Source organism: Methylobacterium sp. J-072, assembly GCF_022829425.1.
In the GTDB taxonomy this organism is placed as follows: domain Bacteria; phylum Pseudomonadota; class Alphaproteobacteria; order Rhizobiales; family Beijerinckiaceae; genus Methylobacterium.
In genome coordinates, this window is the sequence record NZ_JAKSYK010000168.1 from 1 (window position 1) to 54658 (window position 54658).

Sequence of the window (54658 nt, forward strand, 5' to 3'; positions counted from 1 at the left end):
GAGCTGACGAGCCTGCTCGCCGAGAAGGAGCGCCTGCTGGAGCAAAAGGATCTGCTGACCCGGGAGATCGACCACCGGGTCAAGAACTCGCTGCAGATCGTCTCGGCCTTCCTGCAGATGCAGCGCCGGCAGATCACCGACGCCGAGGCCCGGCAGGCCTTCGCAGACACCTCCGCCCGGGTGATGAGCGTCGCGCGCGTGCACGACAGCCTGTACCAGGCCGAGCGGGTCGACGAGGTCGATCTCGGCCAGACCATCGAGAACCTGTGCAACGACCTCGCGGGCCTCGCCGGCGAGGGCCACGCCGTCGATCTCTCGGCTGAGCCCGGCCTGATGGTGCCCTACCGCAAGGCGGTAGCGCTCTCGCTGATCGCCACGGAACTCGTCACCAACGCGTTCAAGTACGCCGCCAACCCGTCCGGCGGCGGCCGCGTCGAGGTCAGCGTCTCGGCTTCCGGCCCCGGCGAGGTCCAGCTCCGGGTCTGCGACGACGGTGCCGGCCTGCCCGACGACTGGGCCGACGCCAAGGCGCGCGGCAAGGGCTCGGGCCTCGGCATGAAGCTGATCCGGGCGATGCTCGACCAGATCAACGCCCGGCTCGATGTGGCGAACAATCCGGGTGCGTGTTTCACCATCACGGCGTGAGCGCCACCGTCATTGCGAGCGCAGCGAAGCAACCCAGTGCAGCGCGCGCTCTCAGATCGTAGCGTGTCCCTCGGTTGCTTCGCTGCGCTCGCAATGACCGCTTGGAAGCTCAGGCCTCCGCCTCCGCCAGCAGCCCGTCGACGAACGGTGCCAGCCCGGTCCGGCGCGCCCGCTTCAGCCGCTCGGCCAGAAGAATCCCCTGGAGCGCCTTGAAGGCGTCCTGCAGATCCTCGTTGACGATCACGTAATCGTACTCGCTCCAGCGCTGGATCTCGGTCCGGGCGTTGGCGAGCCGCTTCTCGATCGTCTCGGCCGAATCCTCGGCCCGGCGCTCCAGGCGCTGGCGCAGCTCGGCCATGCTGGGCGGCAGGATGAACACCGTCACGACGTCCTGGGCGAGCTTGGCCCGCACCTGGCGGGTGCCCTGGTAGTCGATGTCGAAGATCATGTCCCGGCCCGAGCCCAGGACCTTCTCCACCGGCCGGCGGGGCGTGCCGTAGTAATTGCCGTGGACCTCGGCCCATTCGAGCAGGTCGTCGCGGCTGCGCAGATCCTCGAACGCCTCCCGGTCGATGAAGTGGTAGTGCCGCCCGTCGATCTCGGAGGGCCGGCGCGACCGCGTGGTGACGGAGATCGACACGTCGAGCGCCCAGGCGGGATCCTGTGCGATCGCCCGGGTCAGCGTGGTCTTGCCCGCCCCCGAAGGCGAGGACAGGATCAGGATCAACCCACGCCGCGCGATGGTGTCGGAGACGCTCTTGGCCGGCTCGGTCATCGGCGCGGCTCCGTCCTGTGGTGCATGGTCCGGTCCCAAAAAGTCATTCGATGTTCTGAACCTGCTCGCGGAACTGCTCGACCACCGCCTTGAGGTCGAGTCCGATCCGCGACAGGCTGATGTCGTTGGCCTTGGCGCACAGGGTGTTGGCCTCGCGGCCGAATTCCTGGGCCAGGAAATCGAGCCGCCGGCCGATCGCGCCGCCGGCGGCGAGCAGGTCGCGGGCGCTGGCGACATGGGCGTGCAGCCGGTCCAGCTCCTCGCGCACGTCCGCCTTGCCGGCGAGCAGCATCGCCTCCTGGTGCAGGCGGTCCGGGTCGAGGTTGGTTCCGCCCAGGGCCTCGATGGCGGTCACCAGCCGGGCGCGCACCGCCTCGGGCTTGCGCGCCGGGTTGTCCTCGGCGGCCCGGGTCAATTCGGCGATCCGCTCGACCTGCGCGGTGACCACCTCGGCGAGCTGGCGCCCCTCGGCCCGGCGGGCCTCGACCAGATCGGCCACCACCCGGACCACGCCCTCGGCGAGATCCCGGGCAAGCGAGTCGGTCTCGGCCGCCGCTTCGTCCTCGATCTCGATCACCCCGCGCACGCCGAGCAGCCCGTCCATCGTGGCCGGGGCGACGCCCTCGGGCACCGGCACCCGGGCGACCGCCTGCGCGAGGCTCGCCAGCAGGCCCTCGTTGATCCGCACCCGGGCGGCCTGCTCCGGCTTGGTCAGAGTCAGGGTGAGCTGGCACTGGCCCCGAGACAGGGTTTTTTGCAGGGCGGTGCGCGCGGTCTCGCCGAGCGCGTCATAGCCGGCCGGGACGCGGATGCGCACGTCGAGGCCGCGCCCGTTGACGCTCCGGACCTCCCAGGCCCATTGCACCGCCCCGGTGGTGCCCGCCGCCCGGGCGAACCCGGTCATGCTCGCGATCTGGGCCATGCCGACCCCCCGTCCTCAAGAAGATCGGGGCCTGTAGCACGGATCGGTTCGGGGGGAAGAGGTGGTGGGATCGAGTCCGAAGGTCGGACGGTCCGGGTCCGATCATCACGCCGTCATTGCGAGCGGAGCGAAGCAACCCAGTGATGCGCTCCGTTTTGCGATCGCGCGCTGCCCTGGGTTGCTTCGCTGCGCTCGCAATGACGGAGAGAGCTACGGTCGCGCCTCGGCGCATATCCCACTCGATTTCCTCATCCTGAGGTGCTGCGCAGCAGCCTCGAAGGAGCCCTCCAGGGATCGCGCGGCTGGCTGGAGGCCTCCTTCGAGGGCTTCGCTTCGCGACGCCACCTCAGGATGAGGGCATGTTTGGGAAGCCCATTTGATAGCACCCGCTGCTCCGAAACGCTCCCCTATCGCCGCCCCCGCGGGGCCGGCGTCGGGTCGGCGAGCGCCGGGACGGTCTTGGGCGAGCCGAGATCGTAGCTGCGGTTCTTCAGCGGATCGAGCCGCGTGCCCTCGGAGGCGTCGAAGGCGCGGGTGCCCGGCGTTCCGGAATCGAGGGCGAAGGCCGCGTTGGTGTTCGGTGCGGTGCCCGGCGCGAAGGCCGAGGCGCGGCCGGGGACGCTCGGGTCGGGGCCCGGCTCGACCTTGTCGACCGAATCCGCCGGCGGCGCCTGGCGGCTCTTCTCGACGGCGCGCCAGCGGGCGACGTTGCGCTGGTGGCCTTCCAGCGAATCGGCGAAGGCGTGGCCGCCGCTGCCGTCGGCGACGAAGTACAGGTCCTTGGTGCGGGACGGGTTGGCCACCGCCTCCAGGGCGGCCTTGCCGGGATTGGCGATCGGCCCCGGGGGCAGGCCCTCGATCGCGTAGGTGTTGTACGGGGTCGGCCGGTCGATCTCGGAGCGCAGGATGCCGCGCCCGAGGGTGCCGCGGCCGCCCACCAGCCCGTACACGATGGTCGGGTCGGATTGCAGCTTCATCCGCTTGTTCAGGCGGTTGATGAACACGCCGGCGACCCGGGGCCGCTCGTCGGCCCGGCCGGTCTCCTTCTCGACGATCGAGGCCAGGGTGACCATCTCGGCCGGGGTCCGCACCGGCACGTCGGCGCTGCGCCGGAGCCAGATCTGGTTCAGCACCTCGCGCTGCTTGGCCCGCATCAGGTTGACGATCTGCTGGCGGGTGGCGCCGCGCTCGAACTTGTAGGTGTCGGGCAGGAGCGAGCCCTCGGGCGGGATCTCGTTGATCTCGCCGGAGAGGATGTCGTTGTCGTTGAGCCGCGTGACGATCTGCTCGGAGGTCAGGCCCTCCGGGAAGGTGATCGCGTGCTGCACCTGGCGGCCGGTGGTGACCGTGTCGAGGGCGTCGGCGATGCTCGCATGGGCCTTGAACATGTACTCGCCGGCCCGGAGCGCCGGACGGCCGCCGAAGCGGGCGGCGAACTCGAACAGGCCGGTATGGTCGATCACGCCCTCGCGCTTCAGCGCCTCGGCGATCTCGCCGGTGCCGCTATGGGGCGGGATCACGACGACCTTGTCGGCGGTGAGCGGCCCCGGCTCGCGCACCTGCCGCTGGAACAGGGTGATCCCGATCATCGCCGCGATGGCGATGACCACCGCGAAGGTGAGAGCGCCGCTGATGATGCCGACGAGGCCGCTGCGCTCGCGCACCGGCTTCTCCGGCGGCGGCGGCGCGGCGGTCGGCTTGATCGCCTCGCCCGGCGAGCGCGGCGAGAGCCGCTGCGGCAGGGCGGGCTCGTCGCCCGGATCCTGCGCGATCGAATCCTGTGAGATCCTCTCGGGCGCGGGCGTCTTTGAGCGGCGGAAGAACATCGCGTTCCTGTCTAGATCATCATCCCGAACGCCGGCTCCCGGCCTTCGGGAAGACGACGATGCAACACCGGGCCCGCGCGACCCGTCTCGTGCCGCGGGCCGGCACCGGCGGCCCGCAACCGGGTGCGCGCGTCGAGACTGGCGACCCTAGCCGGGTTTGTGGCGAAAATGCCGTTCTGCGCTGCGAGAGCCGGTCGATCAGGTCGCCGGCTGGCAGGTCGCGCAGAAGAAGGTCGAGCGGTTCGCCTGGACGATCCGGGTGATCGCGCCGCCGCAGCCCGGGTGGCGGCAGGGCTCGCCGACCCGGTCGTAGACCCGGAAGGCGTGCTGGAACGCCCCGGCGCTGCCGTCGGTGTGGGCGTAGTCGCGCAACGTCGAGCCGCCGGCCTTCACGGCCTCCTGCAGCACCTGCACGATCGCCTTGGCGAGGGCGTTGGCCTTGGGCGTCGGCCGCCCGTCGGGCTTGGCCAGGAGGCCGGCCGGGGTCTCCGGGTGCAGGCGCGCCCGGTGCAGGGCCTCGCAGACATAGATGTTGCCCAAGCCCGCAATCAGGCGCTGGTCGAGGAGCGCGGCCTTGAGCGGCGCGATCTTGTGCCGGAACAGGCCGGCGATCACCGCCCCGGTCAGCCCGTCCAGGGGCTCGATCCCCATGTTGGCGAAGTGGCGGCTGCTCGCGAGGGTCTCGCTCGGAACCAGGTCCATGAAGCCGAAGCGGCGGGCATCGTTGTAGGTCACAGTGGCGCCGGTGCTCATCGCCATGACCACGTGGTCGTGCTTGGGCGTGCCCTGCGCCCCCTCCAGGTAGAAATCCCCCGGCGAGAGATTGCTGCCGTCGGGCAAGGCCACATCGAACCGGCCGCTCATGCCGAGATGCATGATCAGCGTCTCCCCCGAATCGAGGGCGGCGGTGAGGTACTTCGCCCGGCGGGCGAGATCGGTCACGGTCCGGCCTTCCAGCCGCGCCGCGAATCGCTCGGGGAACGGGAAGCGCAGATTCGGCCGCCGTAGGGTCACCCGGCTGAACCGGGCGCCGACCATCGCGGGCACCAGGCCCCGCCGTACCGTCTCGACCTCGGGAAGCTCCGGCATTTTTTTTCCGAGACTTTTTCGTTGGACCGCATGCGCACGCGGTCCGGATATCGAATTCTTCGACGGGAACGGCAACGGCGCGGTTTGCCGCCCTATCCCGCGAAGAGCGTGCGAAGGCTGGCGCTCAACGCCGGCGAAGTCTGACGTAGAGTGCGCCGCCGCCGCCGTGATGCCGGGCCGCCTCTTCGAAGCCCAGCACGATGCCCTGCAGCTCGGCGCCGCGCAGCCAATGCGGCACGCTGCGCCGGAGCACCCCCCGCTCGGCGAAGGCGTCGGGATAGGCGGAGCCGCCCCTGTCCTGCCCGCCCTTGCCGGTGACCACCAGCACGTAGGCATGCCCGGCCGCCCGGCATCGCAGAAGGAATCCGGTCAGCGCAGCATGGGCTTCCGCCTGGACCATCCCGTGCAGGTCGATCCGCGCCTCCACGGCCAGACGGCCCCGGCGCAGCCCGACCTTGGCCTGCCGCTCGAGCCCGGACGGCGGGGCATGGCTCTGGGGCGGTGCCTGGTAGGGCGCGGCGGTGACCTTGGGGGGCAGGGCGGCCGCCGGCTTGGGCGGCGGCTTCGGACGGGGCTTCTGCGCAGTCGGGCTCGCCGACGGCTTCAGGATCGGCGCCGCCAGCGGCGGCATGGTCGCGGTCGGTGCCGGCGGCGCCTCGGCGGGCAGGGGCGCCCGGCCCGTCAGCGGTGTCACCAGCTTGGCGATCTCGCTCCAGAGCCTCGCCTCCCCAGCGGTCAGCCGGCGCGTACGGCGCGGCGGCCTCACGGCGCGACCCCGCGGGCGGGCTTCGGCAGCAGCACCACGAAGCCGACCGCATCGCGCAGGTTCCCGGCCGCGATTCCGGCCTGCGCCCCGGTGCCGACGAACAGGTCGCCGCGGGCCGGCCCGACGATCGCCGATCCCGTATCGGCGGCGATGACGAGGCGCCCGGTCTCGCTCGGCGCGGCGCCCGGAAGTTGTCCGACGAGCCAGAACGGCAGGCCGTAGCGCCAAAGCCCGCCATCCACCGCCAGGCTGCGCCCGGGCGTCAGCGGCGCGTTGGCGGCGCCGGGCGGCCCGAGCGCCGGGTCGTCCACCGCGGCGAGGCGGAAGAAGATGTAGGAGGCGTTGGCGCGGATCAGGCGGCGGGCGGTCTCGGGATGCGCCCGCAGCCACGTCGTCCAGCGGGCCAGCGTCAGGCCCTCCAGCGGCAGGTGGCCCTCCTGCACGATCAGCTTGGCCACCGCCGTGTAGGGCTGGCCGTTGCGTCCGTCATACAGCACCCGGACCGCCCGCCCGTCGGGCAGGCGGACGCGGCCCGAGCCCTGGACCTGGAGCACCAGCAGGTCGACCGCGTCGCGCAGCCACAGGATCGGCCGGGCCCGTGCCCCGAGCGCCCCGTCCTCGATCGCGGCCCGGTCGGGATAGGGCCCGAACCCCTCCGCGGTGGCGCGGGCGGCGCGCAGGGCCGGGTCGAGGCCGGGCCGGGTCTCGCCGGGTGCCAGCGAGACGAGGTCGTCGGGCCGGGCGAGCACGGGCGTCGGGAAGTCCGGCCCCTGTGTGAGCGAGCCCTCCAGTTCCGGCTCGAAATAGCCGGTGAGGAAACCGGGCCGCTCGGAGCCCGGCTTCACCACCCGGTACGCCTCGAACCGATCCCGGAAGAACGCAGCCGCAGCGTCAGGCGCGACATCCAAGGCGTCCTTACAGGCCGCCGAGAGGGCAGCGGGATCGCCTGCGACCCCCGTCGGCTGCGGCAGGGGTGGAGGCGGCGCGGCGCAGACCCGGCGGAACGCGTCGAGCGCAGCCGCGGGTTCGGGTCCGGGAAAGCCCGGCAGGGCGGCGAACGGAACCGGCGTCAGAACCGCGCCGCCGACCTCGGCGAGGGCGGCCGGTGTCGAGGCGGCTAGGAGAGTCGCGAAGAGGAAAGCCGGAACACCTCCGGACCAGGCACGCAGGTTTGGCACGGCAACGGGGTCACGAAATCAGGCGCCGGCCTCGGTGGCCACGAGTTGCCAGTTCGGATCCCGCGAGCCGAGGGTGCGCGCGAAGGTCCAGACGTCGGGCACCTCGACCACGGTCTCGGCGCTGCCGTCGACGACCTTGCCCTCGGCGTTGCGGGTGGCGGTGATGAGGTTCGACAGGAAGCGCACGGTGATCTGCGCCACGCGGTTGCGCACCTCGATGGCGACGATCTCGGCCTTGTCGATCGACACGAAGGTGGTCTCCAGGGTCTGCCGGTTGCGCTCGCGCTCGGCGATCGCCCGCTCGAACGCCTCGCCGACCTCCTTCGAGAGGAGGCCCCGCAGGGTCTTCCGGTCGCCCTTGGCGAAGGCGATCATGATCGTCTCGTAGGCCGCCTTGGCCCCCTCGATGAAGGCGCGCGGGTCGAAGCCGGGCTCCGCCTGCACGGCAGCCTCGAGACCGCGGGCGATCTCGGAGCCGGGCTCCGCGATGCCTCGCCAGTCGCGGGCGGCGACAGTGGCCTGGGTCGGGGCGGGCTGTACCCGGTCGGCGCCGGGCAGCCGCACGACGTTGTCGCCCTCGGAGCGCGCCTGCGGCTCGGTCCGGCTGCGGTCCACCGGCTTGAACGGCGAGCGCTCCGCGCCGGTCTTCTGGCCGAGCACCGAGCGCAGGCGCCAGATCACGAAGACGGCGAGCGCGAGAAAGATGATCGTCGTAACGTCGAAGCTGTCCTGCATCACCGATCCGATGGTGGCCGCGGCGGGACCTCGTGCCCCTTGCCGAGGTCGTGCGCGGTGCGGCGCCGGCAAAGCGCTCGCGGGTCCAGGCGACTCATAACCGACCAGCGCGCTCGGAGCGAGCCGGTTGTACCGGTGCGGAACGCCGCGATCCCCGTCCCTCAACCGATATGGGGCGCGGACACCGCCGCCGCCAGCGCCACGCCAGCCTGCTGCTTGTCCGTGCCCGGCGCGCGTGTTAGCGGCGCTGCCTTCCGGGCCGCTTCGCGGTGCCGTTCAGCGGCTCCCGCCGCGACAACCCGGGCCGGCTCTGCCGGTCGATCGAGAAGGATGATCCGCATGGCCGACTCTCCGGCAGCCAACGGCAACGGCGGCGGCATGCCGCAGGGCGACGCGCCGACGATCAACGCTCTGGCGCAGTACACAAAGGACCTGTCCTTCGAGAACCCGAACGCGCCGCGCTCGCTGCAGCCCAAGGAAGGCCTCGGCCCGCAGATCAACATCCAGGTCAACGTCACCGCGCAACAGCTCTCGGACACCGATTTCGAGGTCGAGCTGACGCTGGAGGGCGACGCCAAGATCCAGAGCGACGTGCTGTTCGCGTTCGACGTGAAGTATGCGGGCGTCTTCCGCATGGTCAACATCCCGGCCGACCAGCTTCATCCCGCCGTGATGATCGAGTGCCCGCGCCTGCTGTTCCCGTTCGCTCGCCAGATCGTGGCCGAGGCGGTGCGCAACGGCGGCTTCCCGCCGCTCTACATTGATCCGATCGATTTCGTCGCCCTCTACCGCCAGAAGGCCATGGATGCCCAGGGCGCCGGCGGCCCGTTGGCTTCCTGAGGATCCAAGGCGTCCCGATGTTCCGAGAGCGCTCCCGATCGCATTGCGTCGGGGGCGGCTCCCGTTTTTGATCGCGAGCGCCCGCTCCCGCCGGATCCGTCGCCGCTTTAGCGCAGGCCACCGCGCCGAGCGTCGGTTCCATGGCGCGGATCCATTCGGGCTCAGGTACGGGCTGGAACCGCAGGCTTCGTCTTGCTGTCCTGCTTCCGCGCGTGATCGCGGTCGAAGGTCCGTGCCGCCTGGTAAAAGTACGCGAAACCGCCGCCGATTATCCCGCCGACAAGGAAGAGCAGAAGGGGAGCGTTCGACATCGTTCAACTCTCGCTTCGCATGAACCGGAGCATGATCTGGCCCGTGAGCGGCAGGAGTGTGCCTGCGCCAACGCCCCAGCCGGAGACCTGATCGGGCGATGCGTGGTTTCCAATGTAAGGAACGATGAAGGCGGCGCCAATGATGGCCGCACCAAGCGTGTTGGTGAAGCTGCCGAACAGTTTCCGATGCTCGTTGAGCTTTCTCGCATCAAGCTTCCGAAGGGCGTCGTCCGAATTCACTGTTTTGCGCCATCGGCCGAACCATTCAAGCGCGACGGCTATCAACCCGCCAGCGGTAATGCCCGAGACGAACGACCATCCTGGGAATGGGTCGGAGCTTGTCAGGCGATCGTAGATCGCTTCAACGATTGCCCAGAACATAGTCCCGCCCCCCCTGCCGCCGAGGGTTCGGGTGATCGCATCGATCACGTTGTCGGCGTCGGATTCGGACTATGTGGCCGGCGCCGTCGCGAGGCTTTCGCCTAGGGCGAGCGGACGCAAGATCTGGCCGGCAGGCACCGAGGCAATGCCGCCGCATTGATTCTGGCGACGCTCTCGTCGGCCGTCGCCGAGTCCAGGTTCGATGTCGTGCAGGCGGGTCGTGACAGGTTTCAGCGGCCGCCGGGACCGCGATAGGCCGCCGCCAGGGTGCGCAACGCCTCGGCAGGCCGCCCGGTGAGCCGCCGGGACCGCAGCACGATCCAGGTGAGCGGCAATTCGGGCAGGCCGAGGCGCGCGCCGACCTCCACGCCCCCCGGCGGGGCTGTGCTCGGCGCCAGGGCGGCGATGGCGAGGCCCGCCGTGACCGCTGCACCAACGGCCAGCACGCCGCCGCCGACGAACACCTCCGTCCAGGGTAGGCCGGCCGCATCCAGGGTGCGGGCCGCCGCCGCCCGGACGTTGCAGGGCCCCGACAGGCCTGCGAGTCGCACGGGCTCGCCCTGCGGAGGGGCCGGGAAATCCTGCGCCGCGAACCAGCCTAGCCGCTCCTGAGCCAGGATGGTCCCGCCGCGCTCCGGCCTTTCCTCGGTCCGCAACAGCACCGCGTCGTAGCCGCCCTCGCCCGGGGACTCGAAGGCGGAAGCGAGGTCCCGTGACGGGACGATCCGCACCTCCAGGGTTAGTCCTGTCTTGTCGAGGCCGAGGCGCCGGAGCAGGGCGGGCAGGTCCGGGCCGGCGACGTGGTCGCTGATGCCGAGGCACAGCCGAGCCGGCACGTCGGCCGTGATCTCCGACAGGGCGCTCTCATGCGCCTCCAGCAGTCGCCGCGCCGCCGACAGGAACAGCTCGCCCTTCCGGGTCGTGGCCACGTGCCGGGGCGTCCGATCGAGCAGCCGCTCCCCGAGCCGATCCTCAAGACGCTTGAGGCGCAGGCTGATCGCCGCCTGCGAGGTGTCCAGCGCCTCGGCGGCGCGGGTGAAGCTGCCGAGATCGACCACCCGCACGAAAGCCAGGACGCCGTCGAGGTCGAGGGGACGAGGCAGCATCACAAGCATCCGTTATCAGAGATATTCCCAGCGATATCTCGCTCTTATGATCGTTGCCTGCAACTCTGCCGGCGCGACAGAGGAGGGGACGATGCTTGTTGCACGCTACCGGCACCGCTTGCCGGCCGATTATCCGATGGATCGAATCCGTACGCGGATAGCCGAACGGGCGCCCGCCTGGGACACAATGCCGGGCCTCGTCTTCAAGGCTTTCGCCATCGAGGATCGCGCACGCGGCGCGGCGGCGAATGCCTATAGCTCGCTCTATCTGTGGCGCGACACCGGTGCGGCCGCCGAATTCCTTATCGGGCCGGGCTTCCGGGCCGTGATCGAGAGTTTCGGGCGCCCGCAGGTGGAGACGTGGCTTCCGCTCGACGTGAGCCTCGGCGCTGCCGCGACCAGAGTTGCCCTGTCCGAGGAGACGCGGCAGATCGGTCCCGACGAAAATCTCGGCCAGTTGCGGGAGACCGAGCAGGTCCGGGGACGGGACATCGCCCAGCACCCGGGCGTTCTGGCCACCTTGGTCGGGCTCGAACCCGCCACGTGGCGGCTGACGCGCTTCACCCTGCAGGCCGACCGAGCCGACACCCAGTCCGGCACCGAGGTCGCGCATCTCGCAGCCCCTGGCCTCGCGGCCCTGCGCAATCTATGAGCGAGGCTTGATGCGATGCCCCTGATCCGCATTTCCCTGCGCGCCGGCACCCCTCCGGCCTACCGCACCGCCCTGGTGGAGGGTGTCTACGCGGCCCTGCGCGAGACCTTCGCGGTGCCCGAAGGCGACCGGTTCGCCCTCGTCCACGAGCACGAGACGGCGAACTTCCACTACGGACCGAACTATCTCGGCATCCACCGCGGCGACGCGCTCGTGATCATCCAGATCACCGCCAACGCCACCCGAACCACGGCCCAGAAGCGCGCGCTCTATGCCGCCATCGCCCGCAATCTCGGGCGCGAGCCGGGGGTGAAGCCGGCCGACGTGCTCGTGAACTTGGTCGAGGTCGCCCCCGAGAACTGGTCGTTCGGCGACGGGCTGATGCAGTACGGTCCGCCGGACTCCTGACGGTGCGGGAGACGGGTGCACCGAGCCGGGCTTGACCGTAACGAGACCGGAGTCCAGGTCCGGGGCCCGCCGCCAGACCTGGATCGCATGAGCCCCACAGCGCACCTCGCTCTCATCAACCTGTTCATCGGTGACATCCAGGGTGGCCTCGGGCCGTTCCTGGGGACGTGGCTGGCGCAGGCCGCGTCCTGGAGCCCGGCGCGGGTTGGGTTCGTCATCACCCTGGTCGGTTTCGGGACGCTGTTCCTGAGTGGCCCGTTCGGGGCGCTGGTCGATCGCTTCCCCCGCCCGCGCCTGCTGGTGGCGCTGGCCTGCGCGGCGATCCTGGCGGGTACGCTCCTGCTCCTGCCGGCGCGAAGCTTCTCCGCGGTGCTGGTGGCGCAGCTCCTCGCCGCGGCCGGCGGCACGCTGCTGCTGCCGGCGGTCGCGGCGCTGACCCTCGGGATCGTCGGGAAGGATGGGTTTCCCAAGCAGCAGGGCCGCAACCAGGCCTTCAACCATGTCGGTATCCTGATCGCCGCCGGGGGCATCAGCCTCGGCACCGGCACGTTCGGCCCGGCCATCGCCTTCTGGGTGCTCGGCGGCATGGCGGTCGCCGCGATCGTCGCGACCCTGACGACGCCGGCCGGCGCCTGGAACCGCCGCCGCGCCGTGGGCTGGCAGGAGGACGCGGACGACGAGCCGCAGCGCAGCGGCATCCGCCAGGTGCTGGGCAACCGGCGCCTGCTGGTGCTCACCGTGGCGCTGACGCTGTTCAACCTGGGCAGCGGCGGCATGCTGTCCCTGCTCGGCCAGAAGCTGGTCGCCACCGCCGCCGATGCCACGACCTGGACCGCGCGCTACGTGATGGTGGCGCAGCTCGTGATGGTGCCGGTGGCGCTGTTCGCCGGCTCCCTGGCGGATCGGCGCGGGCGGCGTCAGCTCCTGATGGTGGCCTTCGCGGTGTTGCCAATCCGGGCGGTGCTCTCGGGCCTGATCGACGATCCGGTCTGGCTCATCACCGCGGAAGTCCTGGACGGCGTAGCCTCGGGCATCGTCGGGGTGGCGGTGCCGGTGATCGTGGCGGACCTGACCTGGGGCTCCGGTCGTACCCAGACGGCGCTCGGCAGCGTCAACGCCGTACAGGGCGTGGGCGGCGCCCTGTCAGGCTGGTATGGCGGCCTGTCCTACACTGTGTTCGGCTGGACCGGTGCATTCCTCGCCCTCGGCGTGCCGGCGCTCATGGCCCTCGCGCTGGTGATCTGGCTCGATACCACCCCCGAGCCTGGGCGGCGCCGGCGTCGACGGGAGCGGCGCAGCGCGGCGATCCAGGGGGCGTAATGGGATTTCAAAGGGCTTCCAGCCCTTTGGCGGGGTTTGGGGCGGAGCCCCGAGTTCGCAGGGCTCCGCCCTGCACCCGCAAAAGGTCGATGACCTTTTGAAACCGGAACGCAGGTCCAGACATGGGCCGAGTCGACGCGGTCGCTAGAGGACCGAGTCTTAAACAGCGAAAAGCCCGGCCTGTATGGCCGGGCTCGTTCGAGAACTCCACGCACTATCGCTCGGTGGGACGTTCAGCCGATATGCGGGCTGCCGGTGGCGGCCGGGAAGCGGTCGGCCAGGGCGCGGCGGAGCTTTTCCAGGGCACGGTTCTCGATCTGGCGGACCCGCTCCTTCGAGATGCCGAGGCGCTGGCCCAAAGCCTCCAGGGTCGCCTGATCCTCGGCGAGGCGCCGCTCGCGCAGGATCCGCAGCTCGCGCTCGGACAGGACCGTCAGCGCCTGCTGCAGCCAGCTGAGGCGCCGCTCGCCGTCGACCGTGGCGCTCACGGTCTCGTCCGGCAGCGCAGCGCCGTCGACCAGAAAGTCCATGCGCTCGGAGGAGGCGTCGTTATCCTCGCCGACGGGGGCGTTCAGCGACATGTCGGGGCCCGAGAGGCGGGCATCCATCAAGGCGACGTCGTCGCGCGAGACGCCAATGGCGGTGGCGATGCGGCGGTGGATCTCGTCGCCGACATGCTCCTCGGTGGATTGCATCAACCGGGCGCGCAGCCGACGCAGGTTGAAGAACAGGGCCTTCTGGGCCGAGGACGTGCCCCCACGCACGATCGACCAGTTGCGCAGGATGTAGTCCTGTATCGAGGCCCGGATCCACCACGTCGCGTAGGTCGAGAACCGGACATCCCGCTCGGGCTCGAACCGGGCGGCGGCCTCCATCAGCCCGACATGCCCCTCCTGCACGAGGTCGGCCATCGGCAAGCCGTAGTGACGAAAACGCCCCGCCAGAGCGATGACGAGGCGCATATGGGCTGAAATCAGGCGGTGCAGCGCACGCTCGTCGCGGTTGTCCTTCCAGCGGACGGCGAGACCGCGCTCTTCTTCCCGTGCCAGGAAGGGCGCCTCCATGGCAGTCCGTATGAACTGCCGTCGAATTCCAGCGATATCAGCCATCCCGCCTGCCTCTTGTTGCCGAGTGCTGTTGCGGCGCCGAACGGAGCGTCCAACCCGCAGGGCGTCACCGATGGGCGGCGCCAGGCAACCGACAACGGGAGGCAAAACGCGAAAGTTCCGCCGCATCGCTTCGCAGTGCGACAGCAGAGCGGCCACGTTTTCGTGTTCCGTCGCCAGAAGATGGGTCCCGGCGTCGCACCGTCCAGTCCCCCGACCCTTCGATCCCTTGGGAGAAGCGATGGGCTGCAGGCCATCGCGCTGAATCGGTCTCCCGTCGAGCGGTACCCAGGCGGGCATAAAAAAAGCCCGGCCGCAGAGGGCCGGGCTTTGTTTCGTCTTAAGGAAAAAGGCGCCTCAGGCGGCCACTTCCTGGATGTCGTCACCCTCGCCTTCGGCTTCCGCCTCGGGCTCGGCCTCCTTGGCGCGGCGCGGCGACTTGGCCAGGCTCTGCTCGATCAGCTTCAGCGCCTCGGTCTCGGTGATGCGGTTGACCGACGAGATCTCGCGCACGATCCGGTCGAGAGCCGCCTCGTAGAGCTGGCGCTCGGAATAGGACTGCTCGGGCTGGGCCTCGGAGCGGAACAGGTCGCGCACCACCTCGGTGACGGCGAGCAGGTCGCCCGAGTTGATCTTGGCCTCGTATTCCTGGGCGCGGCGCGACCACATGGTGCGCTTGATCCGGGCGCGGCCGGTCAGCACGTCCAGCGCCTTCTTCACCAGTTCCGGCTCGGCGAGCTTGCGCATGCCGACGCTGTTGGCCTTCGCGGTCGGGACGCGCAGGACCATCTTGTCCTTCTCGAACGAGACGACGAACAGCTCAAGTTTGTAGCCCGCGATCTCTTGCTCTTCGATCGCGGTGATGCGACCGACGCCGTGGGCCGGATATACGACGGCCTCACCGGTCTTGAAGCCCTGCCGGCCTGCGGTCGTCGTCTTCTTGGCTGTGGTCATGCGAGAAGGGCCTCCACTGGCGCGCGACGCTCCGCGCCGCGCAAAACCGTGTTCTTCCGGGCGGGATACCCGGTTTGCCTCGCCGTTCCCGGGATCCCCGTCCCGAAGGACAAAAATCCGGGCGTTCCCCGGCGCGGCCGTGCAAACACCGGAACATCCGCCGGAGTCACCCTCGGCGGTCGTTCGCGTGCCACTCCTCATAGGGTACGAAAGCAAAAGGCATTTCGGCCGGAAGGGTGCACGTCTGGCGCAAGCGACGGCAGGCAGATTGTGTATCACAATCCGGCGCGCAGATCAAAGCATCCCTGAAGAAGCGCGCGCGGTCCGGGCGCGGCCTCGAAAGAGTTTTACACCGGCTTGGCCGGAGGGGAATGACCTGCCCGCGGCTCAGGGCTTCGCTTGACGCAGGTCGACGATCGTTTCCGCGGTGATGCACAGCCAGCTGCCGGACCGATGACGGATCGCAACATTGTGAGGCAAACCGTTATCCAGACTCTGTGCGGTCACACCTGCGTTTCAATCCACCTGGTCCGACGCGACCTCCGCCGGGGCGCCAAGCTCTAGTCGCCCGAGCCGGGGTTGGCCGAGAAGTGCGCCTCGAGCTTGCCGGCGACGCCGTCCCATTCCTTGGCGTCGCCCGGAGCGTCCTTCTTCTGCGTGATGTTCGGCCAGCTCTTGGCGTAATCGGCGTTGAGCTTCAGCCAGGTCTCGAGGTTCGATTCCGTATCGGGCTTGATCGCCTCGGCCGGGCATTCCGGCTCGCAGACGCCGCAATCGATGCACTCGTCCGGGTGGATGACGAGCATGTTCTCGCCCTCGTAGAAGCAGTCCACCGGACACACCTCGACGCAGTCCATGTACTTGCACTTGATGCAATTGTCGGTGACGACGTAGGTCATCGGCTATCTTCGTCCCAAAATTCTGGTCTGCCGGGGCGGAGCCTCGGAGGCCCGCACGCCCAGGTGGCGCTGCGATGGTGCGCCGCAAAACCTGGCGTCGAACCAAGTCTTTCGGAAGCCAAGGGCTCTAGACCCTGCCTCCCGGGCTGACAAGCGCGCGGGTGTCCCAGGGGGGGCGCGATCCGATCCTCGATCGGCGGATGTGGCGCCGGCTCATCACTCGGGCGGTTCGATCTCCGTCTGGACGCTGGCCAGATCTTCGTAGAGAAGCCGCGCCTCCGGGGCGGGTCCGCGGCGCTCGCCGAGGCCGAGCACGCGCACGGCCAGGGTCGCGTGGGGGGCGGCGACCGTCACGACATCGCCGATCACGATACCCTTGGCCGGGTTCTCAGTGCGGGTGCCGTTCACCCGCACGAAGCCGTCTTCAGAGAGGCGCGCGGCCAGGGATCGGGTCCGCGCGAACCGCGCGAACCACAGCCATTTGTCGAGCCGTTGCCGACCCTCCCGCATCCGCGGGCGTCAGCGCTTCCCGCCGTCGCCGGCTTCGAGCTGCGCCTTGAGCGCGGCCAGCTTGGCGAAGGGCGAGTCGGGATCCGGCGCCCGCTCGCGCCGGGGCGGGCGCTGGTCGGGCCGCGGCGGCGCATGGCGCTGCTCGGCATTGCGCTGATCGTCCCGGCGCTCGGGACGCCCGCCCTCGAAGCGCTCGCGGCGGGGGCCGCGATCGCGCCCGGTGCGGGGCCCGCCCTCATTGCCGGGGCGCTCGCCCCCTTCGGCCCGCCGCTGATCGGGACGCGCCCCCTCCGGGCCACCGGGACCCTGGTGCTGACCCTGCTGGGCGCCGTCGCGCCCGCGACCCGCCCCGCGCGGGCGGTTCTGCGGTCGGGGATGGGCCGGACGCTGATGGCGCTGCAGGCGCCAGACCTCGATCAGGATCTGCTCAGCCGGGGCCTCGCTCTCCTCACCCGTGGATTCAGCCTCGGCCGATTCGGAGCCGGACGTGGTCTCGGCTGCTTCCGTCTCGGTGGCCGTCTCGGTGGACTGGTCCGTCTCCGACGCGTGTGTCTCGGCGGCCTGGGCGGCTTCGGCCGGAGCCTCTTCCCGCTCGGGCTGCGGAGCGGGGACCGCCTCCGGCTCGGCCTCGTCCTCGGACACGGCTTCGGCGGGCTCGGCTACCGTCGAGGCATCGGGAGCAGATTCGGTTTCGGGGCTTGCCTCGGCGGCAAGGGCGGGCTCCGCGTTCTCCGGGGCCGATGCCTCGTCGCTGGAACCCTCCGCATCAGCAGCCTGCGCGGCGGCGTCCGTCTCGTCGCCAGCGGATTCGCCGGTCGAGTCCTGACCGGTGGCGTCGGTTTCGCTCGCCGGGGCGGATTCCGATGCAGGGGTGACCACGACCGGCGCCGTCGCGGCGGCCGGCAGCAGCGGCACCGTGATCGCCGGGCCGGGCCGAGCCTCCAGGGAGTAGCCCAGCGATTTCAGGATCGAGGCGAAATCCTCGCCCGAGCAGCCGACCAGCGAGGTCATGCCGACGGTCGCCACGAAGCCGTCGCCGTCGGCGGTGCCCTCCGGCGGGGCGCCCGGCGTGGTGCCGGGGCGATAGGCGATCGCCGGGCGAATCAGGTCGGCCAGCCGCTCCAAGATGTCGACCCGCACCGCCCGCTCGCCGCTGACGCGGAAGCCGGCCGCCCGGTAGAGGCCCTTGGCGATCTCGCGATCGACCTTGATCGAGGTCCGGCCGGAGCCGGCGAGATGCGCGATCTCGTCGAGGCCGCGCTGGTCGAGGCCGCCGTTGCGCAGGGCCCAGAGCTGGGCGGCCAGGGTCCGCGGCGCCGGCTTCAGCAGGGCCGGCAGGAAGATGTGGTAGGCACCGAAGCGCACGCCGTGCCGGCGGAGCGCGCCGCGCCCCTCCTGGTCGAGGCTGCGCATCTCCTGGGCGACCTTCGAGCGCTCCAGCACGCCGAGCGCCTCGACCACCTGGTAGCCGATGCCCTTGGCCAGCCCGACGAGGTCGGCCGCGGTCTCGAGCTCCATCAGCGGGCCGAGCAGGCGCACGATCATGGCCTTCAGCCAGGCATCGAGGCGGGCCTCGACCTTCTCGCGATGCGCGCCGGTCAGGCTGTCGTCGGCGAGCAGGCGAATCTGCGGCGCGAACAGCTTCTCGCCGGGGGTCAGCTTCGCCACCGGGGCACCGGTCCAGCGAATCGTTCCGTCATGCGCGAGCACGAGGGTAGAATCGGCGGTCGCCGCGAAGCGGTCGGCCCGGGCCTCGATCTCCCCGGCGAGCGCCTTCTCGGCGGCGCTCCTCAGAGTCTTGGCCTCGTGCCCCTCGGCGCTGGCATCGGGGACGAATAGGAATCCATGCAGGTGACCGACATGCTGACCCTCGACGGTGACGTCACCGTCGGCGGAAATTTGGGCTTCGAGCATCGTGTTCTCTCTCAGGCGCCGCATCAGGACGCTTGTGCGCCGGTCGACGAAGCGGCTCGCGAGGCGTTCGTGCAGGGCGTCTGACAGCCTGTCCTCTACCCGACGTGTCTCGCCCTGCCAATGTTCAGGGTCGCGGAGCCAGTCGGGGCGGTTCGCCACGAAGGTCCAGGTGCGTCCCTGGGCGATCCGACGGGACAGCGTATCGATGTCGCCGTCGGTGCGGTCGATCATCGCCACGTGCTCGGCGAACCACGTGTCGGGGATGCGTCCGGCCATGCCCTTCATGAGGAAACGGTAGAGCTGCGCCACCAGGTCGGCATGCACCTGCGGATGGACCTTGCGGTAATCCGGCACGCCGCAGACATCCCAGAGCCGCCGCACCGTCGCCTGGCTCTGCGCCATGTCGCGGATGTCGTCCTCGCGCATCAGGATCTCGAGGGCCTGCTGGTCCTCGCCCATCGGCGCCCGGGTGAGGCCGGATTCGCGCGGGTGCTCATCCAGGCTCGCTTGCAGCGCCTCCAGGGTGCCGAAGCTGAGATCCGGGTTGCGCCATTGCAGGATGCGCAGCGGGTCGAAATCGTGATTCTCCAGCCGCTCGACCATCTCGGGCTCGAAGGGCGGGCAGCGCCCCGTGGAGCCGAAGGTCCCGTCCGCGAGGTGGCGGCCGGCTCGGCCCGCGATCTGGCCCATCTCGGCGGGGGTCAGCTTGCGGAAGCGGGTGCCGTCGTATTTCCAGTTCGCCGCGAAGGCGACGTGGTCGACGTCGAGGTTGAGCCCCATCCCGACCGCGTCGGTAGCGACGAGGTAATCCACGTCGCCCGCCTGGTACATCTCCACCTGGGCGTTGCGCGTGCGCGGCGAGAGCGCGCCCAGAACCACCGCGGCGCCGCCGCGCTGGCGCCGGATCAGCTCGGCGATGGCGTAGACTTCTTCCGCCGAGAACGCGACGATCGCGGTGCGCCGGGGCAGGCGCGACAGCCGCTTCTCGCCGGCGAAACTCAGCTGCGACAGCCGTGGCCGGGTCGTGGTGTGGACGTTCGGGATCAAGCCCTGGACCAGCGGCAGCATGGTCGAGGAGCCGATCAGCAGCGTCTCCTCCCGGCCGCGCAGGTAGAGCAGGCGATCGGTGAAGACGTGGCCGCGATCCATGTCGGCGGCGAGCTGGATCTCGTCGATGGCGACGTAGGCCACGTCGAGATCGCGGGGCATCGCCTCGATCGTGCAGATCCAGTAGCGCGGCCGGTCCGGCTTGATTTTCTCCTCGCCGGTCACGAGGGCGACCTTCTCCGGGCCGACCTTGGCGACGACGCGCAGATAGACCTCCCGGGCGAGCAGCCGCAGGGGCAGCCCGATCATGCCGGTCGGGTGCGCGAGCATCCGCTCGATGGCGAGATGCGTCTTGCCGGTGTTGGTCGGCCCGAGGACCGCCGTCACGCCGCGGGCGCGGACGTCGCGCGGCAGGGACCGGCGGGGGAGGGGGCGAAGCGGCGCGTCGATGGTCGGCGGTTCCTTCGGACGGGAAGGCCGGCGCGGCGCCGTCTGGCGCGGGCAGGGAGGTTCGGATGGCCGGTCGCGTCAGGGACGATAGGGCCGCCTCGGTCCTCCCCCATATGGGATATCACCCGGGCTGCTGCCAACCTGCGGCATAATCATCGGATAGACGTCGATCTGCGTCGCGGGGGATCCGGGCTGGGGCGCGAGGTCGGCGCAGAGGGTGTCGGGCACCGTCTCCAGCGGGCCGTGACGCGGCGGCCGATGCTCGATCACCTGGGCCGACGAGAAGGCGTCGCCGCCGCAGCCGGGATCGGCCGATCCCGCGTTGAGGGGCTGGGCCGCGGCCGGTCCGGCGAGGGCGAGGGCCGCGAAGGCGAGAGCGATTCGGAGGCGGTGCGGGCACATGCACGGATCATCGCCCGGAAAAGGAAAGATTTTCAGAGCGCCGCGGGCGGCAGCCCGAGATAGCCGAACACCGCGCGCAGGACCCGGTGTTCCAGCGCATCGCCGGCCCGCTCGCCGCGCTCTCCGGCGGCATCGACCATGCCCCGCACGAGCGCGAACAGGTCGCCCGCCGCAATCTCGACCTCGACCGGCGGCCCGGGTTCGAGGCGGCCCAGCAGGGCCAGGAGCGCGCCCGCGATCGCCCGGTGGACCCCGTCCAGGCTGTCGGCGAGCTGAAGCCGATTCTCCTCGCGGTCGAGCAGCAGGGCGAGGCGCGGCCGGGACAGCTGGTGTGCGACCGCCGCCTGCACGATCCGGCGCAGGCCGAGCTCCGGCGTTTCCGCCTCGGAGGCGGCCTGGACCGCTGCGATCAGCAGGCCGGTCTCCCGTGCCACCAAGGCCGCGGTCAGCGCCTCCTTGCCGGGAAAGTACTGGTAGACCGAACCGACCGAGACGCCGGCCCGCTCGGCCACGGCGTTGGTCGTGTAGCCGGTGAGCCCTTGCTCCTCCAGAACGCGAGCCGCGCCCTCGAGGATCGTCCGCACCGTCTCGGCCGACCGGAATTGTTCGGGGTTTTTCCGGGGCTTGAGCGCAGGCCCGCGCGCCATCCGGGCGGTCATGAACGCGAGTTCGGCACCCGGCCGCCCGGGGGCATCATCGCGGCGTTCCAACAGACCCACGGAGCGGTCCAATCCATGTCCGACCAGACCTTCAATCCCAAGCTCACCGTCTTCATGCTGGTGAAGACCTCGCCCGAATGGCTCGCCCTGTCGATCGACGACCGCTTCGCCCAGCTGCGCGCGGTATTCGAGCCGATCCTGCGCCGCCATGCCGAGTCGGTGAAGCTGCGCTTTTATGATGCCGAATTCTACACGGCTCGCGTGACCGACCTGTGGGTCTGGGAGGCGAGCGATCACCACGCCTACGAATGCGTGGTCGAGGCCCTGCGCGAGACCGCGTTCTGGGACCGGTGGTTCACGATCGTCGAGATCATCCCGGCCGTCGAGAACGCCTACGCGACCAATTACGGCCGGGCGCCCCTGGCGGCGTAGACGCGTCGCCTCAATCGGCGCCTTCGACCAGCACGACCTCGCCGATCCCGGCGGGCAGGCGCTTCGCCTTGGCCGCCTGGTATTCGGGCGAAACATAATAGGCCCGCGCCGCGTCGTAGGAGGCGAATTCCAACACGACGTTGCGCGGCCGGGCCTCGCCTTCCAGCGCCTCGCAGCGCCCGCCGCGGACCAGGGGCTTGGCGCCGTGGAGCCGCATCGCCGCGGAGGCCATCTCGGCATAGGCTGCGTAGGTCTCCGGATCGGTGACCGTCATCCGGACGATGATGTAGCCCTTCGCCATGGTCCTGCCGCCTCCCTGTCGCGGCGCACGCGATGCCCCGAAAGAGGCCGCCGGTCAAAGGCGAATCGCGGCCGGGCGCTACTGCCCGGGCAGGCTCGCCTGGGCGACGCTGGCGCCGGCCGTCCCGGTGGCGGCGCCCTGGGTCCAGCGGGTTGCCTCGATGATGTTGGTGCCGATGGTGGTGAGCACCGAGATGCGCAACGGAATCAGCGCCCGCGTCCCCTCGACGGGGGCGAGCCAGACCGACATCTCGCGGTTGTCCTCCATGAACTTCACCCCGGGCCGGTCCGGCCGGTGGCCGGCCACCGCCTGGTAGCGGGCGGTGCAGACCAGGACCGGGCCGGCATAGCCGGGCTTCTGCACCGCGCGGGTCTCGGCATAGCTCAGCACGACGTTGAACCGGGTCGCACCGTCGAAGACCGGCAGGGTCCGGTTGCAATTGTCCGGATCCAGCGGCTCGCCCCGGCCCTGGGCCGGCATCAGCAGCGCGCTGACAGGATCCATGATGCCGTGCTTGTGGGCGGCCGTGACCGGCACCCGGTCCTGCATGTCGACCAGCGGCGGCGTGATCTCGGCCTGCACGACGTTGCCGTGCGCCAGCGCCATGCGCACGGCGATTCCCGAACTTGCCGTATGGGTCGCGATCGAGAACGCGCCCGGCTGCGGAGCGGCCGAAAAAGTCCCGGAGGCCCGGGCCGAACCCTTGCCGCCGGTGATCGCCCCGACGAGGCCGGTCAGCACCGCCGAGACGTCCATGAGGTAGCGGTCGCGCTCGAAGCTGCCGGCGAGTCGCGCAGTGCCGATCGGCAGGCCGGCGAGGTTGATGCCGTAATCGACCGTCACCGTGGTGGGTGCCGCGGCAGCGGTCCGCTTCGCGCGCCGGGCGGCATCGGCCGGGGCGCCGAGCGCCGCGAGCGCGAGCACGGTCCCGAGAAGGCGCGTCGTCAGCGGCTTGATCGTCCGACGGACAGGCGTGGCGCTCATGATCCGGATCGCATCCCAAAAAACGCGGGCGAAGATTATCGTTTGCGAGACGATCTCGCGAGACGGGCTCTCGGTGCAGGCGCGGCGCTGGCCTGCGTCGAGCCGATGACGGTTATATCCTGGCATCGTGGTTAACAGACCGTTGGGCGCCCGGCCGGCCCGAACGGGACAGGTTCGACCGTGCGGAGCTTGACGCATCGGGGCCGGGTCGCCTATAGGCTCGCGCCTTCAACAGGACTCCGCTGGACCTGGAATACGTATCGGGCGCCGCCCGCTGCGACGATGATCGCGCCGCTTGCGATCGGGTCTTCTCGGGCGGAACGAGACGGGAATTTTAGTCATCATGGCGCGCCGCTGCGAACTCACCGGCAAGGCCGTTCAGGTCGGCCACCTCGTGAGCCACTCGAACCACAAGACAAAGTGCCGGTTCCTGCCGAACCTGTGCAACGTCACGCTCCAGTCGGATGCGCTCGGCAAGCGGGTCCGCCTGCGCGTCACCGCGCACGCCCTGCGCTCGGTGGAGCACCGCGGCGGCCTGGACGCCTTCCTGATCAAGGCCGGCGAAGGCGACCTGTCGCAGACCGCCCGCCTGCTGAAGCGCGAGATCCACAAGAAGCTCGCCGAGACCCCGGCCGTCGCGGCCTGATCTCGGGCGCTTCCGCGCCTTTCATCGATCGGACGATGCAAACCGCCGCGGCAGGGCATGCCGCGGCGGTTTGCGCTTGCCTGCGTCGCGCGCTCTTACTTGGTTTCCGGTTGCGCGATTCGCGTCAGCCATCGGCGAATCGCCGCCTGCGTCTCGGGCGCGAGATCGGCCAGCATCTCCGCTTCCAGCGCATAGACGCGTTTCTTCGCGGCCTTGATCATCGCCTCGCCCGCGTCCGTCAGCGCGATGGTCTGAATTCGGCCGTGAACCCGATGCGGTGTCCGCACGATGAGGCCGGCCTTCAGCAGGTTCGCGACGATGACGCTCATGGTCTGCGGCGTCACGAGGGCGAGGCGCGCGAGATCCGCGCTGCTGTGGCCGGGATAGGCGGCCAGCATCGTCAGGACGGAGAATTGCGGCAGGGTCAGGCCGAGGTTGCCCAGCCGCTGCTCGACGTGCTGGCGATGCGCATGGGCCGCCTGCCGCAGCAGATAGCCCAGATGCCCGTCGACGCCGCGCTTGCCTTCTCCCGCATCCGGCAGATCACCCATGGCATCGGCCCTTGCCGGTTGTCAGCGTTCTGATATGTTGTTCGTGCTCTGATAATAGCGCGAATGACGAAGGGGCACCATGTCCGAGGCGGAACTGCGTGAGGACGCGGGATTTTCGTACGACACGTTCCAGCGTTCGGTCCCGGCGGCCCAGGCCGCGCTCCTCGCCCTCGGCAAGGCCGTGGACGAGGCCGGCCTGGACAAGCGCCTGAGCGAGATCGTGAAGATCCGCGTCTCCCAGATCAACGGCTGCGCGTTCTGCGTCGGCTTTCACCTCGACACGGCGCGCCGCCTCGGCATCGCCGACCCGATTCTCGACGGGATCGCCGTCTGGCGCGACCACTCGGGCTTCTCAGCCCGCGAACGCGCCGCCCTGGCCTGGGCCGAGCAGCTTACGCGTATGGCCGACGGCGCAGCGCCCTCGCAGTCCACCGAGCCGCCCCGCGCGCTGTTCAGCCAAGACGAGACGCTGCTGCTGACCGTCGCGATCGCCACCATCAACGCTTGGAACCGCATCGCCGGCGGCCTGCATTTCCCGCCGCTCGCCTGGCAGGCGGCCTGAAGGCCGCGCCGGGCTCCCGGAAAACCGTCAGCGCCGTCCGCCGGCCGCGCGCAGGGCTCGGCCCGTGGGCGCGGATGCATTGTTCTCCTCGAACAGCTCGGCGAGCTTCTCCGTCATGGCGCCGCCCAGCTCCTCGGCGTCGATGATCGTCACGGCCCGGCGATAGTAGCGGGTCACGTCGTGGCCGATGCCGATGGCCAGGAGTTCCACCGGCGAGCGGGTCTCGATCTCCTCGATCATCCAGCGCAGGTGCCGCTCCAGGTAGTTGCCGGCATTGACCGACAGGGTCGAGTCGTCGACCGGCGCGCCGTCGGAGATCACCATCAGGATCTTGCGCTGCTCGGGGCGACCGAGCAGGCGCTTGTGCGCCCAGTCCAGGGCCTCGCCGTCGATGTTCTCCTTCAGAAGACCCTCGCGCATCATCAGCCCGAGATTCTTCCTGGCCCGGCGCCATGGCGCGTCCGCCGACTTGTAGACGATGTGGCGCAGGTCGTTCAGGCGGCCCGGATTCGGCGGCTTACCGGCGGCGAGCCAGGCCTCGCGGCTCTGGCCGCCCTTCCACGCGCGGGTGGTAAAGCCCAAGATCTCGACCTTCACGCCGCAGCGCTCCAGCGTCCGCGCCAGGATGTCGGCGCAGGTCGCCGCCACGGTGATGGGCCGGCCGCGCATCGAGCCCGAATTGTCGAGGAGCAGCGTGACCACGGTGTCGCGGAAATTGGTGTCCTTCTCCTGCTTGAAGGAGAGCGGCTGGTAGGGGTCGATGACCACGCGGACGAGCCGGGCCGGATCGAGCTGGCCCTCCTCCAGGTCGAAGTCCCAGGCGCGGTTCTGCTGGGCCAGGAGCCGGCGCTGGAGCCGGTTGGCGAGGCGCCCGACGACGCCCTGCAGGTGCGACAGCTGCTTGTCGAGGTAGCTGCGCAGACGCGACAGCTCGTCGGCGTCGCACAGCTCCTCGGCGTGGATGATCTCGTCGAACCGGGGATTGAACACCCGGTATTCGGGCCCGCGCGCCTCGTTGCCCTGGCGCTGGGGCGGCTTCGACGCCTCGGAGGCCTCCTCGGATTCCCCATCCTCGGACTCGTCGGGCAATTCCCCGGACGGCGCGTCGGCGGATTCCTGCGCGCCCTCCTCGATCTCGTCGGAGGCCTCCTCCGAGGTCTCGATCTCGGCGCGCTCGCCTTGGCTCTTTTCCTCGGAGTCGCCTTCGCTGGGGTTCTGCTCGTCGTCCTGAGCGTCGTTCTCGTCGTCGTTCTCGTCATCCTCGGCGTCGAACGGGGTCTCGTCCGACATATCGAGGGAGGTGAGGAGATCGCGCACCGAGCGGGCGAACTTGCGCTGGTCCTCGATCGAACCGATCAGGCCGTCGAGGTTCGGGCCGGCCTTGGCCTCGATATGCTCGCGCCACAACGCGACGATCTTGGAAGCCGCCTCGGGGGGCTGTTGCCCGGTCAGGCGTTCGCGCACCATCAGGGCGACGGCGTCCTCCATCGGGGCGTCGGCCCGGTCGGTGATGGTCTCGTACTTTCCGCCGCGATGGTAGCGGTCCTCCAGCATCGCCGTGAGGTTGCTGGCGACGCCGGTCATCCGCCGCGAGCCGATCGCCTCGACCCGGGCCTGCTCCACCGCATCGTAGACCGCGCGGGCGGCGGCGTTCTCGGGGGCGAGGCGGCGATGCACCGCGATGTCATGGCAGCCGAGCCGCAGCGCCATGGCGTCGGCATTGCCGCGCAGCACCGCGACATCCTGTGCCGACAGCTTGCGCGGCGGCTCGGGCAGCCGGGCCTTGTCGCCGGTGAGCGCGGGCCGGTCGGTGGCATAGGTCACCTCCACCTCGGACCGGCGGGCGATGGCGCGCAGGCACCCCGCCACCGAGCGCTTCAGGGGCTCGGCCACGGATTCGCGACGCTCGCCGGGCTTGCGGTTGGAGATGGACATGCGGAGCTACCGGTCGGCCTCGAATTCGAAGGGGCGAGTCAGGATGTCGTCCCAGGTGTAGGGACACTCCGCGGGCAGTGTTTTGGGCGAACGCTTCATCTCGCGAGCGGCCCGCAGCTGACCGAGCCGATAGCCTTCAACAACAGCCTCAACGATGCGCGACTTGAGGCCCGGATTCCTGCGCAACTGCCTGTCGATCCGCACCCGCTGCTCGGCGATTGTCAGCGACCAACTTCGGCTGCGCCGTTCGAGCTGGTGGTCCCATTTGAGCACGTGCGCCAACAGCACCTCGATTGCGCTCTCAAGCTTGTCGTACTGTTCCGAGCCCACGTCGCTCAGCTCCTCGGCGATGTTGTCGAGGTCGAGCGCGTCTACTCGGCCGGCACGAAGCAATGCGACCTGCTCTTGAACCCAAGTGTAGACATCGTCCGCATAGCGCGTCCGCCCTTCGGCGCGCGGAGCCGCCGAAGCGTCCTCGCGTGTCGGGGCCGGATGCGCCATCGCGTCCTCCATAAGGTTCAGCTCAAGGCGACGTTTAACGCACTCTCGGGCAGCTCCTTGCCGAAGGCGCGCTGGTAGAACTCGGCCACCAGGGTCCGCTCGAGCTCGTCGCACTTGTTCAGGAACGTAACCCGGAAGGCGAAGCCGACATCCTTGAAGATGTCGGCGTTCTCCGCCCAGGTGATCACCGTGCGCGGGCTCATGACTGTGGAAAGGTCGCCGTTCATGAACGCGTTGCGGGTCAGGTCCGCCACGCGCACCATCCGGTTGACGATGTCGCGGCCCTGGTCGTTGCGATAATGGAGCGCCTTCGAGAGCACGATGTCGACCTCGCGGTCGTGCGGCAGGTAGTTCAGGGTCGTCACGATCGACCAGCGGTCCATCTGACCCTGGTTGATTTGCTGGGTGCCGTGATAGAGGCCCGACGTGTCCCCGAGGCCGACCGTGTTGGCCGTGGCGAACAGCCGGAAGGCCGGGTGCGGGCGGATCACGCGCTTCTGGTCGAGGAGCGTCAGGCGGCCCGACAGCTCCAGCACGCGCTGGATCACGAACATCACGTCCGGGCGGCCGGCATCGTACTCGTCGAACACCAGGGCGACGTTGTTCTGCAGCGCCCAGGGCAGGATGCCGTCCTGGAAGGCGGTGATCTGCTTGCCGTCCTTCAGGACGATCGCGTCCTTGCCGACGAGGTCGATGCGCGAGACGTGGCTGTCGAGGTTGATGCGGATGCAGGGCCAGTTCAGCCGGGCGGCGACCTGCTCGATATGGGTCGACTTGCCGGTGCCGTGATAGCCGGTGACCATCACGCGGCGGTTGCGCGCGAAGCCCGCCAGGATCGCCAGCGTCGTCTCCCGATCGAAGATGTAGTCCGGATCGAGATCGGGAACGTGCTCCTCCGGCTCGGCATAGGCCGGAACCTTGAGGTCGAGATCGATGCCGAAGACATCGCGGACGGAAACGGTGCGGTCGGGCAGCGCGGCGGGCGTGTCGTCAGAGAGCATTCGGGACCTCGTGAGGCGCGGAAACTCCAGCCCGAAGGAATGAAGCATCCGCACGGAAGAACGTCGAGCCGGGCATCCGCCGCGGGGCGGACTCGATCTTTAAACGGCTGCGCGGTGCGGCGCCACCGATCGGCACCAGCTCCATATAGGGTCGCGCCGCGCGGTTTGCCCTATCGTACGACCGGAATAGCCTGCATCGTTCGTGCCGCTCAGCAGAGCCCGGCGGCGCGCAGCACGTCGTGGGCGCGGATGATGTCGCGCAGCCGTTCCTCGAACGAGCGGTCGCCGCCGTTGGCGTCGGGATGGAAGCGTTTCACCAGCGCCTTGTACTGCGCCTTGATGGCGGGGCCCTCCGCCCCCTCTTCGAGGCCCATCACGTCGAGGGCTCGGCGCACCGTGGCGGTGCGGCGGGGTTTTTCCGGCTCCGGCTGGCGGGCGCGGCGGCGCCCGTCGCCGACGCCGGCACCCCGCAGGATGCCGAGCGGATCGACATAGGCCCAGTCCCGGGTCGGCTCCTCGGCCGGCTTGCCCTGGCCGGCGGGGTTCACCCCCATGGCCCAGGTCGGGCGGTGCCCGATGATCGCGTCCTTCTGAAAGGCCTGGACGGCGGCATCGTTCATGCCGTCGAAGTAGTTGTAGCTCGCGTTGTAGGCGCGGACGTGGTCGATGCAGAACCGCCAGTACTGGCCTTCCGCCTTCCGCCCCTTCGGCGCACGGTGCAGGCCCGGCTGCGTGCAGCCCTGAGCCTCGCACGTGCCGTCGGCTGCGGGCTTCGGCTCGTCGCAGGACGGTTTTCTGATCCGGATGCTGTCGAACAGGCGCGAGTTGAGATCCATGACGGGCCGATTATGAGGGGGCAAACCGGAGACACAAGGGCACCGGGCCTGATGACGCATGCGCGGGATCGGGCTTGACGGATGCCGGTGAATTAGAGGTGAGGGCGCGATGGCTGACGAGACCGGTGAAGACGACACCCTGCGGGGCTGGATGGAGACGAAACTGCGCGCGGAACTTGCGCCGGCACACCTCGACGTGATCGACGAATCGCATCTGCATGCCGGCCATTCCGGGGCCCGGCCGGGGGGCGAGACCCATTATCGGCTCGACATCGTCGCCGCAGCGTTCGAGGGCAAGAGCCGCGTGGAGCGGCACCGCTTGGTCAATGCCCTGCTGGACGATGCCTTCAAGCGCGGCCTGCATGCCCTGGCTTTGCGCGCCCGGACTCCGGCCGAGGCCGCCTGAACCCGGGCCGCGCCGGTTCGGCGCGGCCGACCGGGATGAGAGGACATGGCGATCGTGGTTCCGGCGCGCATCCCAAAGATCACCGTTTGCCTGCACATGTCGGTACCAGGCCGTCGCCCGGGCGGCTGCCCTCTGCCGGCCCCGCACCGGGGCGTGGACCGGAGGCCGTCATGTCCCTGCGGGTGAACGCGCGGATCGCCATCGCAGACGACGAGATCGAGCTGTCGTTCATGCGCGCCTCCGGGGCGGGCGGACAGAATGTCAATAAGGTCGAGACCGCGGTCCAGCTGCGCTGGTCGGTCCTGGCCTCGCCCTCGGTCGATGAGCGGGTCAAGGCGAACCTGTACAAGCTCGCCGGCCGGCGCCTGACCAAGGACGGCGTCCTGGTCCTGTCCGGGCAGCGGCACAGGACCCAGGAACGCAATCGCGCCGACGTGCTGCAACGGCTGGTCGATCTCGTGACCGAGGCGGCCAAGCCGCCGCCGCCGATCCGCCGCGCGACCAAGCCGACCAAGGGCTCGAAGGAGCGGCGGATCGGCGCCAAGAAGAGCCGCGCCGTGGTCAAGCAGGGGCGCGGCAGCTACCGAGATTCCGAGGGCTGAGCCGACCCGCTACCGTCGAGTGTGACATGCGGGCCGGCTCCAAATCCTCGATGGGGCGTGCACGCCCACGTCGAACCGGCGTTCATGGGAGCGATCGGCGAATCAGTGGATCGCGTCGATCACCTCCGCTTTCGGGCTCGCGTCGGGGGCGGGCGACGAGCCGGCGACCAGGGTGCTGCCGGGTTTGGCGATGGTGAGCGCGATCGCGATCAGCGCCAGGACGGCCGCGAGGCCGGCGGGGAACAGGAAGGCGGATTCGCCGTAGCGGATGTCGAGCAGACCCCCCAGCACCGCGCCGGTGCTGAGGCCGGCCCAGAGTGGCGCCTGGATCCAGAACGAGGGCGCCACCGTGCCGAGCAACAGGTTGGCGCAGCCGGTCCCGAACCGCACCACTGCGCCGGTGACGTAGGTCAGCGCCAGAGAGCGGCCGGCCTCGTCCTGCAGGGTCGCGTTCTGGAGCCCCAGGGCCAGGACGATCGGGTAGGCGTGCAGCGGGTAGGCGAAGGTGCCCCAGGGCATCAGCAGGCCGCCCGCCAGCAGCAGCGCCTGGAGCGTCAGCAGGACAGCGAGACGCCAGCGCCCGACCCAGGCGGCGATCAGGGTCCCCAGGAAGGCGCCGAAGCAGAACAGGCTGATGGTGCTGGCGACCCGGGTGACGTTCTCCCAATCGCCGTTCGACACCGCCACGCCGAAGCGCGTGGTGTTGCCCGACATGAACGACATGAACAGCTGCGAGAATTCCAGGAAGCCGATGGAATCGGCGCAGCCCGCGAGCGTCGCCAGCGCGATGGCGAAGAAGATCCGCGTTCGAGGATCCGCCGGAAACGAGCGGTCCGCTGGCAGGTCGGGCTTGCGCTCCTGTGCGCCGCCATCGTTCCCGCCGCCGAAATCCGCCATGCCCATCCCCGATTTTACCGCCGCGCTTGATGCGGCCGACTGACAATGGACGAAGAGCCGGGCGGTTTCATGCCGCAGTGCGGCGCAACACAACGACGCGGCCCGGCACCGGCCGGCCGCCTTCCCGCCGGACATCGGCCGGATGCAGGGTCAGGATGTCCAGGGCCGCCCGGGAGGCCGAAGCGGCGATGTGGGAGTCGGCATGGGCGTAGCGCCCGTCGGAACCTAGAACGGCGCCGTCGCCGTCATGGGATTGCACCGTGAAGGCCGCGAGGCCGCACGGCTTCAGGACCTGGGCGATCCCCTCCAGCACGGGCGCGAGGTCCCCCACGTAGATCAGCACGTCCGCGGCGAGGCACAGATCGGCGGAAGCCCGTTGTTCGTCCGCCAGGAACGCCGCCAGATCGCCCTCGGCCAAGCGGTCGTAGAGCGGAACGCCGTGATGCGTCTTGGTCCGGGCCAGCGCCAGCATCCCGGGAGAGAGATCGACCCCGGTGAGGTGCCCGACCCGGTCGCGGATCGCCGCACCCATCAGGCCGGTGCCGCAGCCGAGATCGAGCGCCGCATCGAACCGCGCTGGTTCTGCGGGCAGGGCGTCCAGGACGAGCTGCGGGCCGACATAGCCCAGCCCGTCGACGAGGTGGCGCTCGAAGCGCGGGGCGTAGCCGTCGAACAGGGCCCGGACATAGGCCGGCGACAGGGCCGGCAGGCCGCCGCCTTCCCCTAGGCGAACGAGGTGCGCCCGTACGCCGAGGGTGTCGTCGGGGTCGATGTCGAGGGCGCAGGCATAGGCCCGGGTCGCGGCCGCCCGCAGCGCCGGATCGTCCCCGCGGACGGCCAGCCCCTCCCGGGCGCGGCCCAGCAGCAGCCAGGCCGGGGCGTAGCGGGGGGCGATCTCCAGCGCCTGCTCGGCGAGATCCGCGGCCCCGGAGAAGTCGTGGTCGGCGAGGCACGCCTCCGCGTAGCGATAGCGGCGGTCGGCGAGGAGGTCGCCGGAACTGTGGTGCGTGGCCATGCGTCTGCCGGGTCGGGGGCGCCTATATACTAGGCCCACCGGCGGACTCCACCGGCAGCAACGGGCCCGATGCCGACACGCGCGAGCGACCTCCTCACCCTGACCCGCGAGGGCCTCTACTGCCCGCTCGGCGGCTTCCACGTCGATCCGACCTGGCCGGTGGAGCGGGCCCTGATCACTCACGGCCATGCCGACCACGCCCGGGCCGGCCACGGCCATGTGCTGGCGACCCCCGAGACCCTGCGGATCATGGCGGTGCGCTACGGCGAGGATTTCTGTCGCCAGCGCCAGGAGGCCCGGCTCGGCGAGGCTCTGCGCGTCGGCGACGTCACGGTGCGCTACGCGCCCGCCGGCCACGTGCTCGGCTCGGCGCAGATCGCCATCGAGCGGGACGGCGTCCGCGTCGTGGTCTCGGGCGACTACAAGCGCGCGCCGGACCCGACCTGCCTGCCCTTCGAGGTGGTGCCCTGCGACGTGTTCATCACCGAGGCGACCTTCGGCCTGCCGGTCTTCACCCATCCAGACACACGCGACGAGGTCCGCAAGCTCATGGCCTCGGTGGCCCTGTTCCCGGAGCGCGCCCACATCGTCGGCGCCTACGCGCTGGGCAAGACGCAGCGGGTGATGGCGCTGCTGCGCGAGGAGGGCTGGGATCGCCCGATCCACCTGCACGGAGCGATGGAGAAGCTGACCGAGCTGTACAAGCGCGAGGGCATTCCCCTGGGCGATACCCCGAAGGTCGTGGCCGCCGACCGCAAGGACCTGCACGGCGCCATCGTGATCTGCCCGCCGAGCGCGATGCAGGACCTGTGGTCGCGAAAATTCCCCGATCCGGTGACCTGCTTCGCCTCAGGCTGGATGCGGGTGCGCGCCCGTGCCCGCCAGAAGGGCGTCGAGCTACCGCTGGTGATCTCCGACCATTCCGACTGGCCGGACCTGTGCCGCACGATCCGCGATACCGGCGCCGAAGAGGTCTGGGTGACGCACGGCCAGGAGGACGCCCTGGTGCATTGGTGCGGCACGCAAGGCATCAAGGCGAAACCGCTCCACCTGCTGGGCTACGGCGACGACGGCGAGGCGGAGCCGGCCCAGGTCGACGCCGCCGAGCCGGAGGTGGCGGCGTGAACGACTTCGCCCATCTCCTCGACCGCCTCGCCTACGAGCCGCGCCGCAACGCCAAGCTGCGCCTGCTCCAGGACTTTTTCGCGCGCACGCCGGATCCGGAGCGCGGCTACGCGCTGGGCGCCATGACCGGCACGCTGAATTTTCGCGAGGCCAAGCCGGCCCTGATCCGCGGTCTCGTGGAGGAACGCATCGACCCGGTGCTGTTCCGGCTGTCGCACAACTATGTCGGCGATCTCGCCGAGACCACGGCGCTGATCTGGCCGGTGCCGCGGGATCTCCCTCCCCCCTCTGCGGGGGAGGGTGGCCCCCGAAGGGGGTCGGGAGAGGGGCAGCGCGACGATTCAGAATATGAGGCCGGTCGCGACTCGTCCGGCACCGTCGCTCCCCTCTCCCGACCCGGCCTTACGGCCGGCCCACCCTCCCCCGCAGGGGGGGGAGGGAACGCGCACGCTGGCCTCGGCCACAACAACCCGCCCCCGCACGTCCCGACCCTCGCCGAGGTCGTGGAGACCCTGGCGACGATCCCGAAGCGGGAGCTGCCCCGACATCTGGCCGAATGGCTCGACGCCCTCGACGAGACCGGGCGCTGGGCGCTCTTGAAGCTCGTCACCGGCAACCTGCGCGTCGGCGTCTCGGCGCGGCTGGCCAAGACCGCGGTCGGCGCGCTCGGCGGCCATGAGGCGGATGCGGTCGAGGAGGTCTGGCACGGGCTGACGCCGCCGTTCGAGACCCTGTTCGCCTGGGTCGAGGGCCGGGCCGAGCGGCCTGAGACCCTGAACCCGGCGCCGTTCCGGCCGCCGATGCTGTCGCATCCGATCGAGGAGGAGGCCGATCTCGAGAAGTTCGAGGCGGAGGCCTTTTCTGCGGAGTGGAAATGGGACGGCATCCGCGTCCAGCTCGTCGGCGGGCGCGACCGGGCTGGCGCCCAGGTCACCAAGGTCTATTCCCGCACCGGCGAGGACATCACCGGGGCGTTCCCGGATCTCGCCGAGGCGATCACCTTCACGGGGACTCTGGACGGCGAGCTGCTGATCCTGCGCGAGCGCCGGGTCCAGAGCTTCAACGTGCTGCAGCAGCGCCTGAACCGGAAGGCCGTGACGGGAAAACTCCTGGAGGAATTCCCCGCCCATGTCCGGGCCTACGACCTCCTGACACTCGACGGCGACGACCTCCGGGCGGAGCCGTTCGCGGACCGCCGGGAGAAGCTGGAAGCCCTGGTCACCCGCCTCGACCATGCCCGGATCGATATCTCCCCCGTGGTCCCATTCGCGGATTGGGAGGCGCTCGCCGCCGCCCGGGCCGATCCGGCCTCCGTGGGCGCCGGCGAGGATGCCGACGCGATCGAGGGCGTGATGCTCAAGCGCCGCAACAGTCCCTACCTACCGGGTCGCCCGAAAGGCCCCTGGTGGAAGTGGAAGCGCGAGCCCCATATCGTCGACGCGGTGATGATGTACGCCCAGCGTGGCCACGGGAAGCGCTCGTCGTTCTACTCGGACTACACGTTCGGGGTCTGGCGGGAGGCGCCCGAGGGCGGCGACGAGCTGGTGCCGGTGGGCAAGGCCTATCACGGCTTCACCGATGCCGAGCTCGCCAAGCTCGACCGCTACGTCCGCAACAACACCACCAAGCGGTTCGGGCCGGTGCGCGAGGTCACCCACGGGCACGAGGCCGGCCTGGTGCTGGAAATCGCTTTCGAGGGCGTGCAGCGCTCGACCCGGCACAAGTCCGGCGTGGCGATGCGCTTCCCCCGGGTCAGCCGCATCCGCTGGGACAAGCCCCCCGCGGAGGCCGACCGGATCGACGTGCTGGAGCGGATCCTGGCCCGCGGCGAGCGCGAGATCGCGCCGGGGGCTACGCTGACGGAGACGGATGCATGAGGCAGAGCAGGATCGGTCCGGTGGAACCGCTGGCTTCCGGCGCGGTGGAGCGCCACGCGAGCGGCCGCCTGACCATCGCGACCCAGGGGCCGGGCTTCACGGATTTCACCGGGGCGGTGGCAGAGTTCGTGTGCGGCAGCGGCATCCGGGACGGGCTCGTCACGGTGTTCTGCCGGCACACCTCGGCCTCGCTGACCATCCAGGAGAATGCCGACCCGGACGTGCAGACCGACCTGCTGACCGCGCTCGACGGCTTCGCCCCGCGCGGCGCCCATTATGTCCACGGTGCCGAGGGACCGGACGACATGCCGGCCCATATCCGCACGCTGGTCACCGATTCCGCCCTGAGCATCCCCCTGGTCGAGGGGAGGCTGGCCCTGGGCACGTGGCAGGGGATCTATCTGATCGAGCACCGCGACCGGCCGCACCGGCGTGAGATCGTTGTGAGCGTTATCGGGGCCTGAGCCCAGAGATCCATGTTCGGTCCAATCCTGGCAGCGGTCGAGCAGCAACATTCGCTGACACACCGCCGATTAACCCTGCTGCGCGTCTATAGGCCCGTCTAGGATCGGTTTTTGGGCCGGTCTCGGGAATGGAGACCCCGATGAGCCTTTACGACGCGCTTTCAAACTCGATCTCCGGCGCGTCGGCACAGTCCTACGCCCTCAACAACATCTCCGGGAATATCGCCAACACCCAGACGGCGGGGTTCAAGACCACGGAGACGAGCTTCGCCGACATGCTGGCTCAGACGTCGGCCAAAGCGCAGACGAGCGGCGGCGTCTCGACCAGCACCCGCGACACCCTTGGGATCCAGGGGACGGTCCAGTCCACCGGGGTCGCGACCAACCTCGCCATCTCGGGCAACGGCTACTTCGTGGTCCGGTCGAACACTGGCACGCCGGAGAGCCCGAGCTTCACGGGCGAGACCGCCTATACCCGGCGCGGCGATTTTTCCCCGGATTCGAGCGGCTACCTGGTCAACGGCGCGGGCTATTACCTGTTCGCCGGTCCCTCGGCGACCGCGCCGGTCCAGGTCCCCACCGGGGCGGACACCCTGGCGAGCCTGACGGTCTCGCCCGCGGGCACTCTCACCGGCACGGGCGCGGATGGCAGCACGCAGCCGCTCGGTTCGCTGACGCTGGCGCAGTTCGGCGGCCAGGACAACCTGACCTCCCTCGACGGCGGCACCTACGTAGCCAACGGCCGGTCCGGCGCGCCGAGCTTCGGGTTCGCCGGCGCGACCATCGCGGCTGGTTCGGTTGAGCAGTCGAATGCCGGCATCTCGGACCAGTTCTCCAAGATGATCGAGACCCAGCAGGCCTACACGGCCAACACCAAGGTGATGAGCGCCGCCGACCAGATGCTGCAGGACGCCATCGCGATGGATGTCTGAGGCCCGAAGGCGCGCCTCACAAGAACTTCAGCGGGTCCGTCTCCGGCGGGGGTGGGGCGACGTCGTTGCGGTTCCACCAGCCGCCGCCGAGCGCCACGAACAGGGCCGCGCTGTCGCCGTACTGGGTGGCGCGGGCGCCGGCCGAGGTGACCAGCGCCGAGAGATAGCCCTGCTGGGCGATCAGCACCTGCGTCGAGGTGACGGCGCCGGCCGTGTACTGCTTGCGGATCAGCCCGAGGCTCTGGTTGGTGGCGCTGACCGCGGCATCGGCGGCGGCCACCGCCTTGGCGTCGGCCTGGAGCGCCCGCAGGGCGTCGGCGACGTTCTGGAAGGCGGTAATCACCGTCGCCTTGTACTGCGCCTGCGCCTGGGTCAGCGTCTCCTCCGCCGCCCGCTGGCGCCGGAACAGGGTGCCGGCGTCGAAGATCGGCGCGGTCGCCTGACCGATGATGGTGAAGAACGCCGCCCCAGGATTGGTCACCTGCGCGAGCCGCACGGCGCTGGAACCGCCGGTGGCGGTCAGGCTGAATTGCGGCAGGCGGTTGGCCACGGCGACGCCGATGCTGGCGCTCGCCTGCTGGACCAGGGCCTCGGCCGCCTTCACGTCGGGGCGCTGCTGCACGAGGCGCGAGGGCAGGCTCACCGGCAGCTTGGTCGGCAGGCGCAGGGCCGAGAGCTGGAAGGTCTCCGAGACCTCGTCGGACGGCAGCCGCCCGGCCAGCGCGGTGAGCAGGTTGCGCTGCTGCGCCAGCTGCTTCTCCAGGGGCGGCAGCAATTGCTGCGACAGGGCGAGCGCCGCCTGCTGCTGGACCACGTCGGCCCCGGCGATCTGCCCGAGCGAGAGCTGCTTGTTGAACAGCTGCAGCACCTCGGTCTGCGCCTGGATCACCTTGCGGGTGGCGTCGATCTGCGCCCGCAGGGCCGCCTCCTGGATGGCGGCGGCGACGACGTTGCCGGTGAGGCTGAGATAGGCCGCTTCCAACTGGAAACGCTGGTTCTCGGTGGTGGCCTCCAGGGACTCGATCTGGCGCCGGTTCCCGCCGAACACGTCGGGATTGTACGCGACCACCGCCTGCGGCGTGGAGAGGCTGTAGAGGTACCGGCTCTCGTTGTTGAGCGGCGATTGCAGGTCGAGGCCCGGCGCCAGGATGCCCTGGGCCTGCGGGGTCGCGGTCAAGCTCGGGTAGAGCGTGCCCTTCTGGGCCAGCACGTTCTGCTGCGCGATCCGGAGCGAGGCCTGCGCCGCCTCAAGGGTCGGATTGTTCGCGAGCGCCTGCTCGACCAACTGGTTGAGCGCCTTCGAGTGGAACAGGGTCCACCACTGGCCGGGGATGTCGGCGCCGGAGACGAAGCTCTGGTCCGCCGAGCCGCCCTGGCGGGTGCGGATGTTGTCGGCGGCCGACGGGTTCTTCAGCGGCTCCTTGGTGTAGCGGCCGACCGGCGGCGCCTCGGGCGGCACGTAGTTCGGGCCGACCGCGCAGGCCGACAGCGACAGCGCCGCCGCCAGGATGGCGGCCGCGCGACCGCACCGGTTCGGCGCCAACTCCACCATCATGCCCCCGAAACCCCTCCTGCGGTAGAGCGTCCCGGCGCACGGCCAAGTCAATCCGACGGCGGCGCGATCCCGCGCGCCGGACCGGCGCTGTGGTGTTCCGGTCACGTGTCGCCCCCCGGCTCGCGCCGCCCCGATCCGACTCATGCCGCGGCCCGATGCTCCGTCCGCGCCCGCGCGTTCGGGTTCGGTCGGCGCCGGGAGAACAGCGAGATCAGCACCGGCACCACCACCAGGATCAGGTTGGGCGCCAGGATGATGCCGCCGACCACCACCAGGGCCAGCGGCTTCTGCACCTGCGAGCCGATGCCCGTGGATACCGCCGCCGGCAGCAGGCCGACGCAGGCGGCCACGCAGGTCATCATCACCGGGCGCATGCGCACGATCGCGGCGTTCCACACCGCCTCCTTGCGCTGCCAGCCCTCGTCGAGGAGCTGGTTGTAGTAGGCCAGGAGGATCACGCCCTCCATGGTCGAGATGCCGAACAGCGCGATGAAGCCGATCGCCGCTGAAATCGAGAACGGCGTGCCGGTGAACGACAGGGCGAAGATGCCGCCGATCATCGCCATCGGGATCACCGAGAGCGTTAGCAGCATATCCGCCACGGACGAGAAGTTGATGAACAGCAGAAGCGCGATCAGCAGCAGGGTGACCGGCACGACCAGGCTCAGCCGGGTCGCGGCATCCTTGAGGTTGGTGAACTGCCCGACCCATTCCATCCGGTAGCCCGGGGGCAGGTCCACCGCCTCGGCGACCTTGCGCTGGGCCTCGATCACCGCGCTGCCGAGGTCGCGCCCGCGCACCGAGAACTTCACCGGGATGTAGCGCTCCTGGTCCTCGCGGTAGATGAACGAGGCGCCCGAGACGAGATCCACGTCGGCGATCTCGGAGAGCGGCACCTGGATCACGCCGCCATTGGGGTTCTGGGCGCCCACCGCGATGTTGCGGATGCCGGCGAGCGACGAGCGGTATTCCTTGGCGAGCCGCACCCGCATGGAGAAGTGGCGGTCCGAGCCGTACTCGTAGAGGTCGCCCGCGGTCTGGCCGCCGATCGCGGCCTGGATCGTGGTGTTCACGTCGCCGATCGACAGGCCGTAGCGGGCGGCCTTGTGGCGGTCGACGTCGATCCGCACGGTCGGCTGGCCGAGGGATTCGAACACCGCGAGGTCGGTGATGCCGGGCACCGTGGCGAGCGCTGCCTTGGCCGCGTTGGCGGTCTTGGTGAGCTGGGCGAGGTCGCTGCCGTAGATCTTGACCGAGTTCTCGCCCTTCACGCCCGAGGCCGCCTCCTGGACGTTGTCCTCGATATACTGTGAGAAGTTGAACTCGATCCCGGGAAACTCTGCTTCGAGCTTCTTGCTCAGGTCGTGGATCAGCGTGTCCTTGTCGAGGCCCTTGCGCCATTCGTCGATCGGCTTGAGCGGCGCCAGAATCTCGACGTTGAAGAACCCGGTGGCGTCGGTGCCGTCGTTGGGCCGGCCCTGATGCGAGATCACCGTGACGACTTCCGGGACTTCCTGGAAGATCTTGCGCAGGCGCTGGACGTAGGCGTTGCCGGCCTCCAGCGAAATCGAGGACGGCATGGTGCCGCGCACGTAGAGGTTGCCCTCCTCGAGCCGGGGCAGGAATTCCAGGCCGAGGTTCCGGGCCGCCAGCCCCGAGACCAGCAGCACCGCCAGCATGACCGAGAGCGCCAGAACCCTGTTCTTCAGGCCGAAGGCCAGGATGCGCTCGTGCCCGGCGCGCAGGACCCGCACGATCAGGGTGTCGCGCTCCTCCAGCTTCCGGGGCAGGATCAGCGCCGACAGGGCCGGCGACACCGTGAAGGTCGCGAGCAGGCCGCCGACCAGCGCGTAGGCGTAGGTCTTGGCCATCGGCCCGAAGATGTGGCCCTCGACGCCGCTCATCGTGAAGAGCGGCAGGAAGCCGAGGATGATGATGATCGCCGAGAAGAAGATCGCCCGGTTCACCTCGATGCCCGCGATGGCGATGGTGCCGAGCCGGCCCTCGAGCCCCCCGGGCGCCTCCTGACCCTTGGTATGCTCGGGCTCGGCGAGGTGGCGGAACACGTTCTCGACCATGATCACCGTGGCGTCGACGATCAGGCCGAAATCGATCGCGCCGAGCGACAGCAGGTTGGCCGAATCGCCCCGCACCACCAGGATCAGGATCGCGAAGCCGAGGGCGAACGGGATCGTGGCGGCCACGATGATCGCGCTGGTGAGCGAGCCGAGGAACAGCCACTGCACGATGAACACCAGCACCACCCCGAAGACGAGGTTGTGCATCACCGTATGGGTCGTGGTGTGGATCAGGCCCGAGCGGTCGTAAATCCGCTCGATCTTCACGTCGGGCGGCAGGATCGTCGAGTTGTTGATCTTGTCGATCTCGGCCTCGACGCGCTCCAGGGTCGGCAGACTCTGGCCGCCGCGGCTCATGAGCACGATGCCCTCGACCACGTCGGACTGGTCGTCGTGGCCGACGATGCCGAGGCGGGGGGCGTTCGACACGCGGACCTCCGCCACGTCCCGCACCAGCACCGGCGTGCCGTTGACGAGGCTGATCATCGTGTCCTTGATGTCGTCCATGTCGCGGATCAGGCCGATGCCGCGCACCACCGCGGATTGCTGGCCGACATTCAGCGTCTGGCCGCCGACATTGATCGAGGCGTTGTTCAGCGCAGTGGTCAACTGGACCAGCGTCAGGCCCTGGGCCTGCAGGCGGTTCAGGTCGACCGCGACCTCGTATTCCTTGGCCTTGCCGCCGAAGGCGGTCACGTCGGTGACCCCCGGGATCGCCTTGAACCGGCGCTGCAGCACCCAATCCTGCAGGGTCTTCATGTCCATGGGCGAGTAGCCCGCCGGGCCGACCAGCTTGTAGCGCATGATCTCGCCCACCGGGCTCGTCGGCGAGATCTGCGGCGTGGCGCCGTTGGGCAGGCTCGGAGCCTGCGACAGGCGGTTGAGCACCCGCTGCAACGCCTGTTCGTACGTGTACTCGTAGTTGAACTGGACCTTCACGTCGGACAGGCCGAACAGCGAGATCGTGCGCACCACCTGGGCGTTGGGGATGCCGGCGAGCGCCACCTCCAGGGGAATCGTGATGTAGCGCTCGATCTCGTCGGCGGACTGGCCCGGGTTCTGGGTGATCACGTCGACCAGTGGCGGCACCGGGTCGGGATAGGCCTCGATGTTGAGCTGCGTGTAGGCGCCGTAGCCGATGCCGAGCATCACCACGAACAGCAGCACCACCAGCACGCGCTGGCGCAGCGAGAAGACGATCAGGCTGTTCATCGCCCGGGATTCCCGCTCAGGACGCCTTGTCGCCGGTGGCCGCCCGGTCGATGAACAGGGCCCCCCGGGTCACGATTTGATCGCCCGCCTGCAGGCCCTCGACGACCTGGGCGTTGTCGCCGTTGATGACGCCGAGCTTGATGTCGCGCGCCTCCACGGCGCCGTCCTGGCGGGCGACCCAGACATGGGTGCGGTCGCCCTCGTACACGATCGCGGCCACCGGTACGCTCGGGCTCGGCTCGCCCTTGCCGGTGATGATCGTATAGGTGGCAAACATCTCCGGACGCAGCACCCGGTCCGGGTTGTCGACCTCGCTGCGCACGGCGAGGCGCCGCGTGGCCGGGTCCAGGCTCGCGGCCATGTAGTTCACCCGGGCCTTGAACACGCGCGCGCCGAAGCCCGCCACCTTCGCCTCGACTTCCTGGCCGATGCGGATCTTCGGGATCTCGCTCTCGCGCACGTTGGCGACGAGCCACACCGTGGACAGGTCGCCGATCACGAAGACCGGGTCGCTCGAAGCCGAGAGGAACTGCCCGGTGCCGACCTTGCGTTGGACGATCGTGCCGGCGATCGGCGCCCGGATCTGGGTCTCCGGGCTCAGGCGGCCGTTCTTCTCGTAGGCAGCGATCTCGGCGTCGGACTTGCCGAGCAGCCGCAGGCGGTTCTTCACAGCGTCGAGGGACGCTTCCGCGGTCTTGAGGTCGCTCTGGGCGGCGATGACGTCGTTCTGCGCGGACTGGTAATCCTTCAGCGCCACCGCGTGGGCCTGGAACAGCTCCTGCTGGCGCGCCGCGATGGTCTGGTCGAGCTTCAGCAGGGCCTGCTGCTTCTGGAGGTTGTTAAGGGCCGCCTGGTAGTCGTTCTGCGCCTGGACCATGTCGGTGGCCTCGAGCGTCAGCAGCACGTCGCCGGCTTTCACGTCGTCGCCCGCCCGGGCCAGAACCTTGGTCACCCGGCCCGCATAGGGCGAGACCACCGGCACGTTGTCGTCGTCGTTGAGCGCGATCCGCCCTTCCGCGGAGCCCTCCGGGCGGAACACCTGGGTCGCCACCGGCAGGATCTCGAAGGCGGCGCGCTGCTCCTTGGTCGGGCGGAACACCCGCTCGACGGCGCCGGCCTTCTCGACCTCGATCCCCGCATCGGGGTTGCCCGCTCCGAACAGCGCCGCGACGAGTCCCGAGGCGGCCTCGCGGGCACGGTCCGAGAACGCGAGCGCCAGGCCGCCCGCGGCCACGAGCAGCACGAGCACGATCAAGAGCCGCGGCGGGCCGCGCCTGCGCGCGGGACCGGCGCGGGTCTCGTCCTGGTCAATCGGATTGCGGGCGTCCATGCGAAAAGTCTTCTGGGGCCGGGCGAAGGAACCGGGATGGCGGACGAGGTACGATTCGCGCAAGAACTCCGTCCGCTTCAATGCGATCGGTGGCGCTTTTCTAAGGCAGCCGCCCCGCGGCGACTCAGGGGGCGTCGCGTCCCTAGAGCAAAGCTTGACTGATCCGCAATCGATTGGGAGGCCCTGGTCGCGAAACCGTGTGGCTCCGTCTTCCTTCGCCGGGATTTGTTACAATATGACAACGCTCGCGGGCCAGCAGCCCCGAGTCCATCCCGCAGATCCGATCGAAGAATCCGCCATGACCGACATGAGTTCTGCTTCCGCCCCATCGGGTTCGACCGCCGGCAAGATTCCGGTGACCGTACTCACCGGCTATCTCGGCGCCGGCAAGACCACGCTGCTCAACCGGATCCTCACGGAAAATCATGGCAAGCGCTACGCCGTGATCGTCAATGAGTTCGGCGAGATCGGCATCGACAACGACCTCGTCGTCGGCGCGGACGAGGAAGTGTTCGAGATGAACAACGGCTGCGTCTGCTGCACGGTGCGCGGCGACCTGATCCGGATCATGGACGGCTTGGTGAAGCGCCGGGGCAAGTTCGACGCGATCATCGTCGAGACCACCGGGCTCGCCGACCCGGCCCCCGTCGCCCAGACCTTCTTCGTCGACCAGGATGTCGGCGATGCCGCCCGTCTCGACGCGGTGGTGACGGTCGCTGACGCCAAGTGGCTGTCCGACCGCCTGAAGGATGCCCCGGAGGCCAAGAACCAGATCGCCTTCGCGGACGTGATCCTGCTCAACAAGAGCGACCTCGTCTCGCCGGCCGATCTCGACCGGGTCGAGGCCGAGATCCGCGGCATCAATCCGCTGGCCACGCTCCACCGCACCCAGAACTGCGCCGTGCCCCTGGAGGCCGTGCTGGAGCGCAACGCCTTCGATCTCGACCGCATCCTGGAGGTCGAGCCCGAATTCCTGGAGGAGGGCCACCACCACCATCACGATTCCGAGATCCAGTCGATCTCGGCGAAGATCGACGGCGCGGTCGATCCGGAGAAGTTCATGCCCTGGATCTCGAACCTGACCCAGGTCCAGGGGCCCGACATCCTGCGCTGCAAGGGCATCGTCGCCTTCCCGAACGAGCCCAAGCGCTTCGTCTTCCAGGGCGTGCACATGATCCTCGACGGCGATGTCCAGGGGGATTGGCGCGCGGACGAGCCCCGGGTGTCCCGGGTGGTGTTCATCGGCCGCAACCTCGACCCGGTGGCGATCCGCGAGGGATTCGAAGCCTGTCGGGTCTGACCGGGGGTCGCCTGGGTCGGCCCGAACACGCGCCGTCGGCAGCTTCGGGTTGCCGGGGGCGCCAAACGGCGTCTGTCAACGCCTGTATATCGACCGGCTACCGGAGCGATTATCCTTGAGATAGCGTATCGGATCGACTCGATACCGACCCGAGGGCTATTCGCTATGGTACGTCTGCTTCTGACCGTCGCCGCCGTGCTCGCTTGCGGTGCCGGAGCGTTCGCCACGCCGGCGGCGGCCCTGTCAGCCAAGGATTGCTCGACCAAGTATCAGGCGGCCAAGCAAGCCGGGACGCTCAACGGCCAGAAATGGAACGACTTCCGCAAGGCGGAATGCGGTGCCGATGCGTCCGGCACGACGGCCAACACGGTGCCGAACCCGGTTGCACCGGGCGCGACCAAGACCGCTGCCCCCGCTCCGGCTCCCGCGCCGGTCGCCCCGGCAGCGAGGCCACCGGCCGCCGGCACCGCTGCTTACCCGTCCGCCGTCGATCCGAAATATGCGAGCGAATCCGCCGGCAAGGCCCGGATGCATACCTGCCTCGACAGCTACAACGCGGCCAAGTCCGCCGGGACGCTGGGCGACGCGAAATGGATCCAGAAGGGCGGCGGCTACTACTCGGTCTGCAACAAGCGGCTGAAGGGCTGACGACGAGCCCGATCAGCCGCGAAGCCGATTCTCAACCATTGGATGTCATGGACATCGGTGCGGGCCTGCGTAACCGGCCCGCGGAGTCCGCGTATCCATGGCTCAAACCGCAGCGCCCGGCATCCCGGTCCCGGCAGGCTTCGCCTCCGGGATCCCGCTCCTCGCGGTCGTCCGCGGGCTGGCCAAGGCGCTGTTTGCGGCCTTCATCTTCTTCGCCTGCTTCGCGTTTTCGGAGACCTCGCCCTACGACGCGGTGGCGATCCCGACGATCCTGCTGTGGCTCTGCCTCGGCGTGCGCCTGCACCGGGGGGCGGTGCCGCTGCTGGCGCTGCTGCTGCTCTACCTGGGGGCGATCGTCATCGCCCTGTTCCCGTACCTGAACGAGGAGGTCCCGGTCACCTGGACGATCCAGCTGATCTACCTCGTGGTCACCTGCATCTTTTTCGCGATGTTCTTCTCGGAGGACACGCAGGCCCGGATGGAGCTGGCGCTCAAGGCCTACACGGTGAGCTGCGTGTTCTCGGCGGCGCTCGGCATCGTCGGCTACCTGCAATGGCTCGGGATCGAGGACCTGTTCTACAAGTACGACCGCGCCTCGGGCACCTTCCAGGACCCGAACGTGTTCGGCTCGTTCCTGACTTTGGGTGCCCTCTACCTGATGCACGGGCTGCTCACCGGCTCGGCCCGGCGCCCGCTGGTGTCGCTCGCCGGCCTGCTGATCATCATGGCCGGCATCTTCCTGTCGTTCTCCCGGGGCTCCTGGGGCGGCAGCGTCGTGGCCGTGCTGCTGATGGTCGGCTCGGTCTATGCGGGCAGCGGCTCCGTCCGGCTGCGCCGCCGCATCGTGCTCCTGACGCTGGCGACCATGGTGCTCGGTACCATCGCGGTGATCGGCCTCCTGTCGGTCGAGCACGTGCACACGATGTTCGAGACCCGGGCGGCCCTGGCCCAGGACTACGACCAGGGCGAGACCGGCCGCTTCGGCAACCAGGTCCGGGGCCTGGCGATGCTGCTGGAGCGCCCGTTCGGCATGGGGCCGATGCATTGGCGGCTGGTCTTCGGACTGGAGCCGCACAATTCCTATATCGGCTCCTTCGCCAATGGCGGCTGGCTCGGCGGCGTGGTGTTCGTCGGCCTGGTGCTGGCCACCAGCTTCGTCGGCTTCCGCCTGCTGGTGCGGCCCTCGCCGGTCCGGGCGCATGCCCAGATCGTCTGGCCGGCGCTGCTGATGTTCTTCCTGCAGGCGTTCCAGATCGACATCGAGAAATGGCGCCACGTCTACATGATGCTCGGCATGGTCTGGGCCCTCGAAGCCGCGCGGCTGCGCATGCCCCGGATCGGCGCCAGGCCCGCTTGAAACGCGGTCACAGGCGGGTCATCGCACCTGCGAGGACGCTGGCGATTGCCGAACGGCATATTCGCACCCGGAGACCATAGGTGAAAGCACACCCGGACGATGAGGCGGCGCGGCTCGCGGCCTTGGACGCCCTCGGCATCGTCGGCACGCCGACCGAGCCGCATTTCGATGCCGTGTGCCGCACCGCCCGCCGCCTGTTCGGCGTGCGCAGCGCCTTCGTTGGGTTCCTCGACGACACCCGGCAATGGCTCAAGACGCCCTGCGCCGACGTGCCGACGACGATTCCGCGGGATCAGAGTCTCTGCCAGCACACGATCCGCAGCGACGCCATGCTGATCGTGCCCGATGCCCAGGCCGATCCGCGGTTCCGCGATCTCGCCCCTGTCGCTGCCCCGGGCGGGATCCGGTTCTATGCCGGCATCCCCCTGAGCCTGGCGCCGGGGCTCCGGATCGGCACGTTCTGCCTGATCGACTCGGAGCCCCGGGACGGGCTCTCGGAGGCGGACAAGGACGCGTTCCGCGACCTCGCCGAGATCGTGATCGCCCATCTCCGGCTGTCCGAGGCCGATGTGCGGCGCAGTCACGAGATGGCGCAGGCCGCGATCCGCGAGGCCCTGATCCGGGAGCAGCACCGCGAGATCAACGCCCGGTCCGAGGCGCAGGCGGCGGCCAACCACCAGCTCACCATGGCCGAGCAGCTCGCCAGCGTCGGCAACTGGCGCGTGGACCTCGCCGACGGGCAGCCGGTCTGGTCGGAGAGCCTCTACGCGATCGCCGGCCGCGATCCCCGGGGACCGGCGCCGGCGCTCCCCGCCTTCGCGCAGATCTATCACCCCGACGACCGGGAGCGGTTGGAGGGCATCGTCACGGACGCCATCGCCCGCGGCGCGAGCTTCGATTTCGAGGCCCGGCTGCTGCGGCCCGACGGCGAGGTCCGCGACGTGGTCGTGCGCGGCGTGTGCCGCGGCAAGAACCCTGTGACCGGCCTGATCGGCGTGCTCATCGACGTGACCGAGCGGCGGCGCGCCGAGGACGAGGTCCGCCGCAGCGAGCTGCGCTATCGCGGCCTCGCCGAGACCCTGCCGCTCTTGATCTGGACCATGCGGGTCGGCGACGGACAGGCCACCTACGCCAACGCGCAGTTCCACGCCTATTACGGGCCGATCGGGCTGGACCGGGCCGAGCGCCTCGCCCGCAACCACCCGGAGGACGCCGCCGCCATGGAGGCGGCCTGGCGCGAGGCGATCGCGACCGGGATCGGCTATGGCGGCCAGTGGCGGATCCGGCGGCACGACGGCGTCTACCGGTGGCACAAGATCTCGCTGATCCCGATCTATCTCGACCCGGCCGATGGCGCCGTGGTGGAATGGCTCGGCACCGCGCTCGACGTCGACGACATCGTCACCGCCCGGCTCGCCGTCGAGGAGGCGCGCGGGCTCTTAGGGATCGCCCTCGACGCGGCCGATGCCGGCACCTGGGACTGGGACATGCGCACGGGGTTCGCCACCCTGAGCCTCGAGAGCGCGCGCATGCACGGCCTGCCCGATACCGGCCGGGCGCACACGATGGCCGCGGCAGCCTGGACGGCGCTCCTGCATCCCGAGGATGCCGGCGATGTCTGGAACGAGATCCGGCGGGCGGTGGAGACCTCCTCCGCCTTCGTCGCCGAGTTCCGGGTCGGCGAGCGCTGGATCTACGCCCGCGGGCGCACGCAGTTCGGCCCCGAGGGCCAGCCCCAGCGCATGGTCGGGCTCCATCTCGACATCACCGAGCGCAAGGCGGCCGAGGCGGCCCTGCGGGACGCGACCCGGGACGCCGAGGCGGCGCGCGCCGAAGCCGAGCGGGCCAGCGCGGCCAAGAGCGAGTTCCTGGCCGCGATGAGCCACGAGATCCGCACGCCGCTCAATGGCATCCTCGGCTATGCCGACCTGCTCCTCGACGAGAGCGCCATCCGGGACGAGGATCGGCGGCGCCTGGAGCTGATCCACAGCTCGGGGGCGGCGCTCCTCACCGTGGTCAACGACATCCTCGACTTCTCGAAGATCGAGGCCGGCGAGCTGACCCTCGACCCGGTCGGCTTCCCGCTGGCGCAGATCGTGGACGATACGGTCTCGATCGTCCGGGGCAGCGCGCTCCGGAGCGGCCTGCGGATCGAGGCGGAGATCGATCCGGCGCTTCCGAGGGTCGTGGTCGGCGACCCCGGCCGCCTGCGGCAGGTACTGCTCAACCTGCTCAACAACGCCGTGAAGTTCACCCCCGAAGGCTCCGTCACCGTCACGGTGAAGCGGGAGGGTGAGGGCGTCGCGCCGGACGGCGGCCCCGGCGACGTGGTCCGCTTCGCGGTCACCGATACCGGCATCGGCATCGCGCCGGCGCAGCAGGAGCGTCTGTTCAAGCGCTTCAGCCAAGTCGACGGCTCGATCAGCCGGCGCTTCGGCGGCACCGGCCTCGGGCTGGCGATCTCCCGGCACCTCGTCACGCTCATGGGCGGTGAGATCGGCATGGAGAGCCGCGAGGGGGAGGGCTCGACCTTCTGGTTCCGCCTGGTTCTGCCGCGCGGCACCGAGGCCGTCGACGCGCTTCGCCGCGAGGCGGCGGCCTCACCGCCCCCGCCGGTCAAGGCGGCATCCCGGGCGCTCCCGGCCGGGCCGCCGGTGCGCCTGCTCCTGGTCGAGGACGTGCCGCTCAACCAGGAACTCGCCTGCGCGGTGCTCGAATCGCATGGCTACACCGTCGAGGTGGCCGGGGATGGCGGCGAGGCGATCGCCGCCGTGGGCCTGTCGGTGGCCGAGGGGCGCCCCTACGACCTCGTGCTGATGGATGTGCAGATGCCCGGCGTCGACGGGCTCACGGCTACGCGCCGGATCCGTGCCCTTGCGCCGCCGGCCTGCGACGTCCCGATCGTGGCGATGACCGCCAACGTCCTGCCGGCGCAGGTCGCGGAACTCCGCGAGGCCGGGATGGACGACCATGTCGGCAAGCCGTTCCGCCGGGCCGACCTGTTCGCCACGATCAGCCGATGGACCGCCCCAGGCGCCCGCCGGCCGGCGCGCCAGGAGGCGCCGCTGCGGACCGCGCCGGTCGATCCCGCGGTGCTCGACGCCGGGGTGCTCACCGACATGGAGGCGAGTTTCGGCACGGATCAGGTCGGCGCTCTGCTGGATTTGCTCGCCAACGAGCTGTCCGAGCGGTTCCGGCCGAGCGAGACCGACCGCCTCCAGATTGCCCACGACGCCCACGCCATGGTGGCGGCTGCTGGGCTGCTGGGCTTTGTCGGCCTGTCGAGCCTGTGCCGCGAAGTCGAGGCCGCCGCCCATGCAGGCGCCGACCTCGTGCCGCTGATCCGCCGCCTGGAGGTGCAGCGGGCCACGACGCTGCGGGCGATCCGCCAGCTGCGGGCGGCCTGACCCGGCCCTACGGCTCCTCTTCTGCCTCCGGCAGCGGATCGCCGGTCCAAGTCGTCGCGAAGGCGGCGAGCTGGCGCGCGTCCGCGAAGGCCGCCACGGTCACGTCCCGCTCGGCCGGCATCGCCCCCGGATAGGGGGCGAGCAGGACCCGCACCCGGGCGAGGCGGCCGCCGGGGGCGTTCGCCTCGATCCAGGCCTGCGCCTCGGGGGTGAGACGCTCCGGGCCGTCGAGGGCCCGGGCGTCGGCGCGCAGCACAACCACGTAGGTGCCGAGGCTCGGATCGGCGTGCTGGACTGCCTTGACGATATCGATCACGGGTTCTCCGCGAAGTCGTTGATCTGCACCTGGGCCTGGGCCGTGGTGAAGTTCGGGATGTCGGCGAAGATCTCCTCGCCATGGGCGGACGCGGCCTTCTTGAAGGCCTCGGCCGATTCGAAGGTCAGCAGCGCCATCACCTGAAACGGCGCCGCACCGCCATCCGGGGTGCCCGCGCCCTTGACCACCTTGGCGTCGTGAAGGCCCAGAGCCGACCAGCGCTCGCGCACCAGCGGCATGTGGTGCCCGAGATAATAGGCCATGTCGAAATTCGGGCCGGCTGGGTACATTACGCTGACCAGGATCATGCCGTTATCCTCCCTGTTGCGGCCCCCCTATCGCCGGGGTGCCGGTTGAGTCTTCGCATCGTCCCGACAGGTAGGTGCCGACTTTCGGGATGAGGCATCATCAAGAACTTAGAGCATTCTCCAACGAAGTAGGCGCCGGTTCGGCTTAGAAAATGCGGCACGCGCAAACATCTGGAGCACACTTCGTCTCACCGTGAACGGCTTTTGCTCTGAGGGCGGACGGATCACGAACACGGCGCTTTGGTGCCGGCGACGGCCTCGTCCAGAGTGGTTGTCCCAAACTTCAGGCCTGCGGCCGCTTCCCACACAGTGAGCCCAGCAGTGGCAGGGGCCTCGGCCTGGTGGAGGTGTCGGGCGTGACGACGGGCCGGATCGCGGGACCCCTTTCCATGTTCAGGGGGGCGATCACGCCGCCACCGCGAGCCGCACACCGAAGGCTTTCAGGACGCGCAACAAGGTATCCAGCGTGGGATTGCCGTTGTCACTGAAGGCTTTGTACAGCGCCTCGCGGCTGATCCCCGTCTCGCGGGCCAGTGCCGACATGCCGTGCGAGCGGGCTATGGTGTTCAACGCGCCCAGCACCTCTTCCGGAGTGCCGTCCTCGAGATAGGCGTCGAGATAGGCTGCAATGTCGGCCGGGGTTTTCAGCACCTCGGCTGCATCCCAAGGCTTGGTTTCCAGGGCCATCGTCAAACCTCCCGCGCCATAGCCTTAGCCCGTTCGATGTCCCGCGCCTGCGAGCCCTTGTCGCCGCCGCACAGCAGGATCACGACGACATCGCCGCGCAGGGTGTAATAAACCCTGTACCCACGACCGAACGAGAACCGCAATTCGCTGACACCATCGCCGACGGACTTGGCATCCCCAAGGTTACCCTGTGCGATACGGTCGATTCGCTTGGTGATCCGCGCCCGCGCCTGGACATCCTTCAATGCGGTCAACCAATCGATGAATTCGACGGTGCGGAGCACTTGGAACATGTCAGGATCCGTACACAGGGACCGGCGAAATGTAAACTATAGTTCACATTTCGCCGCACGGAACCATCTTGCCGACCTGTTCGACGTCCGCGTACGGTCGTCCTCCCCGTTGCGGCCCCGTGTCGCCTGGGTGCCGGTGATTGATCAGTGCAGCTTCACCCGCGACTCGGTGCGGCGGGTGAGCGCCCGGGCGAGGGCGTCGAGCGCCGTCTTGACGCTGCCGTGGAGCGCCCGCTCGTGCATCTTGTAGAGCGAGCGGTACATCATCCGGGCGAACAGCCCGGCGATCAGCATGTTCTTGCCCCGGACGAAGCCCATCAGGCTGCCCACCGTGGAATACTCGCCCAGCGACACCAGCGAGCCGAAATCCTTGTACTTGAACGGCTTCAGGGGCTTGCCGTCGATCTTGGCCTGGATCTGGCCGATCAGATGGCTGGCCTGCTGGTGGGCGGCCTGGGCTCGGGGCGGCACCGGCGTGTCCGAGCCGGCCTCGACCAGGTAGGCGCAGTCGCCCATCGCGAAGATGTCCGGGTCGCGCGTCGTCTGCAGGGTCGGGGCGACCACCAGCTGGTTGGTCCGCGTGGTCTCGAGGCCGCCGATGCCCTGCAGGAACGGCGGCGCCTTCACGCCCGCCGCCCAGACCACCAGCTCCGACGGGATGAAGGTGCCGTCGGCGAGGTGCACGCCGTCGGCGCGCACCTCGGTCACCCGCGCCTTCACGCGGACGTCGACCCCGATCTTGTTCAGGAGCTGCATCACCTCCACCGAGAGGCGCTGCGGCACCGCCGGCAGGATCCGCTCGGCCGCCTCGACCAGGGTGATGCGGATGTCCTTGCTCGGATCGATCCGGTCGAGGCCGGTGGCGACCACGTGGCGGAAGGTCCGGTGCAGCTCGGCGGCGAGCTCGGTGCCGGTGGCGCCGGCGCCGATCACCGTGACGTGGAGCTGGCCCGGACGGACCGGCCCCGCCTGGGTGTGGGCCCTCAGGGACGCGTTGACGAGGCGCTGGTGGAAGCGCACCGCCTGGTCCTGTGTGTCGAGGGCGATGGCGTGCTCGGCGACGCCCGGCGTCCCGAAATCGTTGGTGGTCGAGCCCACCGCCATCACCAGGGTGTCGTAGGGCACCGAGCGCTCCGGCGTGACCTCACGGCCCTCGGGGTCGTGGCTCGCGGCGAGCCGAATCGTGCGCGCCTCCCGGTCGAGCCCGGTCATGCTGCCGATTCGGTAGCGGAACCCGTGCATGTGGGCGTGGTGCAGGTAATCGACGGCGTGGTGGCCGATATCGAGGCTGCCGGCCGCGACCTCGTGCAGCAGCGGCTTCCAGATATGCGTGCGGGCGCGATCGACCAGGGTGATGTGCGCCCGCTTGCCGCGCCCCAGCTTGTCGCCGAGCTTCGTCACCAACTGGAGCCCCGCGGCCCCGCCGCCGACCACGACGACGCGATGCAGGCCGGACTCGTTATCGTCGGGTACCATCGACACCCTTTCTCCCCACGGGCCGGACTTGGCGCCCCGGCCGGATTAAACGCCTCGGACGCCCGCTTGCCACATCTGCCCGCCAAGAGCACGTCCGATCCGCGCACGCCCGATCAGAGCACGCTCGATCCGCGCACGTCCCATCCGAGCACGCGCGACAGGTGCACGCACGCGGCGTGCCTCAGGCGGCGGGGGCTCCGGGCTGGCGCAGGGGATGCGCCTCCGCGACCTCCGGCAGGGCCAGGCAGGCCTCGGCGATCCGGGCGACCGTCGGGTAGGCGGCCGTGTCGACCCCGAAGATGCCGGTCCCGACCCAGAGGCTGACGAGGCACAAGTCGGCGTGGCTCACCGCGTCGCCCTGGCAGAACCGGCCGGTCCCCGGCTCGGTGGAAAGCCGGGTCTCAAGGGTCTTCAGCCCGGTCTCGAAGGCGTTGCGGAGGAAGGCCAGCATCCGCTCCCGGGGCAGCCCGTATTCCTCCATCAGGAAGGTGCGCACCCGCGGCACGTAGAGCGGGTGCGTGTCGCAGGCGACGACCTGGGCCAGCGAGCGCGCCCGGGCCCGCGCCCGGGGCTCCTCGGGCAGCAGGCGCACGCCGCCCCGCGTCTCCTCCAGGTAGTCGAGGATCGCCAGGGATTGGGTCAGCGGCGGCCCGTCGCCGTCGAACAGCGCCGGCACCGCGCCCTGCGGGTTGATCTTGCGGAATTCCGGCTTGTGCTGGTCGCCGGCATCGAGGTCGATGAAGGTCTCCTCGTAAGCGATGCCCTTCAGCTTCAGGGCGATCCGGACCCGGAAGGCGGCGGCCGAGCGCCAGTTGCCGTACATGTGCATGTGTGGGGTTCCGCCCTGCGGTGTCTTCGGCACGATTTACGCGCGCGAAGACACCGCACTTCGCCGCCGGCGGCAAGTCGCGATGGCCGATAGGTCGGCTCGCCGCTACGAGCGAGGCGACTGCTTTCCGACGGATGTCGGCGCCGAAGCGGCGGCCTTGCCCTTACCGTTGCCCTTGCCTTTGCGAGAGTAGGGGAAGGTGTCGGAATAGGGCATCTTCAACGCGATCCTCGACGGGGCGTCGGAGGCTTCGACGCGCGATTCCGCCGGCGCGGGCCGCATTGCATCGTATAACGGTAGCGTGGGCTGCACGATGTCACGGTCGGCGACACACCATCTCGCCGCCGCAGCAGCATGGAGCTTGGCCGTGTGCAGCACCGGAACCGGTTTCGGCTTGTTGAACGCCAGGGCAATTTCCGGCGAGGCGACGACGATCCCGTCGACGTTCTGCGCTTCGAAATCGGACAGGATCTGCGTATAAGTCTCGGCTTCGAGTATCGTGCCCTCGCCGTCGTAGATTCGATTGCAGATTGAGTAATCAATATTGATCCATAGGCTCTCGCTCGGAAGCACGATATCGATGCCGTGCGAGCCTTGGATGAAGTCCCGATAATAGGGGCTGCGCATCGTCACTGATGTCCCGACGAAACCGATCTTGGTCAGGGACAGGCGCCGGATCTCGTCGGCCAGTACATCGCGGAGCTGGATCACTGGCACGCCGCAATGGATCGCTTCCCGCTCCAGGGCGCAGTGAAGCGTGTCACTGGCGATCATCAGGCCGTCGATGCCCTCGCAGAGGAGGTTGGAGATGGCCTCCTCGATCCGAGGGGCGATCGAGGACCATCCGTTTTCCGACAGGAGATGAACGATCGTGTCCGGATCGAAACTCCACATCACGAGGTCTGCGGCGTGGCGGTTATCGGTTAAATCCAGAATCTCACGATTGATCATATCGTGGCATCCGATTGTCGAAGATCGGCTTAATCCTCCGAGGACGCCCAGTTTTCTCGAGGCGGCGGTCATCTTGCATTCCTCTGTTCGACGTCATCACAAGTGAGCTGCCATCCAAAGTGAATTTCACTTGGATGCGCTGGAACATGTGCGGTGCATTGATCGTTTCGGGGCGATGACGAAAGCGCTGCTTGCTAAAGGGCGGAGCCGGTGCCGGACGTAAATCTGATTGCGATCCGCGCCCGGACTACCGCCGCTCCGAGTTCGATATTTTCAATGCCGGGCCGAAGATCTGCCCTCGAGTCGGGCGTTAAACTACCTGTCGTTTCGAGGCTGTGCTGTGGCCTCGAAAGTCTTATTGGTACCTGGAAGATTGCTAACCGGGTCTGCCGACGACAGGTCGCGGCGTATTGGGCTATTGCGACGTGTTCACAATGATCCTGAGTGAAAAAAAGTCAAAGCATTTATTTCTGATCGTGTCTCTCGTAATAAGTCGGCTTAAATATCTAGGATCTTCGATATGGCATGGTCTTTGTACGGAGTGAATTCGGTAGATGATGTTTCGGGGCGACGCGATATAATTCTCGTGCCATCTTTGTTGAACGATTTTGCAGTTTCAACGTATTTCACAATTTTGTGACCGCGTGTTGGTTGTGAAATTCAGTAGATTAGTTTTATTCTAAAGAAATTTCCTCCGGAGCCGCGAGGCTCATGTTTCAAGATATCTGGGCGCCCGGTTCGGATCACATCGCCGCGGTATCCGAGACGGCGAACTCAGACCAGCCTTCAGGGAGGGTCGAGGAACCGGTCGGACGGCGTCGGAGATGCGGTCCGGTTCGGCTCCACGACCCGCCCTGTCTCCACGAGACCCGCGGCCGGGGCGATAGCCCAAGGGGCGACAAAGGAGGGCCGGCGGCCCATATCTGCGTTCTGTCCCGGAGAGCCCTCA

At 69.3% G+C, this 54658-nt stretch carries 54 protein-coding genes; 18 read left to right on the top strand and 36 right to left on the bottom strand.

Annotated elements, in window-relative coordinates:
* Positions 1–645: sensor histidine kinase (locus MKK67_RS18975; RefSeq protein WP_243968037.1), on the top strand; the 645-nt coding region annotated here is incomplete at its 5' end.
* Between the two features lie 109 nt (positions 646–754).
* Here the strand turns inward: MKK67_RS18975 and gmk are convergent.
* The 8 genes from gmk to MKK67_RS19015 form a co-directional block, all read right to left on the bottom strand.
* Positions 755–1420: a guanylate kinase gene (gene gmk / locus MKK67_RS18980; protein ID WP_243968043.1), complete on the bottom strand. Its 666-nt coding sequence runs from the start codon at positions 1418–1420 to the stop codon at positions 755–757.
* Positions 1421–1463: 43 nt separating this feature from the next.
* On the bottom strand, positions 1464–2342 hold the full coding sequence (locus tag MKK67_RS18985) for a YicC/YloC family endoribonuclease (RefSeq protein ID WP_243968052.1): 879 nt from the start codon (positions 2340–2342) through the stop codon (positions 1464–1466).
* 407 nt (positions 2343–2749) lie between these two features.
* Positions 2750–4168, bottom strand: a complete 1419-nt coding sequence (gene mltG / locus MKK67_RS18990) for an endolytic transglycosylase MltG (RefSeq protein WP_243968061.1) — start codon at positions 4166–4168, stop codon at positions 2750–2752.
* A 198-nt stretch (positions 4169–4366) separates the two neighbouring features.
* Positions 4367–5257, bottom strand: coding sequence for a bifunctional DNA-formamidopyrimidine glycosylase/DNA-(apurinic or apyrimidinic site) lyase (gene mutM / locus MKK67_RS18995; RefSeq protein ID WP_243968070.1), 891 nt, complete (start codon positions 5255–5257; stop codon positions 4367–4369).
* 124 nt (positions 5258–5381) lie between these two features.
* On the bottom strand, positions 5382–6023 hold the full coding sequence (locus tag MKK67_RS19000) for a Smr/MutS family protein (RefSeq protein ID WP_243968080.1): 642 nt from the start codon (positions 6021–6023) through the stop codon (positions 5382–5384).
* Positions 6020–7201 carry a murein transglycosylase A gene (locus tag MKK67_RS19005; RefSeq protein ID WP_243968082.1) on the bottom strand — a complete coding sequence of 394 codons (1182 nt, stop codon included), beginning with the start codon at positions 7199–7201 and terminating at the stop codon, positions 6020–6022. The genes MKK67_RS19000 and MKK67_RS19005 overlap by 4 nt, the downstream gene beginning before the upstream one ends.
* A gap of 18 nt (positions 7202–7219) precedes the next feature.
* On the bottom strand, positions 7220–7936 hold the full coding sequence (locus MKK67_RS19010; RefSeq protein ID WP_243968091.1) for a Tim44/TimA family putative adaptor protein: 717 nt from the start codon (positions 7934–7936) through the stop codon (positions 7220–7222).
* A gap of 161 nt (positions 7937–8097) precedes the next feature.
* Positions 8098–8277, bottom strand: coding sequence for a hypothetical protein (locus tag MKK67_RS19015; protein ID WP_243968093.1), 180 nt, complete (start codon positions 8275–8277; stop codon positions 8098–8100).
* Between MKK67_RS19015 and secB the strand changes: the two genes are divergently transcribed.
* Positions 8276–8776, top strand: coding sequence for a protein-export chaperone SecB (gene secB / locus MKK67_RS19020; RefSeq protein ID WP_243968103.1), 501 nt, complete (start codon positions 8276–8278; stop codon positions 8774–8776). The genes MKK67_RS19015 and secB overlap by 2 nt on opposite strands.
* Before the next feature lie 314 nt (positions 8777–9090).
* Here secB and MKK67_RS19025 read toward each other — a convergent pair whose 3' ends face one another.
* Together MKK67_RS19025 and MKK67_RS19030 are read right to left on the bottom strand one after the other, a co-directional pair.
* Positions 9091–9516, bottom strand: coding sequence for a hypothetical protein (locus MKK67_RS19025; protein WP_243968105.1), 426 nt, complete (start codon positions 9514–9516; stop codon positions 9091–9093).
* Between the two features lie 182 nt (positions 9517–9698).
* Entirely contained in the window at positions 9699–10574 is an 876-nt protein-coding gene (locus MKK67_RS19030; RefSeq protein ID WP_243968114.1) for a LysR family transcriptional regulator, read from the bottom strand.
* Positions 10575–10665: 91 nt separating this feature from the next.
* Here MKK67_RS19030 and MKK67_RS19035 point away from each other — a divergent pair, with 91 nt between their 5' ends.
* The 3 genes from MKK67_RS19035 to MKK67_RS19045 all read left to right on the top strand — a co-directional run bounded on the left by MKK67_RS19035 (position 10666) and on the right by MKK67_RS19045 (position 12954).
* Positions 10666–11226 carry a DUF4865 family protein gene (locus tag MKK67_RS19035; RefSeq protein WP_279601715.1) on the top strand — a complete coding sequence of 187 codons (561 nt, stop codon included), beginning with the start codon at positions 10666–10668 and terminating at the stop codon, positions 11224–11226.
* A 15-nt stretch (positions 11227–11241) separates the two neighbouring features.
* The gene (locus MKK67_RS19040) at positions 11242–11634 is read left to right on the top strand and encodes a tautomerase family protein (RefSeq protein WP_243968116.1); all 393 of its coding nucleotides are present in this window, start codon (positions 11242–11244) and stop codon (positions 11632–11634) included.
* Positions 11635–11721: 87 nt separating this feature from the next.
* Positions 11722–12954 (top strand): MFS transporter, encoded by a 1233-nt coding sequence (locus MKK67_RS19045; RefSeq protein ID WP_243968118.1) that lies wholly within the window; start codon positions 11722–11724, stop codon positions 12952–12954.
* 233 nt (positions 12955–13187) lie between these two features.
* Here the strand turns inward: MKK67_RS19045 and MKK67_RS19050 are convergent, their stop codons facing one another.
* The 7 genes from MKK67_RS19050 to MKK67_RS19080 form a co-directional block, all read right to left on the bottom strand.
* The gene (locus MKK67_RS19050; protein ID WP_007559662.1) at positions 13188–14063 is read right to left on the bottom strand and encodes an RNA polymerase factor sigma-32; all 876 of its coding nucleotides are present in this window, start codon (positions 14061–14063) and stop codon (positions 13188–13190) included.
* Positions 14064–14417: 354 nt separating this feature from the next.
* Positions 14418–15014: a CarD family transcriptional regulator gene (locus tag MKK67_RS19055; protein WP_243968120.1), complete on the bottom strand. Its 597-nt coding sequence runs from the start codon at positions 15012–15014 to the stop codon at positions 14418–14420.
* Between the two features lie 560 nt (positions 15015–15574).
* Positions 15575–15913, bottom strand: a complete 339-nt coding sequence (fdxA, locus tag MKK67_RS19060) for a ferredoxin FdxA (RefSeq protein ID WP_058190913.1) — start codon at positions 15911–15913, stop codon at positions 15575–15577.
* 216 nt (positions 15914–16129) lie between these two features.
* Positions 16130–16423 (bottom strand): RNA-binding S4 domain-containing protein, encoded by a 294-nt coding sequence (locus MKK67_RS19065; protein ID WP_243968122.1) that lies wholly within the window; start codon positions 16421–16423, stop codon positions 16130–16132.
* 9 nt (positions 16424–16432) lie between these two features.
* Positions 16433–19771: a helicase-related protein gene (locus MKK67_RS19070; protein WP_409568420.1), complete on the bottom strand. Its 3339-nt coding sequence runs from the start codon at positions 19769–19771 to the stop codon at positions 16433–16435.
* A 141-nt stretch (positions 19772–19912) separates the two neighbouring features.
* Positions 19913–20236, bottom strand: coding sequence for a hypothetical protein (locus MKK67_RS19075; protein WP_243968124.1), 324 nt, complete (start codon positions 20234–20236; stop codon positions 19913–19915).
* 32 nt (positions 20237–20268) lie between these two features.
* Positions 20269–20955: a TetR/AcrR family transcriptional regulator gene (locus tag MKK67_RS19080; RefSeq protein WP_243968126.1), complete on the bottom strand. Its 687-nt coding sequence runs from the start codon at positions 20953–20955 to the stop codon at positions 20269–20271.
* Positions 20956–20970: 15 nt separating this feature from the next.
* Here MKK67_RS19080 and MKK67_RS19085 point away from each other — a divergent pair, with 15 nt between their 5' ends.
* On the top strand, positions 20971–21327 hold the full coding sequence (locus MKK67_RS19085; protein WP_243968128.1) for a darcynin family protein: 357 nt from the start codon (positions 20971–20973) through the stop codon (positions 21325–21327).
* A gap of 10 nt (positions 21328–21337) precedes the next feature.
* Here the strand turns inward: MKK67_RS19085 and MKK67_RS19090 are convergent, their stop codons facing one another.
* Positions 21338–21628, bottom strand: a complete 291-nt coding sequence (locus MKK67_RS19090) for a DUF1330 domain-containing protein (protein ID WP_243968137.1) — start codon at positions 21626–21628, stop codon at positions 21338–21340.
* 78 nt (positions 21629–21706) lie between these two features.
* Complete coding sequence (locus tag MKK67_RS19095) at positions 21707–22612, bottom strand: DUF3108 domain-containing protein (RefSeq protein WP_243968140.1); 906 nt, start codon at positions 22610–22612, stop codon at positions 21707–21709.
* Positions 22613–22955: 343 nt separating this feature from the next.
* Here MKK67_RS19095 and rpmB point away from each other — a divergent pair, with 343 nt between their 5' ends.
* On the top strand, positions 22956–23258 hold the full coding sequence (gene rpmB, locus MKK67_RS19100; protein WP_058190906.1) for a 50S ribosomal protein L28: 303 nt from the start codon (positions 22956–22958) through the stop codon (positions 23256–23258).
* 95 nt (positions 23259–23353) lie between these two features.
* Here rpmB and MKK67_RS19105 read toward each other — a convergent pair whose 3' ends face one another.
* Positions 23354–23809 carry a MarR family winged helix-turn-helix transcriptional regulator gene (locus MKK67_RS19105; RefSeq protein ID WP_243968154.1) on the bottom strand — a complete coding sequence of 152 codons (456 nt, stop codon included), beginning with the start codon at positions 23807–23809 and terminating at the stop codon, positions 23354–23356.
* Between the two features lie 79 nt (positions 23810–23888).
* Here MKK67_RS19105 and MKK67_RS19110 point away from each other — a divergent pair, with 79 nt between their 5' ends.
* Positions 23889–24371, top strand: a complete 483-nt coding sequence (locus MKK67_RS19110) for a carboxymuconolactone decarboxylase family protein (RefSeq protein ID WP_243968164.1) — start codon at positions 23889–23891, stop codon at positions 24369–24371.
* Between the two features lie 27 nt (positions 24372–24398).
* On the opposite strand, the gene cobT is transcribed toward MKK67_RS19110, so the two are convergent.
* The 4 genes from cobT to MKK67_RS19130 all read right to left on the bottom strand — a co-directional run bounded on the left by cobT (position 24399) and on the right by MKK67_RS19130 (position 28644).
* Positions 24399–26306 carry a cobaltochelatase subunit CobT gene (cobT, locus tag MKK67_RS19115; protein ID WP_243968173.1) on the bottom strand — a complete coding sequence of 636 codons (1908 nt, stop codon included), beginning with the start codon at positions 26304–26306 and terminating at the stop codon, positions 24399–24401.
* A gap of 6 nt (positions 26307–26312) precedes the next feature.
* Positions 26313–26807, bottom strand: a complete 495-nt coding sequence (locus MKK67_RS19120) for a DUF29 domain-containing protein (protein WP_243968175.1) — start codon at positions 26805–26807, stop codon at positions 26313–26315.
* A gap of 17 nt (positions 26808–26824) precedes the next feature.
* The gene (cobS, locus tag MKK67_RS19125) at positions 26825–27808 is read right to left on the bottom strand and encodes a cobaltochelatase subunit CobS (RefSeq protein WP_243968188.1); all 984 of its coding nucleotides are present in this window, start codon (positions 27806–27808) and stop codon (positions 26825–26827) included.
* Positions 27809–28017: 209 nt separating this feature from the next.
* On the bottom strand, positions 28018–28644 hold the full coding sequence (locus MKK67_RS19130) for a J domain-containing protein (RefSeq protein WP_243968210.1): 627 nt from the start codon (positions 28642–28644) through the stop codon (positions 28018–28020).
* A gap of 109 nt (positions 28645–28753) precedes the next feature.
* On the opposite strand from MKK67_RS19130, the gene MKK67_RS19135 reads away from it, so the two are divergent.
* Both MKK67_RS19135 and arfB read left to right on the top strand, forming a co-directional pair.
* Positions 28754–29050 carry a BolA family protein gene (locus MKK67_RS19135; protein ID WP_243968213.1) on the top strand — a complete coding sequence of 99 codons (297 nt, stop codon included), beginning with the start codon at positions 28754–28756 and terminating at the stop codon, positions 29048–29050.
* A 170-nt stretch (positions 29051–29220) separates the two neighbouring features.
* Positions 29221–29652 (top strand): alternative ribosome rescue aminoacyl-tRNA hydrolase ArfB, encoded by a 432-nt coding sequence (gene arfB / locus MKK67_RS19140; RefSeq protein WP_243968220.1) that lies wholly within the window; start codon positions 29221–29223, stop codon positions 29650–29652.
* A gap of 102 nt (positions 29653–29754) precedes the next feature.
* Here the strand turns inward: arfB and MKK67_RS19145 are convergent, their stop codons facing one another.
* Both MKK67_RS19145 and MKK67_RS19150 read right to left on the bottom strand, forming a co-directional pair.
* Positions 29755–30549 (bottom strand): YoaK family protein, encoded by a 795-nt coding sequence (locus MKK67_RS19145; RefSeq protein ID WP_243968222.1) that lies wholly within the window; start codon positions 30547–30549, stop codon positions 29755–29757.
* A 67-nt stretch (positions 30550–30616) separates the two neighbouring features.
* Complete coding sequence (locus tag MKK67_RS19150; protein WP_243968224.1) at positions 30617–31564, bottom strand: class I SAM-dependent DNA methyltransferase; 948 nt, start codon at positions 31562–31564, stop codon at positions 30617–30619.
* A 69-nt stretch (positions 31565–31633) separates the two neighbouring features.
* On the opposite strand from MKK67_RS19150, the gene MKK67_RS19155 reads away from it, so the two are divergent.
* From MKK67_RS19155 to MKK67_RS19170, 4 genes are all read left to right on the top strand, one after another.
* Positions 31634–32689 carry a ligase-associated DNA damage response exonuclease gene (locus MKK67_RS19155; protein ID WP_243968226.1) on the top strand — a complete coding sequence of 352 codons (1056 nt, stop codon included), beginning with the start codon at positions 31634–31636 and terminating at the stop codon, positions 32687–32689.
* Complete coding sequence (locus MKK67_RS19160; RefSeq protein ID WP_243968233.1) at positions 32686–34566, top strand: cisplatin damage response ATP-dependent DNA ligase; 1881 nt, start codon at positions 32686–32688, stop codon at positions 34564–34566. The genes MKK67_RS19155 and MKK67_RS19160 overlap by 4 nt, the downstream gene beginning before the upstream one ends.
* Positions 34563–35030, top strand: a complete 468-nt coding sequence (locus MKK67_RS19165) for a secondary thiamine-phosphate synthase enzyme YjbQ (protein ID WP_243968248.1) — start codon at positions 34563–34565, stop codon at positions 35028–35030. Before MKK67_RS19160 ends, MKK67_RS19165 begins: the two co-directional genes overlap by 4 nt.
* A gap of 140 nt (positions 35031–35170) precedes the next feature.
* Positions 35171–35962: a flagellar hook basal-body protein gene (locus MKK67_RS19170; protein ID WP_243968250.1), complete on the top strand. Its 792-nt coding sequence runs from the start codon at positions 35171–35173 to the stop codon at positions 35960–35962.
* Positions 35963–35978: 16 nt separating this feature from the next.
* Here the strand turns inward: MKK67_RS19170 and MKK67_RS19175 are convergent, their stop codons facing one another.
* The 3 genes from MKK67_RS19175 to MKK67_RS19185 form a co-directional block, all read right to left on the bottom strand.
* Positions 35979–37514, bottom strand: coding sequence for an efflux transporter outer membrane subunit (locus tag MKK67_RS19175; protein ID WP_409568421.1), 1536 nt, complete (start codon positions 37512–37514; stop codon positions 35979–35981).
* Between the two features lie 143 nt (positions 37515–37657).
* On the bottom strand, positions 37658–40807 hold the full coding sequence (locus MKK67_RS19180; protein ID WP_243968268.1) for an efflux RND transporter permease subunit: 3150 nt from the start codon (positions 40805–40807) through the stop codon (positions 37658–37660).
* A gap of 16 nt (positions 40808–40823) precedes the next feature.
* Positions 40824–42137 (bottom strand): efflux RND transporter periplasmic adaptor subunit, encoded by a 1314-nt coding sequence (locus tag MKK67_RS19185; RefSeq protein WP_243968279.1) that lies wholly within the window; start codon positions 42135–42137, stop codon positions 40824–40826.
* A gap of 298 nt (positions 42138–42435) precedes the next feature.
* Here MKK67_RS19185 and MKK67_RS19190 point away from each other — a divergent pair, with 298 nt between their 5' ends.
* From MKK67_RS19190 to MKK67_RS19205, 4 genes are all read left to right on the top strand, one after another.
* The gene (locus MKK67_RS19190) at positions 42436–43437 is read left to right on the top strand and encodes a CobW family GTP-binding protein (RefSeq protein WP_243968281.1); all 1002 of its coding nucleotides are present in this window, start codon (positions 42436–42438) and stop codon (positions 43435–43437) included.
* A gap of 165 nt (positions 43438–43602) precedes the next feature.
* Positions 43603–44085, top strand: coding sequence for a hypothetical protein (locus MKK67_RS19195; protein ID WP_243968283.1), 483 nt, complete (start codon positions 43603–43605; stop codon positions 44083–44085).
* Positions 44086–44182: 97 nt separating this feature from the next.
* The gene (locus MKK67_RS19200; protein ID WP_243968285.1) at positions 44183–45442 is read left to right on the top strand and encodes an O-antigen ligase family protein; all 1260 of its coding nucleotides are present in this window, start codon (positions 44183–44185) and stop codon (positions 45440–45442) included.
* 80 nt (positions 45443–45522) lie between these two features.
* Positions 45523–48849 carry a GAF domain-containing hybrid sensor histidine kinase/response regulator gene (locus tag MKK67_RS19205; protein WP_243968293.1) on the top strand — a complete coding sequence of 1109 codons (3327 nt, stop codon included), beginning with the start codon at positions 45523–45525 and terminating at the stop codon, positions 48847–48849.
* Between the two features lie 7 nt (positions 48850–48856).
* Here MKK67_RS19205 and MKK67_RS19210 read toward each other — a convergent pair whose 3' ends face one another.
* The 7 genes from MKK67_RS19210 to MKK67_RS19240 form a co-directional block, all read right to left on the bottom strand.
* The gene (locus tag MKK67_RS19210) at positions 48857–49165 is read right to left on the bottom strand and encodes a hypothetical protein (protein WP_243968295.1); all 309 of its coding nucleotides are present in this window, start codon (positions 49163–49165) and stop codon (positions 48857–48859) included.
* The gene (locus MKK67_RS19215; RefSeq protein ID WP_243968297.1) at positions 49162–49473 is read right to left on the bottom strand and encodes an EthD family reductase; all 312 of its coding nucleotides are present in this window, start codon (positions 49471–49473) and stop codon (positions 49162–49164) included. Before MKK67_RS19215 ends, MKK67_RS19210 begins: the two co-directional genes overlap by 4 nt.
* Positions 49474–49878: 405 nt before the next feature.
* Positions 49879–50160 (bottom strand): addiction module antidote protein, encoded by a 282-nt coding sequence (locus tag MKK67_RS19220; RefSeq protein ID WP_243968299.1) that lies wholly within the window; start codon positions 50158–50160, stop codon positions 49879–49881.
* A 2-nt stretch (positions 50161–50162) separates the two neighbouring features.
* A complete protein-coding gene (locus tag MKK67_RS19225; protein ID WP_243968300.1) occupies positions 50163–50453 on the bottom strand; it encodes a type II toxin-antitoxin system RelE/ParE family toxin in 291 nt (96 codons plus the stop codon).
* 144 nt (positions 50454–50597) lie between these two features.
* A complete protein-coding gene (locus MKK67_RS19230) occupies positions 50598–51929 on the bottom strand; it encodes an NAD(P)/FAD-dependent oxidoreductase (RefSeq protein WP_243968301.1) in 1332 nt (443 codons plus the stop codon).
* Positions 51930–52110: 181 nt separating this feature from the next.
* Positions 52111–52758, bottom strand: coding sequence for a maleylacetoacetate isomerase (maiA, locus tag MKK67_RS19235; RefSeq protein ID WP_243968302.1), 648 nt, complete (start codon positions 52756–52758; stop codon positions 52111–52113).
* A gap of 105 nt (positions 52759–52863) precedes the next feature.
* Complete coding sequence (locus tag MKK67_RS19240; RefSeq protein ID WP_279601716.1) at positions 52864–53781, bottom strand: aspartate/glutamate racemase family protein; 918 nt, start codon at positions 53779–53781, stop codon at positions 52864–52866.
* Positions 53782–54658 lie beyond the last annotated feature (877 nt).

What these genes read in the sequence shown, in the direction of transcription:
- gmk (WP_243968043.1), bottom strand. Translation starts at nt 1,420, where the DNA reads ATGACCGAGCCGGCCAAGAGCGTCTCCGACACCATCGCGCGGCGTGGG.
- MKK67_RS18985 (WP_243968052.1), bottom strand. Translation starts at nt 2,342, where the DNA reads ATGGCCCAGATCGCGAGCATGACCGGGTTCGCCCGGGCGGCGGGCACC.
- mltG (WP_243968061.1), bottom strand. Translation starts at nt 4,168, where the DNA reads ATGTTCTTCCGCCGCTCAAAGACGCCCGCGCCCGAGAGGATCTCACAG.
- mutM (WP_243968070.1), bottom strand. Translation starts at nt 5,257, where the DNA reads ATGCCGGAGCTTCCCGAGGTCGAGACGGTACGGCGGGGCCTGGTGCCC.
- MKK67_RS19010 (WP_243968091.1), bottom strand. Translation starts at nt 7,936, where the DNA reads ATGCAGGACAGCTTCGACGTTACGACGATCATCTTTCTCGCGCTCGCC.
- secB (WP_243968103.1), top strand. Translation starts at nt 8,276, where the DNA reads ATGGCCGACTCTCCGGCAGCCAACGGCAACGGCGGCGGCATGCCGCAG.
- MKK67_RS19015 (WP_243968093.1), bottom strand. Translation starts at nt 8,277, where the DNA reads ATGCGGATCATCCTTCTCGATCGACCGGCAGAGCCGGCCCGGGTTGTC.
- MKK67_RS19030 (WP_243968114.1), bottom strand. Translation starts at nt 10,574, where the DNA reads ATGCTGCCTCGTCCCCTCGACCTCGACGGCGTCCTGGCTTTCGTGCGG.
- MKK67_RS19035 (WP_279601715.1), top strand. Translation starts at nt 10,666, where the DNA reads ATGCTTGTTGCACGCTACCGGCACCGCTTGCCGGCCGATTATCCGATG.
- MKK67_RS19040 (WP_243968116.1), top strand. Translation starts at nt 11,242, where the DNA reads ATGCCCCTGATCCGCATTTCCCTGCGCGCCGGCACCCCTCCGGCCTAC.
- MKK67_RS19045 (WP_243968118.1), top strand. Translation starts at nt 11,722, where the DNA reads ATGAGCCCCACAGCGCACCTCGCTCTCATCAACCTGTTCATCGGTGAC.
- MKK67_RS19050 (WP_007559662.1), bottom strand. Translation starts at nt 14,063, where the DNA reads ATGGCTGATATCGCTGGAATTCGACGGCAGTTCATACGGACTGCCATG.
- MKK67_RS19055 (WP_243968120.1), bottom strand. Translation starts at nt 15,014, where the DNA reads ATGACCACAGCCAAGAAGACGACGACCGCAGGCCGGCAGGGCTTCAAG.
- fdxA (WP_058190913.1), bottom strand. Translation starts at nt 15,913, where the DNA reads ATGACCTACGTCGTCACCGACAATTGCATCAAGTGCAAGTACATGGAC.
- MKK67_RS19065 (WP_243968122.1), bottom strand. Translation starts at nt 16,423, where the DNA reads ATGCGGGAGGGTCGGCAACGGCTCGACAAATGGCTGTGGTTCGCGCGG.
- MKK67_RS19075 (WP_243968124.1), bottom strand. Translation starts at nt 20,236, where the DNA reads ATGTGCCCGCACCGCCTCCGAATCGCTCTCGCCTTCGCGGCCCTCGCC.
- MKK67_RS19085 (WP_243968128.1), top strand. Translation starts at nt 20,971, where the DNA reads ATGTCCGACCAGACCTTCAATCCCAAGCTCACCGTCTTCATGCTGGTG.
- MKK67_RS19090 (WP_243968137.1), bottom strand. Translation starts at nt 21,628, where the DNA reads ATGGCGAAGGGCTACATCATCGTCCGGATGACGGTCACCGATCCGGAG.
- MKK67_RS19095 (WP_243968140.1), bottom strand. Translation starts at nt 22,612, where the DNA reads ATGAGCGCCACGCCTGTCCGTCGGACGATCAAGCCGCTGACGACGCGC.
- rpmB (WP_058190906.1), top strand. Translation starts at nt 22,956, where the DNA reads ATGGCGCGCCGCTGCGAACTCACCGGCAAGGCCGTTCAGGTCGGCCAC.
- MKK67_RS19105 (WP_243968154.1), bottom strand. Translation starts at nt 23,809, where the DNA reads ATGGGTGATCTGCCGGATGCGGGAGAAGGCAAGCGCGGCGTCGACGGG.
- MKK67_RS19110 (WP_243968164.1), top strand. Translation starts at nt 23,889, where the DNA reads ATGTCCGAGGCGGAACTGCGTGAGGACGCGGGATTTTCGTACGACACG.
- cobT (WP_243968173.1), bottom strand. Translation starts at nt 26,306, where the DNA reads ATGTCCATCTCCAACCGCAAGCCCGGCGAGCGTCGCGAATCCGTGGCC.
- MKK67_RS19120 (WP_243968175.1), bottom strand. Translation starts at nt 26,807, where the DNA reads ATGGCGCATCCGGCCCCGACACGCGAGGACGCTTCGGCGGCTCCGCGC.
- cobS (WP_243968188.1), bottom strand. Translation starts at nt 27,808, where the DNA reads ATGCTCTCTGACGACACGCCCGCCGCGCTGCCCGACCGCACCGTTTCC.
- MKK67_RS19130 (WP_243968210.1), bottom strand. Translation starts at nt 28,644, where the DNA reads ATGGATCTCAACTCGCGCCTGTTCGACAGCATCCGGATCAGAAAACCG.
- MKK67_RS19135 (WP_243968213.1), top strand. Translation starts at nt 28,754, where the DNA reads ATGGCTGACGAGACCGGTGAAGACGACACCCTGCGGGGCTGGATGGAG.
- arfB (WP_243968220.1), top strand. Translation starts at nt 29,221, where the DNA reads ATGTCCCTGCGGGTGAACGCGCGGATCGCCATCGCAGACGACGAGATC.
- MKK67_RS19145 (WP_243968222.1), bottom strand. Translation starts at nt 30,549, where the DNA reads ATGGCGGATTTCGGCGGCGGGAACGATGGCGGCGCACAGGAGCGCAAG.
- MKK67_RS19150 (WP_243968224.1), bottom strand. Translation starts at nt 31,564, where the DNA reads ATGGCCACGCACCACAGTTCCGGCGACCTCCTCGCCGACCGCCGCTAT.
- MKK67_RS19155 (WP_243968226.1), top strand. Translation starts at nt 31,634, where the DNA reads ATGCCGACACGCGCGAGCGACCTCCTCACCCTGACCCGCGAGGGCCTC.
- MKK67_RS19165 (WP_243968248.1), top strand. Translation starts at nt 34,563, where the DNA reads ATGAGGCAGAGCAGGATCGGTCCGGTGGAACCGCTGGCTTCCGGCGCG.
- MKK67_RS19170 (WP_243968250.1), top strand. Translation starts at nt 35,171, where the DNA reads ATGAGCCTTTACGACGCGCTTTCAAACTCGATCTCCGGCGCGTCGGCA.
- MKK67_RS19175 (WP_409568421.1), bottom strand. Translation starts at nt 37,514, where the DNA reads ATGGTGGAGTTGGCGCCGAACCGGTGCGGTCGCGCGGCCGCCATCCTG.
- MKK67_RS19180 (WP_243968268.1), bottom strand. Translation starts at nt 40,807, where the DNA reads ATGAACAGCCTGATCGTCTTCTCGCTGCGCCAGCGCGTGCTGGTGGTG.
- MKK67_RS19185 (WP_243968279.1), bottom strand. Translation starts at nt 42,137, where the DNA reads ATGGACGCCCGCAATCCGATTGACCAGGACGAGACCCGCGCCGGTCCC.
- MKK67_RS19190 (WP_243968281.1), top strand. Translation starts at nt 42,436, where the DNA reads ATGACCGACATGAGTTCTGCTTCCGCCCCATCGGGTTCGACCGCCGGC.
- MKK67_RS19195 (WP_243968283.1), top strand. Translation starts at nt 43,603, where the DNA reads ATGGTACGTCTGCTTCTGACCGTCGCCGCCGTGCTCGCTTGCGGTGCC.
- MKK67_RS19200 (WP_243968285.1), top strand. Translation starts at nt 44,183, where the DNA reads ATGGCTCAAACCGCAGCGCCCGGCATCCCGGTCCCGGCAGGCTTCGCC.
- MKK67_RS19215 (WP_243968297.1), bottom strand. Translation starts at nt 49,473, where the DNA reads ATGATCCTGGTCAGCGTAATGTACCCAGCCGGCCCGAATTTCGACATG.
- MKK67_RS19220 (WP_243968299.1), bottom strand. Translation starts at nt 50,160, where the DNA reads ATGGCCCTGGAAACCAAGCCTTGGGATGCAGCCGAGGTGCTGAAAACC.
- MKK67_RS19225 (WP_243968300.1), bottom strand. Translation starts at nt 50,453, where the DNA reads ATGTTCCAAGTGCTCCGCACCGTCGAATTCATCGATTGGTTGACCGCA.
- MKK67_RS19230 (WP_243968301.1), bottom strand. Translation starts at nt 51,929, where the DNA reads ATGGTACCCGACGATAACGAGTCCGGCCTGCATCGCGTCGTCGTGGTC.
- maiA (WP_243968302.1), bottom strand. Translation starts at nt 52,758, where the DNA reads ATGCACATGTACGGCAACTGGCGCTCGGCCGCCGCCTTCCGGGTCCGG.
- MKK67_RS19240 (WP_279601716.1), bottom strand. Translation starts at nt 53,781, where the DNA reads ATGACCGCCGCCTCGAGAAAACTGGGCGTCCTCGGAGGATTAAGCCGA.